Source organism: Blastomonas ursincola (genome assembly GCF_013607875.1).
GTDB lineage: Bacteria > Pseudomonadota > Alphaproteobacteria > Sphingomonadales > Sphingomonadaceae > Blastomonas > Blastomonas ursincola.
This window is the reverse complement of the sequence record NZ_VDES01000002.1, coordinates 1,580,446-1,622,032: the sequence shown is the minus strand read 5'-3', so window position 1 is coordinate 1,622,032 and position 41,587 is coordinate 1,580,446. Positions and strand designations below refer to the sequence as shown.

Annotated in this window: 37 protein-coding genes and 1 riboswitch (1 of these 38 cut by a window edge); of the genes, 16 read left to right on the top strand and 21 right to left on the bottom strand. The window is 65.2% G+C overall.

What is annotated here, in order from left to right; all coding sequences use genetic code 11:
- Positions 1-187: 187 nt before the first annotated feature.
- Complete coding sequence (locus FG486_RS13875) at positions 188-547, top strand: endonuclease domain-containing protein (protein WP_181267912.1); 360 nt, start codon at positions 188-190, stop codon at positions 545-547.
- A 101-nt stretch (positions 548-648) separates the two neighbouring features.
- On the opposite strand, the gene cobS is transcribed toward FG486_RS13875, so the two are convergent.
- Positions 649-1,641 (bottom strand): cobaltochelatase subunit CobS, encoded by a 993-nt coding sequence (gene cobS, locus FG486_RS13870; RefSeq protein WP_060978439.1) that lies wholly within the window; start codon positions 1,639-1,641, stop codon positions 649-651.
- A gap of 45 nt (positions 1,642-1,686) precedes the next feature.
- On the bottom strand, positions 1,687-2,337 hold the full coding sequence (locus tag FG486_RS13865; protein ID WP_241695730.1) for a J domain-containing protein: 651 nt from the start codon (positions 2,335-2,337) through the stop codon (positions 1,687-1,689).
- Between the two features lie 66 nt (positions 2,338-2,403).
- Between FG486_RS13865 and FG486_RS13860 the strand changes: the two genes are divergently transcribed.
- From FG486_RS13860 to FG486_RS13845, 4 genes are all read left to right on the top strand, one after another.
- Entirely contained in the window at positions 2,404-2,688 is a 285-nt protein-coding gene (locus FG486_RS13860; RefSeq protein WP_181267910.1) for a BolA family protein, read from the top strand.
- Positions 2,689-2,786: 98 nt separating this feature from the next.
- Positions 2,787-3,152, top strand: a complete 366-nt coding sequence (locus FG486_RS13855) for an SRPBCC family protein (RefSeq protein ID WP_181267909.1) — start codon at positions 2,787-2,789, stop codon at positions 3,150-3,152.
- The gene (locus FG486_RS13850) at positions 3,149-4,045 is read left to right on the top strand and encodes a pirin family protein (RefSeq protein WP_181267908.1); all 897 of its coding nucleotides are present in this window, start codon (positions 3,149-3,151) and stop codon (positions 4,043-4,045) included. Before FG486_RS13855 ends, FG486_RS13850 begins: the two co-directional genes overlap by 4 nt.
- A 160-nt stretch (positions 4,046-4,205) precedes the next feature.
- Positions 4,206-5,096, top strand: a complete 891-nt coding sequence (locus tag FG486_RS13845; RefSeq protein ID WP_181267907.1) for an alpha/beta fold hydrolase — start codon at positions 4,206-4,208, stop codon at positions 5,094-5,096.
- Here FG486_RS13845 and FG486_RS13840 read toward each other — a convergent pair.
- Both FG486_RS13840 and FG486_RS13835 read right to left on the bottom strand, forming a co-directional pair.
- On the bottom strand, positions 5,093-6,229 hold the full coding sequence (locus FG486_RS13840) for a GNAT family N-acetyltransferase (protein WP_181267906.1): 1,137 nt from the start codon (positions 6,227-6,229) through the stop codon (positions 5,093-5,095). The genes FG486_RS13845 and FG486_RS13840 overlap by 4 nt on opposite strands.
- Before the next feature lie 207 nt (positions 6,230-6,436).
- On the bottom strand, positions 6,437-6,901 hold the full coding sequence (locus FG486_RS13835; protein WP_181267905.1) for a GNAT family N-acetyltransferase: 465 nt from the start codon (positions 6,899-6,901) through the stop codon (positions 6,437-6,439).
- Positions 6,902-7,187: 286 nt separating this feature from the next.
- Here FG486_RS13835 and FG486_RS13830 point away from each other — a divergent pair, with 286 nt between their 5' ends.
- Positions 7,188-7,568, top strand: a complete 381-nt coding sequence (locus FG486_RS13830) for a VOC family protein (RefSeq protein WP_181267904.1) — start codon at positions 7,188-7,190, stop codon at positions 7,566-7,568.
- Between the two features lie 35 nt (positions 7,569-7,603).
- Here the strand turns inward: FG486_RS13830 and FG486_RS18070 are convergent, their stop codons facing one another.
- Complete coding sequence (locus FG486_RS18070) at positions 7,604-7,948, bottom strand: Ltp family lipoprotein (protein WP_338401616.1); 345 nt, start codon at positions 7,946-7,948, stop codon at positions 7,604-7,606.
- A gap of 291 nt (positions 7,949-8,239) precedes the next feature.
- On the bottom strand, positions 8,240-9,283 hold the full coding sequence (locus tag FG486_RS13820; RefSeq protein WP_181267902.1) for a DUF2332 domain-containing protein: 1,044 nt from the start codon (positions 9,281-9,283) through the stop codon (positions 8,240-8,242).
- A gap of 38 nt (positions 9,284-9,321) precedes the next feature.
- On the opposite strand from FG486_RS13820, the gene hisG reads away from it, so the two are divergent.
- The 7 genes from hisG to FG486_RS13785 all read left to right on the top strand — a co-directional run bounded on the left by hisG (position 9,322) and on the right by FG486_RS13785 (position 17,397).
- Positions 9,322-9,987, top strand: coding sequence for an ATP phosphoribosyltransferase (gene hisG, locus FG486_RS13815; RefSeq protein WP_066276835.1), 666 nt, complete (start codon positions 9,322-9,324; stop codon positions 9,985-9,987).
- Entirely contained in the window at positions 9,984-11,273 is a 1,290-nt protein-coding gene (gene hisD, locus FG486_RS13810) for a histidinol dehydrogenase (protein WP_181267901.1), read from the top strand. Before hisG ends, hisD begins: the two co-directional genes overlap by 4 nt.
- 10 nt (positions 11,274-11,283) lie before the next feature.
- Positions 11,284-11,730 (top strand): transcription antitermination factor NusB, encoded by a 447-nt coding sequence (nusB, locus tag FG486_RS13805; protein WP_181267900.1) that lies wholly within the window; start codon positions 11,284-11,286, stop codon positions 11,728-11,730.
- A 180-nt stretch (positions 11,731-11,910) separates the two neighbouring features.
- On the top strand, positions 11,911-12,834 hold the full coding sequence (gene thiL, locus FG486_RS13800; protein ID WP_181267899.1) for a thiamine-phosphate kinase: 924 nt from the start codon (positions 11,911-11,913) through the stop codon (positions 12,832-12,834).
- Between the two features lie 142 nt (positions 12,835-12,976).
- Positions 12,977-15,109: a sodium-translocating pyrophosphatase gene (locus tag FG486_RS13795; RefSeq protein WP_066275912.1), complete on the top strand. Its 2,133-nt coding sequence runs from the start codon at positions 12,977-12,979 to the stop codon at positions 15,107-15,109.
- Between the two features lie 205 nt (positions 15,110-15,314).
- A complete protein-coding gene (locus tag FG486_RS13790) occupies positions 15,315-16,517 on the top strand; it encodes a GNAT family N-acetyltransferase (RefSeq protein ID WP_181267898.1) in 1,203 nt (400 codons plus the stop codon).
- A complete protein-coding gene (locus tag FG486_RS13785) occupies positions 16,510-17,397 on the top strand; it encodes a cupin-like domain-containing protein (RefSeq protein WP_181267897.1) in 888 nt (295 codons plus the stop codon). Before FG486_RS13790 ends, FG486_RS13785 begins: the two co-directional genes overlap by 8 nt.
- 6 nt (positions 17,398-17,403) lie before the next feature.
- Here FG486_RS13785 and FG486_RS13780 read toward each other — a convergent pair whose 3' ends face one another.
- From FG486_RS13780 to FG486_RS13760, 5 genes are all read right to left on the bottom strand, one after another.
- Positions 17,404-18,177: an ABC transporter ATP-binding protein gene (locus FG486_RS13780; protein ID WP_181267896.1), complete on the bottom strand. Its 774-nt coding sequence runs from the start codon at positions 18,175-18,177 to the stop codon at positions 17,404-17,406.
- Positions 18,174-19,160 (bottom strand): FecCD family ABC transporter permease, encoded by a 987-nt coding sequence (locus tag FG486_RS13775; protein ID WP_181267895.1) that lies wholly within the window; start codon positions 19,158-19,160, stop codon positions 18,174-18,176. The genes FG486_RS13780 and FG486_RS13775 overlap by 4 nt, the downstream gene beginning before the upstream one ends.
- Positions 19,160-20,152 carry an ABC transporter substrate-binding protein gene (locus FG486_RS13770; protein WP_338401615.1) on the bottom strand — a complete coding sequence of 331 codons (993 nt, stop codon included), beginning with the start codon at positions 20,150-20,152 and terminating at the stop codon, positions 19,160-19,162. The genes FG486_RS13775 and FG486_RS13770 overlap by 1 nt, the downstream gene beginning before the upstream one ends.
- 107 nt (positions 20,153-20,259) lie before the next feature.
- Positions 20,260-22,152 (bottom strand): TonB-dependent receptor domain-containing protein, encoded by a 1,893-nt coding sequence (locus tag FG486_RS13765; protein ID WP_181267894.1) that lies wholly within the window; start codon positions 22,150-22,152, stop codon positions 20,260-20,262.
- 151 nt (positions 22,153-22,303) lie between these two features.
- A riboswitch (cobalamin riboswitch) is annotated at positions 22,304-22,492 on the bottom strand.
- A gap of 76 nt (positions 22,493-22,568) precedes the next feature.
- Positions 22,569-23,765, bottom strand: a complete 1,197-nt coding sequence (locus FG486_RS13760; protein WP_181267893.1) for a thiolase family protein — start codon at positions 23,763-23,765, stop codon at positions 22,569-22,571.
- 107 nt (positions 23,766-23,872) lie between these two features.
- On the opposite strand from FG486_RS13760, the gene FG486_RS13755 reads away from it, so the two are divergent.
- Complete coding sequence (locus tag FG486_RS13755; RefSeq protein ID WP_338401614.1) at positions 23,873-24,682, top strand: prepilin peptidase; 810 nt, start codon at positions 23,873-23,875, stop codon at positions 24,680-24,682.
- A 3-nt stretch (positions 24,683-24,685) separates the two neighbouring features.
- On the opposite strand, the gene FG486_RS13750 is transcribed toward FG486_RS13755, so the two are convergent.
- Both FG486_RS13750 and acs read right to left on the bottom strand, forming a co-directional pair.
- Positions 24,686-24,910 carry a hypothetical protein gene (locus tag FG486_RS13750; protein WP_181267892.1) on the bottom strand — a complete coding sequence of 75 codons (225 nt, stop codon included), beginning with the start codon at positions 24,908-24,910 and terminating at the stop codon, positions 24,686-24,688.
- A gap of 106 nt (positions 24,911-25,016) precedes the next feature.
- Entirely contained in the window at positions 25,017-26,963 is a 1,947-nt protein-coding gene (acs, locus tag FG486_RS13745; RefSeq protein ID WP_181267891.1) for an acetate--CoA ligase, read from the bottom strand.
- A 266-nt stretch (positions 26,964-27,229) separates the two neighbouring features.
- On the opposite strand from acs, the gene FG486_RS13740 reads away from it, so the two are divergent.
- Entirely contained in the window at positions 27,230-29,371 is a 2,142-nt protein-coding gene (locus tag FG486_RS13740) for a TonB-dependent receptor (RefSeq protein ID WP_181267890.1), read from the top strand.
- A gap of 219 nt (positions 29,372-29,590) precedes the next feature.
- On the opposite strand, the gene FG486_RS13735 is transcribed toward FG486_RS13740, so the two are convergent.
- From FG486_RS13735 to FG486_RS13710, 6 genes are all read right to left on the bottom strand, one after another.
- Positions 29,591-31,198: a long-chain fatty acid--CoA ligase gene (locus tag FG486_RS13735; protein ID WP_181267889.1), complete on the bottom strand. Its 1,608-nt coding sequence runs from the start codon at positions 31,196-31,198 to the stop codon at positions 29,591-29,593.
- Between the two features lie 73 nt (positions 31,199-31,271).
- Positions 31,272-34,757 (bottom strand): DNA polymerase III subunit alpha, encoded by a 3,486-nt coding sequence (gene dnaE, locus FG486_RS13730; RefSeq protein ID WP_181267888.1) that lies wholly within the window; start codon positions 34,755-34,757, stop codon positions 31,272-31,274.
- A gap of 45 nt (positions 34,758-34,802) precedes the next feature.
- On the bottom strand, positions 34,803-35,141 hold the full coding sequence (locus FG486_RS13725) for a hypothetical protein (RefSeq protein ID WP_181267887.1): 339 nt from the start codon (positions 35,139-35,141) through the stop codon (positions 34,803-34,805).
- Between the two features lie 160 nt (positions 35,142-35,301).
- Positions 35,302-35,778: a glutathione peroxidase gene (locus FG486_RS13720; RefSeq protein WP_066284606.1), complete on the bottom strand. Its 477-nt coding sequence runs from the start codon at positions 35,776-35,778 to the stop codon at positions 35,302-35,304.
- Positions 35,775-36,449 carry an ABC transporter ATP-binding protein gene (locus tag FG486_RS13715; protein WP_023837003.1) on the bottom strand — a complete coding sequence of 225 codons (675 nt, stop codon included), beginning with the start codon at positions 36,447-36,449 and terminating at the stop codon, positions 35,775-35,777. The genes FG486_RS13720 and FG486_RS13715 overlap by 4 nt, the downstream gene beginning before the upstream one ends.
- Entirely contained in the window at positions 36,442-37,680 is a 1,239-nt protein-coding gene (locus tag FG486_RS13710) for a lipoprotein-releasing ABC transporter permease subunit (RefSeq protein ID WP_137775805.1), read from the bottom strand. Before FG486_RS13710 ends, FG486_RS13715 begins: the two co-directional genes overlap by 8 nt.
- A gap of 561 nt (positions 37,681-38,241) precedes the next feature.
- On the opposite strand from FG486_RS13710, the gene FG486_RS13705 reads away from it, so the two are divergent.
- Positions 38,242-38,724, top strand: a complete 483-nt coding sequence (locus tag FG486_RS13705; RefSeq protein WP_023837005.1) for an Hsp20 family protein — start codon at positions 38,242-38,244, stop codon at positions 38,722-38,724.
- 533 nt (positions 38,725-39,257) lie between these two features.
- Here the strand turns inward: FG486_RS13705 and FG486_RS13700 are convergent.
- Both FG486_RS13700 and FG486_RS13695 read right to left on the bottom strand, forming a co-directional pair.
- A complete protein-coding gene (locus tag FG486_RS13700; RefSeq protein WP_066284611.1) occupies positions 39,258-39,941 on the bottom strand; it encodes a Crp/Fnr family transcriptional regulator in 684 nt (227 codons plus the stop codon).
- 267 nt (positions 39,942-40,208) lie between these two features.
- On the bottom strand, positions 40,209-41,587 hold the 3' portion of the coding sequence (locus tag FG486_RS13695) for a CTP synthase (protein ID WP_066284613.1). The gene runs 259 nt beyond the window's last position; the window shows 1,379 of its 1,638 coding nt (coding positions 260-1,638); its start codon lies off the right edge, out of view; it ends in the stop codon at positions 40,209-40,211.

Below are 41,587 nucleotides of genomic sequence, written 5' to 3'. Positions count from 1 at the left end.
CACCCAACCCTCCCCCATCGAGGGGGAGGGCTTTAGTGGGCGATCATCTGTTTCCATTGCACTGCCCAACTCCCTCCCCCTTGATGGGGGAGGGCTGGGGTGGGGGTGAGCGGCCGTCCGGGTGCCGTCGGTGAAACATCATCCACCTGCAACCGCCACCAAATTGGCACGGCGATTGCGGCGCGACATGACCGATGCCGAGCACAGGATGTGGACCCTGCTGCGCGAGAATTTTCCTGAAGCAAGGTTTCGTCGACAGGTACCGCTGCTCCAGTACATTGCCGACTTTGCGAGCCATCGAGTGAGGCTGGTCATCGAGGTGGATGGAAGCCAGCATAATGCAGAGGTCGATGCGGTGCGTACGGCGGCGATTGAGGGGCAGGGCTATCGGGTCATTCGCTTCAGCAATTACGATGTGCTGACGGCCGAGGACGGCGTGTTCATGGCGATCGAAAGCGCAATCCGTGGCGCTCACCCCCACCCAACCCTCCCCCATCAAGGGGGAGGGAGTTGGGCAGTGCAATGGAAACAGATGATCGCCCACTAAAGCCCTCCCCCTCGATGGGGGAGGGTTGGGTGGGGGTGAGCGTGCCGGATTGAGCAAGGCAAGATCATGATCGCTCACCCCCCGCCCCCAGAATCCGTCGCTCACCCCCGGCCGACGATGCTCTCCGGAAGGTCCTCGCCGAATACGCGCTGGTAATATTCCGCGACCAGCATCCGTTCGGCCTCGTCGCACTTGTTGAGGAACGACAGGCGGAAGGCGAAGCCGATATTGTGGAAGATCGCGGCGTTCTGTGCCCAGCTGATCACGGTGCGCGGGCTCATCACGGTCGAGATATCGCCGTTGATGAAGCCCTGGCGCGTCAGGTCCGCGACCTTGACCATGTTCTTGACCACCTTGGGGTCGGTCTCGCCGACCTTGGCGAGCACGACCTTGGCCTCGGTCTCGGCGGGCAGATAGTTGAGCGTGCACACGATGTTCCAGCGGTCCATCTGGCCCTGGTTGATCTGCTGCGTGCCGTGATACAGCCCACTGGTATCGCCCAGGCCCACGGTGTTCGCGGTGGCGAACAGACGGAAATAGGGGTTCGGCCGGATCACGCGGTTCTGATCGAGCAGGGTCAGCTTGCCCTCGGTCTCCAGCACGCGCTGGATCACGAACATCACGTCGGGCCGGCCCGCGTCATATTCGTCGAACACCAGAGCGGTCGGCGTCTGCAGCGCCCAGGGCAGCAGGCCTTCGCGGAACTCGGTGACCTGCTTGCCGTCGCGCAGCACGATGGCATCGCGGCCGACCAGATCGATACGGCTGATATGCGCATCGAGGTTGATGCGGATGCACGGCCAGTTCAGGCGTGCGGCGATCTGCTCGATATGCGTCGACTTGCCGGTGCCGTGATAGCCCTGCACCATCACGCGGCGATTGTGGGCGAACCCTGCCAGCACGGCGAGCGTGGTTTCCGGATCGAACACATAGGACGGGTCGAGATCGGGCACGCGTTCGTCCGCCTCGCTGAACGCGGGCACCTGCATGTCGATATCGACACCGAACACCTCGCGCGCGTTGACCATCTTGTCGGGCGCATCGAGCAGGGTGCCATCGCGGCTGTCGGGCTGGGTGTTCGAAATATCGGTCATGGCATTATCCGGTGGTCTGAGTCGTCGAAAGGGCGCTCCGCCCGGTCAGGCGAAGGCGGCAAGTTTGCGCAAGTGCGTATAGGCGGCGATGACCTCCTGCAAGGCTTTCTCGTGGCTGCGGTCACCGCCATTGCGATCGGGATGATAGGTGCGCACCAGCTGCGAATAGGCCTTGCGGATCGTTGCGCGCGTCGCATCTGCGCCAAGCCCTAGCGTCTTTAGCGCATTCTGATCCGCCGCCGACAGCCCGCGCTGCTGCGCCCGCGCATTGTCCGCCGAAGCCCGCGCCCGGTCCGCCATGTTCTGGCGGAAGCGCGCGCCGATGGCGTCGAGCGGATCGGCAAAGTCGCTCCAGCGCGGAGTCTGGCCAGCGCCCGCGGCAAAGGCGCGAGTCTCGCGGTCCCATCCGGCCGTGGGCCGCTGCGCCTGGTAGATCTCCTCCGCGCTCATGCCGGCGAAGAAGTTATAGCGTTCGTTGAACTCGCGGATGTGATCGAGGCAGAACCAGCGATAGCGGCCAGGCCCATCGAAGCGCGATCCGTGGCGCGAATCCTCGGCAGGCGGGGCGCGGAACTCGCCATCTTCCTGGCATCCGGCCCAGTCGCAGGCCCGGCCCGTGCCCTCGACCCGGCCATGAAAACGCGCACGCCGCCGCGCGGAGCCGCCATCCTGTCCCGAGTTGCCGCTATCTGCCAAGACCTGTCGCCATTCCCTGATGAGGCCGCCTCGCCAAGGGGCGGAAAGCGGCCTATATAGGTGCGCATGACGATGAAAACCAAGGGGCCGATGGCCCATGAGATCGAAACCCGGCTGATGGCGGCGCTGTCGCCGACACGGCTCGACGTGATCAACGACAGTGCCAAGCATTCGGGTCATATGGGCGACGACGGCAGCGGCGAATCGCATTTCACCGTCGAGATCGAGAGCGCCGAATTCGCAGGCAAGTCCCGGCTGGAGCGCCAGCGCATGGTCAACCGCGCGCTGGGCGAGTTGCCGGGGCAGAAGGTGCACGCGCTGGCGATCAAGGCGCGGGCACCAGGGGAATAGAGCTGAGCATCCGGTCGGCCTCGTTCTGCTCTACGCTCGCGGCCGATCGCGGGACGGTCTGGCAGTCGGCCACCTCGATCGCCGGGCTGCGGCGCGAAATGATGCCGTTGCTGGCCATGACCGCACCTGCAGGTTTCGAGTGCCTTGCCGATGGCAACATCGTGCCGGGCAAACCGGTGTTTCGCAGTCGTCTGCTGATCGGTGGTGTTCTTCCCGTCGGAACCAGTATGCTGACCTTCAGCAGCTTCGAGCCGGGTTTCGGCTTTGTCGAACAGTCGCCGATGACCGGGATGCGTCGCTGGCAGCATGAACGGCGCATCGACGACGTGCCCGGCGGCTGCCGCGTGACCGACATGCTGAACTTTCAGCCAGGCATGTTCCCCGGACTGACCGCGCAGCTCGTCGCACTGTTCTTCCACCACAGGCATCGCCGGTTGCGGCGCATGTTCGGAGAAATTCAATGACCTCCCCAATCGCCCTTACTCTGCTTCCCACCAGCCATGATCTGGGCGGCTTCACCGTGCGCCGCGTGCTGCCACAGAAGAAGCGCGCGATGGTGGGACCGTTCATCTTTGTCGACGAGTTCGGCCCGGCACAGCTCGATATCGGGCGCGATCTCGGCGTGCGGCCGCATCCGCATATCGGCCTCGCCACGGTCACCTATCTGTTCACCGGCGGCATCGACCATCGCGATTCGCTCGGCACCTTCCAGACCATCCATCCAGGCGAGGTGAACCTGATGACTGCCGGGCGCGGCATCGTCCATTCGGAGCGCAGCCCGGAAGCCGAGATGGCGACCGGCGCACGGCTGTTCGGCATGCAGACCTGGCTCGCGCTGCCCGATGCGCTGGAGGATACCGATCCCGCGTTCGAGAATATCTGCTGCGATGCGCTGCCGATGATCGACGACAGCAAGGCGAGCGCGCGTGTGATCATGGGTTCGCTCTGGGGCGCGACCGCGCCGACCACCTGCCATAGCCCCACCATCTATGCCGATATCGTGCTGCAGCCCGGCGGCTCGCTGCCGATCGACAGCGAAGCGGACGAACGCGCGGTGATGCTGGTCGATGGCGACGCCTCGCTCGATGGCTTGCCGCTCGAGCCCTATCTGCTCTATCTCATCGCGCCGGGGGCAAAGCCCAGGCTGGAGAGCATCGGCGGCGGGCGCGCGATGCTGCTGGGCGGCGCGGATTTCGCGTCGGAGCGGCATATCTGGTGGAATTTCGTCGGATCGTCGAACGACCGCATCCGCGAGGCGGCGGATCGTTGGAACCGGGGCGCGTTCCCCAAGGTGCCGGGCGACAGCGAAGAGTTCATCCCCATACCCGAAGTGCCGCTGACGCGCGGGCGGACGTAAGGGATCAATCAACACAGCCCTCGTCATTCCCGCGAACGCGGGGATCCCGCTTTCCTGCTGAGCGCTCGAGAACAAGCGGGACCCCCGCCTTCGCGGGGGTGACGGGACGGAAGCAATGGCATAGAACCGCCGGAAAACGACACTCCGGAGAGCCAGCCGCATGACCGACTTCCCCCTCACCCGCATCGCGCTGCCGACCGGGGTCGAACTGGACGTCGCCATCGCCGGGCCCGAGGACGCTCCGCCGCTGATCCTGCTCCACGGCTTTCCCGAATCGCACCGCACCTGGCGATATGTCATGCGCCATTTCCAGGATCGCTACCGGCTGATCGCGCCCGACCAGCGCGGCTTCTGCAACTCGTCCAAGCCGCAAGGCGTGGAAAATTATCAGCCCAAGCACATGGTCGTCGACCTGCTCGCGCTGGCCGATCATCTGGGCATCGATACGTTCACGCTGGTCGGACATGACTGGGGCGGCGCGATCGCCTGGATGGCGGCACTCAACCATCACGACCGGATCACGCGGCTCATCATGGCCAACGCCGCGCACCCATTCACCTATCAGAAGGCGCTGTTCGACGATCCGGACCAGCGCGCCTCGGCGCAATATATCACCGAGATGCGTTCACCCGATTTCGAAGCCAAGGTGCTGGCGATGGGCTGGGACGCGTATTTCGACTCGCGCTTTGCCGAGCCGAGCGCCGCGGTGCACATCACACCCGGAGAGCGCGCAATCTACCTCGCGCAATGGCAGACGCCCGGCGCCTTCACCGCGATGGTGAACTGGTACCGCGCCAGCCCGCTAATCGTGCCGCCGATGGATGGCGAGGTAGAGCGCCCCGCCTATCTCTCGCGCCCCTTCCCGCCGGTCACGCAGCCGACCCTGCTCTATTGGGCGATGGACGATTACGCGCTGCGCCCCTCGCTTCTCGACGGCATCGAGACGCTGGTGCCCGATCTCATGCTGGTCAAGGCCCCCGGCGGGCATTTCGTTCCCTGGGAACAGCCTCAGGCACTGATCGCGGCGATGGAGCAATTTCTCGATCGCTAGAGCATCCGCTGCTTGAGCTGGGGCACCGCCAGCGTTTCGAGCGCGGCGGCAATGCCCTTGAGCGGCCAGCGGCGGGTAGCGGGCAGGTGCGCTGCGTGGATCGCCATGTAATCGATCTCGCTGCGCGCGCCGCGCTGCTGCTTGAAATGCCCCGCCCCTGCCGATCCGTGCAGCCTCAGCCCCTGGCGCAGCGCGAAATCGCCGACCAGCCACGAGGCGATGCGGTAGAGTCCATCCGATTGCGGGCGCTGCGTGTCATAGCCCATCATCGGATTGGTCGCGATTCCGCCGCGTGCGACAATGCCGACGGCGGCCATGATCTGCCCGTCGGCATCCCGCGCGACGCGCAGATGAAACAGCCCGCATTCGACCGCCAGCTGCATCCAGCGCGGGCTATATTGCGGGTTCAGCGTGGAATATTTGGCGATGTAGAGCATCGCATAAAGCGCTGCGACCCGCGCGGCATCGGCATTGGTCAGGCGGGCCACATCCTCGACCACCAATCCCGATTGCGCCAGCTTGCGGCCATCGTTCTTCACGCTCTTGCGCACCGCCCAGTCGCGCTCGAGGTCATCGGTCACCCAGATCTGGCGGCATGGCAGCAGCAACCAGCCATCACCGCGCAGCGCGGCGGTCAGCTCCGGACACGACCAGTCATCGACCGAGCGGATCAGCAGATAATGGCCGGGAAAGCGCGCCGCCAGCCGCTGCCGCAATTCGGCCAGCCCCTCGCCTTTCCAATCGCCGTGAAGGCAGGTGGACAGCAGCCAATTGTCGATCTGCACCGCACGGTTGATGTCGAGCGATCGAAGCAGCCGGTCCGCCGCCGCGATGGCGGCGCCGGCGGGTATCCGCATCCACCCCAGATCGACCAGATCGAGCTCGGCGCGCGGATAGAGCGCATAGGCGCTGTGCGGCGCGGCGACATAGCTCATGCCGATCGCGCCATCGGTGACGATCACCGGCAGCGGGTGCCCGCCCGCCTGCTCGACCAACGCCTGGGCCTCGACATTGGCAACCAGCGCGTGGCTGCCCAGCGCCTGGAGGCGACCCACGAACTCCGCAGCATCGGGATCGGTCCATCCGGGCGCGCCAGCCTGCTTGAACTGCGCCGCGGGCGGCTGGCTGGTCATCGGATGGAGGCTCCTCATCGCATCGCGACGCGCGGACCGTGTGCGCGGTTCTTGTCGCCCGGTTAGCGGCGCTTGGCGTCAATGGCGTGACAAGGCTTGCACAATGGCGCTCAGCGGCCTTGTGCAGGCAATGCCCGAGGCTCAATCGCGCTGGCCGATAGGCGACCGAAAGGCGGAGCCGGCCAACGTCCGACCCCACCCACTCGGTCAGGCGAGCGGCTTGGCAAAGGTGACCTTGTCGTCGCCCGTGGCCCAGTAATCGCGGATCACGGCTTCGCGCCGGTATCCCAGCTGCTCGTAGAAGCGGCGAGTGCGCGCGAACGCCTCGGTGCCCGAGGTATCGACCAGCAGCAGCCGGATGTCCTGCGCCGCCAGCTCGCGTTCGACCGCAGCCATCAGCGCCGAGCCCAGCCCCTCGCCGTGCCGCGCCGGGTCTACCGCGATCAGCAGCAGGTTCCAGACTCGGTCGGCCATGGCCTCAGAGACGAAATAGCACACGGCATCGACCTGCCCGTCGTCGAGGACGAGCCAGCGCTGGTCGTCGGCACCGCCGAAAAACGGCGCGGTCATGTCGTCGAGCATCTCGGGCGGAAACATCGCATTGGCCTCGACGAGAAAGCGGACGCGATCGAGGTCGCCGCGCATCAGCGGGCGAATGGCATCATGGTGCATGGTAAACCTTCAAAAATTTGGAATGTGACTGTCGGATCGGAAAAGCGAAGCCTTCCGTCGACCGTTTCAGGATGCCGAACCCGCTAGGGTTCAGCCGAAGGATGCAATCCTGGTCAAAAACACTCCATGCGCCGCCGATGGGCGCGCCCCGTTATCGCGCAGGCTGCGATGACACGCAAGCGGCGGCCATGGCGTTCGAGTGCATTTTCGCATATGCTGCACTGCAGAAACAGCCCCGGGAGCGGCGCGCCTGTCGCATGCGGGGCTGCGCGCAAGGGAGCCCGCGATGCCCGACTGGAAACCCGCAACCTATCCCAGCCTCAGCCCCTATCTGATCTGCCCGGATCCGGAGGCGCTGATCGCGTTCCTCGCCACCGTATTCGGCGCGGTCGTCGAGCGGCGCTTCGACAGGCCCGACGGATCGCTGATGCATGCCGAACTGCGGATCGACGACAGCATCGTCATGGTCGGCGGCGGCGCGACCGAATATCGCTCGGGCGAGGTGCACCTGCATCTCTACGTGCCAGACGCGCAAGCGGTGTACGACCGCGCGCTGGCGGCCGGCGGCGAAGCGGTGCGCGAGCCCGAACGCAAGGCCGACGACGACGACCTGCGCGGCGGCTTCCGCGATCCCGCCGGCACGATCTGGTGGGTGGCGACGCAGTAGGCGCTAACAGCATTCTTCCGAAAATTTTAGCTATGTTAACAGGCTCCGGCCTGCTGCGCGCCATATGTTGCTTGCTCGACGGTATATTTGTCGCCAGCACTCGACGATAACTGCTGGATTAAACCATTACAGGAAAATCCAGTCATACTTAGGTATTGCTTTGCAGAGCGCACAGCATTCTCATTCCAGTCAACATCAAGACTATCGACTGCAATAGTTGCGTCTGATTCTGCGTAACCATCTCCGGCAGGTGACGAAAGCTGCTGTATCAGCCCATCTCGAGAAAACCCAGCCATATCCAGGTACTGCTTCGCGGATCTTACTGCATTAGCCTGCGGTCCTGACAAGGTTTGCAGCGACTCGCTCGGGCTTGCATCCACGGCCGAATCTTCGCTTACTGCCCCGACTGTTTCCTCAAGCTCGTTTATCGAATTGTCAGCTGCAGTTTGCCCTGCATCACCACACCCTATTACGGACAAACAGCAAAAAAATAATCATCGTTCTAACTTTATGCACATTGCTCTCCACGCAACCAACTGGTCATCCACCTTTGCTATCAAAAATAAACATCAGATGGAACTGCCCTCGTCCCTCTATTGCGGTATTTTTAATCATGCATCGCTCCCGATGCAATGATGCTCCAAGCAATTAAAGCTCAACACAAGTTAGTCTTAAGCCCACCGCACCCACGCGCCATGCGCATGCGCCTCGCCGAGCAGGTGCGCCTCCCCGCCCCCCGGCCAGAAGCGCACTTTCAGTTCGTGGCGGAAAGTCGCGCGGTTGGTTTCCAGCGCGATCCAGGCGAGCGGGCGGTCGGGGGTCGCGCGCGCACCGGCCTCGGCCATTGCGGCCTCGATCATCGCCTGGCGGTCGGGCGGGATATATTGCCAGACGATCGAGTGCATCAGCACACGGGTGACGCCGGCCTCTTGGGGTTCGGCAAGCCGCAAGGCGATCCAGTCGGCCGCATCGGCCTGCACCAGATCGACGCCGGAAGCGCGGATCATCGCGATGCCTGCCTCCATCCGCGCGAAACGGGGCGCGGCTTCGGGCCAGATATAGGCCATCAGCCGGTCGGCAGAGGCGGCATCGCGCACGTCAATGGGGTTGAGGTCGCATCCGCGCACCGCCTCGATGCGGAAAGGCACAGAGGGCGGCGGCGCGCCCTGCCACTCGGGCGCGATCACGCACGGCGCGTCGGCGGGGCCTGAGGTCACACCGCCCAGATCATAGCCATAACGGTCGATCAGCAGGTTCATCCCCGCGCTCGACCCGATCTCGTTGAGCTCGAACCGGTCGGCTGTGCGGCTGGCCAGCCAGTGCAGCGCGGCGACGAAGCTCGCCGAGCGCCCCGCCTCGTTGGTCTGCGGCGGACCATCGAACCAGCCGAGCAGCTCGGCATCGTGCCGCGCCACCACAGCAGCGACGATCGCGTCGACCTCGGGCTGCCCGGTCACCGCCCCCGCATAGACCGGGCCAAGCTCGGGCGCTGCGCCCCGGCGGAACAGATGGTGCAGCCCGCCTGCGAGCCTGAGCGGCATCGCATCGGTCAGCACATGGCCCGGCCAGTCGGCGATCCTGCGCCCGCAGGCCGTGTCCCCCGCCATCAGCGCGATCTGCGCGCGGCACACGGCCCCGGTCGCCGGCGCGCCATTATGCGCGGCATGATCCGCCTGAAACGCAATGCCGCTGATGATTTCCTCGTGCCGGTTCATATTGCCCTTTGCCCTGCTTGCCCCTACATGCCGCGGCCATGGCCGATACGCTGATCTTTGCCGTGCCCAAGGGGCGCATCCTCGACGATGCCCTGCCCGTGCTCGAACGGGTGGGTATCATACCGGCTAAAGAATTTCATGATCCGAAGAACCGGTCGCTGCGTTTCGGCACCAATCGCGCCGATATGGACATCATCCGCGTACGCGCCTTTGACGTTGCCACCTTCGTCGCGCATGGGGCCGCGCAGATCGGCATTGTCGGCTCCGACGTGATCGACGAATTCGACTATTCGGACCTGTACGCGCCGGTGGACCTCAATTTCGGCCATTGCCGCCTGTCGGTTGCCGAACCCGCGGACGAGGCGGCGAGCAACCAGCCGCGCCCCTCGCATATCCGCGTCGCGACCAAATATCCCAATATCACCCGCCGCTATTTCGAGCGGCAGGGCGTGCAGGCCGAATGCGTGAAGCTCAATGGCGCGATGGAACTGGCGCCCTCGCTCGGCCTGTCGCGTCGGATCGTCGATCTGGTGGAATCGGGCCGCACGCTCAAGGACAATGGCCTGGTCGAGACCGAAGTCATCACCCAGGTTTCCGCCCGGCTGATCGTCAACCGCGCCGCGCTGAAAAAGGACCATGCCCGATTGGGGCCGCTGATGTCCGCATTCCGCGATCTGGCCGCAGAACGCAGGCAGGCCGCATGACGCTTCGTCTTTCCACCCGCGACAAGGATTTCGCTCAGGCTTTCGACAAGCTGGTTCGTGGCCGGCGCGAGAGCGATATCGAGGTCAGCCGCGACGTCGCCGCGATCATCGCCGATGTGAAGGCGCGCGGCGATGCGGCGCTGGCCGACTATACCGCGCGCTTCGACGACCATAGCCTCGACGGCAATGGATGGAGCATCGGCAAGGACGCGTGTGCTGCCGCCTATGCCGCGCTGTCGGACGATCTGCGCGCCGCGCTCGATCTCGCCGCGAACCGCATCCGCGCCTATCATGAAGCGCAGCTGCCTGAGGATCGCGATTACAAGGACGCTGCGGGCGTGCGCCTCGGAGCGCGCTGGAGCGCGGTCGATGCGGCGGGGCTGTACGTGCCGGGCGGCAGGGCAGCCTATCCCTCATCGCTGCTGATGAACGCCATTCCCGCCAAGGTCGCCGGGGTCGAGCGGCTCGTCGTCGTGACGCCGACGCCAAAGGGCCAGGTCAATCCGCTGGTGCTCGCCGCCGCGCATCTCGCCGGGGTGGACGAGATCTGGCGCGTCGGCGGCGCGCATGCGGTCGCAGCGCTCGCCTTTGGCACGCAGAAGATCCGCGCGGTCGATGTCATCACCGGCCCGGGCAATGCCTGGGTGGCCGAAGCCAAGCGCCAGCTCTATGGCGTGGTCGGCATCGACATGGTCGCGGGGCCGTCGGAGATCGTCGTCGTTGCAGACGGCAAGAACGACCCCGAATGGATCGCCGCCGACCTGCTCAGCCAGTCCGAGCATGATCCGACCAGCCAGTCGATCCTGTTCACCGATGACGCGGGCTTTGCCGATATTGTCGCGGACACGGTCGGCGTGCAGCTCGCCGCGCTCTCGACGCGCAAGGTCGCGACCAGGGCGTGGGAAGACAATGGCGCGATCATCGTGGTGGACAGCCTTGAAGACGCGATGCCGCTGGTCAACCGGCTCGCTGCCGAGCATCTCGAGCTCGCGGTCGATAATCCGCAAGCGCTGTTCGCAAAGGTGCGGCATGCAGGCTCGGTGTTCCTCGGCCGACACACGCCCGAGGCGGTTGGCGATTATGTTGCCGGGCCCAACCATGTGCTGCCCACCGGGCGGCGCGCGCGCTTTTCTTCCGGGCTTTCGGTGCTCGACTTTATGAAGCGCACCAGCTTCATCCAGCTTGATCCCGACAGCCTTGCCGCGATCGGCCCCGCCGCCGTCGCGCTGGCCGAGATGGAGGGCCTGCCCGCCCATGCCGAGAGCGTCCGGCGCCGGCTGACCTGATGGAAACGACATGAACGAGAAATCCCGCTCCCGCTCCGCCGCACGGCTCGCCGCCGTCCAGGCGCTCTACCAGCACACGATGGAAAAGACCCCGGTCGCGCAGTTGCTTCACGAATTCCACCAGCACCGGCTGGGCGCGGAAATCGAGGACGACCAATATGCCGAGGCCGATGTCGGCTTTTTCGACGATGTGGTCAAAGGCACGACCGCGCGGCTGGAGGAGATTGACGGGCTGATCGAGGGCAAGCTGGCCGAGGGCTGGTCACTCGGCCGCATCGACCGCACGCTGCACCAGATCCTGCGCGCAGGCACCTACGAGCTGCTCGCGCGGCCCGACGTGCCGGTGGGCAGCGTGATCAACGAATATCTCGACGTCGCGCACGCGTTCTTCGACGCCAAGGACACGCGCTTTGCCAACGGCCTGCTCGACGGTATTGCCAAGGATGTGCGGCGTTAGGTTACGCACGGTGGCGCGAACGTCCCTCGACTGCGCTCGGGACAAACGGAGGGGAGTGCGCCTCGCCTTTGAACTATCCCGTTTGTCCCGAGCCCTTCGACGCCGCCTGGCGGCGTCGCTCAGGATAAACTTCAGCGGAACGCTGAAGTCGAGGGACGTAGGCGCAAAGGCCTGTACAGGATGACCACCGAACCCGCCTTTATTGACCTGCTGCGCACCATCGCGACCGATCCGGCAGCGCGCGGGCTCGATGACGATGCGGCGGTGCTGACCATCGGCAAGCAGGCGCTCGTCCTGACCAAGGACATGCTGGTCGAGGGCATCCACTTCCTCCCCGACGATCCTCCCGCCGATATCGCGTGGAAGCTGGTCGCGGTGAACGCTTCCGACCTTGCCGCCAAGGGTGCGACTCCGCTCGCCTGCCTCACCGGGCACAGCCTGTCGCGCGATGCGGGCTGGGACGCGGCCTTTGCCGAGGGCCTGAAGACCGCGCTCGACCATCACGGCCTGGCTTTGATCGGCGGCGATACCGTCAGCGTGCCTGCAGGGCAGGCGCGCGTGCTGTCGCTGACCGCGATCGGCCTGCCCTCGGTCCCCGTGCCGCCGTCGCGCGCGGGCGTGCTGGCGGGCGACGGGCTGTTCGTCACCGGCACGATCGGCGATGGCTGGGCAGGCTTGAGCCTGCTCCAGGCGGGCAAGACCGAACCGGCATCGCTCGTCACCGCCTATCGCAGGCCGCAGGCGCGGCTTGCCGATGGCCCCCTGCTCGCCCAGGTCACGCGTGCGATGATGGATGTGTCCGACGGGCTGCTGATCGATGCCGCGCGCATGGCGCGGGCCTCGGGCCTCGCGGTGCGGATCGACCTTGCGCAGGTCCCGCTCTCGCCCGATTTCGTCGCCACGATCGGCAGCGACCAGGCCGCCACGCTTGCCGCGGCCACCGGGGGCGATGACTATCAGCTGCTGTTCGCGGCGGACGCGGAAGCGCATCTGCCCATCCCCGCCGCCCGCATTGGGGGCTTTGCCGAAGGCCAGGGACTGACGCTCAGCTGGAACGGCATGCCGGTCGAAACCCCCGAAAAGCTGGGCTGGCAGCACGGCTGAGAGGCCTGCAACTCGCTAACTTTATTAAGTTGCACGCTTGCAACACCCGCTTATACCTATGTGCGGGGGACGCTGACGTTCATCAAGGGCGCGGTGATCGCCTGTTCGGCCGAGAGGCCATCGCTTTTTGGGAGAGCGACGCATGAACGTGGTCTTGATTGCCATCCTTTGCGGGGTGGTCGCAGTCCTTTATGGCATTTTCACCAGCAGACAGGTCTTGAGCCAATCGCCCGGCAACGCCCGGATGCAGGAAATCGGCGCGGCGATCCAGGAGGGCGCGCAGGCCTATCTGGGCCGCCAATATCGTACCATCGCCATTGTCGGCATCGTGATGCTGGTGCTGGTCTGGGCGCTTCTCGACAAGTTCGGCAATCCCGTCTCCGCGATCGGCTTCGTGCTGGGCGCGGTGCTTTCGGGCGTGGCCGGCTATATCGGCATGAACATCTCGGTGCGCGCGAACATGCGCACCGCACAGGCGGCAAGCACCTCGCTTCAGGCGGGGCTCACCCTCGCCTTCCGTGCAGGTGCGATCACCGGCATGCTGGTGGCGGGCCTGGGCCTGCTCGCAACGGCAGGCTATTTCTATTATCTTTATGCCATAGCGGGCCATGGCCTCAGCGATCCGGAAGACCGCAACATCGTCAACGGTCTGGTCGCCTTGGCGTTCGGCGCGTCGCTGATCTCGATCTTCGCGCGTCTGGGCGGCGGCATCTTCACCAAGGCGGCGGATGTCGGCGCGGACCTGGTCGGCAAGGTCGAGGCGGGAATCCCCGAGGACGATCCGCGCAACCCGGCGGTGATCGCCGATAACGTGGGCGACAATGTCGGCGACTGCGCCGGCATGGCCGCCGACCTGTTCGAAACCTATGTCGTCACCATCGGCGTCACCATGGTCGCCATCGCGCTGCTGGTCGCGGGCGACGATGCCGCGCTGCTGCCGCTGGTCGGGCTGCCGCTCGGCCTGTGCGGGCTGTGCGTCATCACCTCGATCATCGGCACCTATTTCGTCCGGCTGGGATCGGGCGGATCGATCATGGGCGCGATGTACAAGGGCTTTGCGGTCACCGCGATCCTCTCGGCCATCGGCCTGTATTTCGTCACCGATGCGGTGGTCGGCATGTCTACCGCCTATGCGATGAAGACCGCCGATGCCGCCGGCCCGGGAACCTTTACGGGCATGGACCTCTATCTCACCATGCTGATCGGGCTGGGCGTCACCGGGCTGATCATCTGGATCACCGAATATTATACCGGCACCAACTATCGCCCGGTCCAGTCGATCGCCAAGGCATCGGAAACCGGGCACGGCACCAATGTCATCCAGGGCCTCGCGATCAGCCTGGAAGCGACCGCGCTGCCGACGCTGCTGATCGTCGTCGCGGTGATCATCGCCTATCAGCTGGCAGGGATCGTCGGAATCGCCTTTGCGGCGACCGCGATGCTGGCACTGGCGGGCATGGTCGTGGCGCTCGATGCCTATGGCCCGGTCACCGACAATGCCGGGGGCATTGCCGAGATGGCAGGGCTCGACGACAGCGTGCGGGAAAAGACCGATGCGCTTGACGCGGTGGGCAACACCACCAAGGCGGTGACCAAGGGCTATGCCATCGGTTCGGCGGGTCTTGCCGCCCTCGTCCTGTTCGGCGCGTATACGACCGACCTCAAGGAATTCTTCCCTGACGTGCCGGTCGATTTCTCGCTGTCTAACCCGTATGTCATCGTCGGGCTGCTGCTCGGCGCGCTGCTGCCCTATCTGTTCGGCGCGATGGGCATGACCGCAGTGGGCCGCGCCGCCGGATCGGTCGTGGAGGAGGTGCGCGAGCAGTTCCGCACCAATCCCGGCATCATGGCGGGCACGTCCAAGCCCAATTATGCCCGCACCGTCGACCTCGTCACCAAGGCCGCGATCAAGGAGATGATCATCCCCTCGCTGCTGCCGGTGCTCGCGCCGATCGTCGTCTATTTCGTCATCACCGCGGTGGCGGGTCAGGCCAATGGCTTTGCGGCCTTGGGCGCGCTGCTGCTGGGCGTCATCGTCTCCGGCCTGTTCGTCGCGCTGTCGATGACCAGCGGCGGCGGCGCCTGGGACAATGCCAAGAAATATATCGAGGACGGCCACCATGGCGGCAAGGGTTCCGACGCGCACAAGGCGGCGGTGACCGGCGATACCGTGGGTGATCCGTACAAGGATACGGCGGGTCCGGCGGTCAACCCGATGATCAAGATCACCAACATCGTCGCGCTTTTGTTGCTCGCGGCGCTTGCAGCGGGCTAACCTATGCGATAGCCTTGCCATCTGAACGACAACTGGCCCCGCCGGCTTCGCGCCTGGCGGGGCTTTTTCTTGGGCCGTCGCCCCGATGAAGCGGCGCGCTTAACGGGTTAACCATTCCACTTAAGCTGTTGTTTTGCATTCTCCCCCTATAGCATCTGCGGGGGGCCGCGATCGTCGCGGGCTGATGCAGGAACGCGAATACGGCATGGATCAGGGCCTCGTCATGGCTGGATCGCCCGGCGCCGCACAGGCGGTCCCGGCCTTGCGAGTCGCCCTGCTCGATCCCGCGAGGCTCGATCCTGCGTTCCTGTCCGCCTGGCACCGGCTCGCCGATCACGCGAGCGAACCCAATTTTTTCCACGCCCCCGACTATCTCGTTCCCGCGATCGAGCATTGCGATGCGCTCAAGCGCGCGCGGATCGCCGCGCTGACCGATAACGGCCAGCTTGTCGGACTGATGCCAATCGCGCGCGAGCCCTATTACGGACGCTGGCCCGTGCCGCACGGCCAGAACTGGCGGCATCCCAATTGCTTTCTCGGCACGCCGCTGGTGAAGCCGGGGCACGAACGCGGCTTCTGGCAGGCGCTGCTTTCGGATCTCGACCGGCGGATGGACGCCGGGCTGTTCTTCCACCTGCATGGCATTGCCACCGACGGCCCGGTCTTCGCCGCGCTCGATCAGTTCTGCCGCGATCAGCGGCGCGCGTGCGACATCGTGCTCGCCGAAGAGCGCGCGATGCTCGCCACCGACATGGCAGGGCAAGCCTATTACGAGGCGGTGGTGCGCAAGAAGAAGCGCAAGGAAATCGCACGGCTGCGCAACCGGCTCGCCGAACTCGGCACGGTCGAGACCGTGCAGGGCACGGGCGAAGCCGGGCTCGATGCCTGGCTGGCCGAGTTCCTCGCGCTCGAACAGGCGGGCTGGAAGGGCCGCAACGGCTCCGCCCTTGCCGATCACCCCGAAACGCGCGCGCTGTTCCTCGATGCGACGCACCAGGCGCATGCGGCGGGCAAGCTGCACCTGATCGCGATGCGGCTGGACGGCAAGCCGCTCGCGATGCTGGTCAATTTCCTCAGTCCGCCAGGCGGCTTCTCGTTCAAGACCGCGTTCGATGAGGACTATGCGCGCTATTCGCCCGGCGTGCTGCTGCAGATCGACAATCTCGACATATTGCGCGACCACAGCCTCGCCTGGATGGACAGCTGCGCCGCCGAAGGCCATCCGATGATCGACAGCCTCTGGGCTGAACGCCGCCATGTCGCGCGCGTGTCGGTCGGCCTCAGGGGCTTTGGCCGCCCTGCCCTTTTCGCGGCCTTCCGCCAGGGCGAACGCTTCATGGACCGCCGCCGCACGGCCAGCGCCCCGGCGCCCACGCCTTCCTCTCCCGTGGAGAATGACGATGACTGACCAGCCACACCCCGCCGGTTTTTCCCGGACCACCACCGGAAGCGTATTCACCGACGATGCCAAGGCGCGCTTCGCGCTGTGCTATCCGGAAACCGCGCATATCCTTACCCATGGCCTGCTGCAGCATCCGCTGATGGAGCTCGAATCGCTCGCGCAGCTGGGCGAAGCGCTGCCCGAAAAGTCGCTCGAGTATAATCGCGGCGACCTGCCCATCGGCATCCGGCCCGAGGATGTGCCTAAGACCGGTCTCAGCATCGGCGAGACGATCCGCGGCATCGACAGCGCCAACAGCTGGTGCGTGCTCAAGAATATCGAGCAGGTCCCCGCCTATCGCGGTCTGCTGATGAGCCTGCTCGCCGAACTGGACGATGTGACCGCCAAGACCACCGGCGCGATGCTGCGGCCTGAAGGCTTCATCTTCGTCTCCTCGCCCGGGTCGATGACGCCCTATCATTTCGACCCCGAGCACAACATCCTGCTGCAGCTCAGGGGATGGAAGACGATGACGGTGTTCCCGGCAGGCGACCCGCGCTTTGCCGCGCCGGAAGCGCACGAGGCCTATCATTCGGGCGGCGGCCCGCGCAATCTGCCCTGGGACGATGGCTTTGCGCCGCACGGCACCGACTATCGGCTCGAGCCCGGCCAGGCGATCTTCGTGCCGGTCATGGCCCCGCATTATGTGCGCAACGGCGACAAGCCCTCGATCTCGCTGTCGATCACCTGGCGATCGGAATGGAGCTATGCCGAGACCGATGCGCACGCGATGAACAGCGTGCTGCGCAAATACGGCTTCCGCCCCTCGCCGCCGCGCCGTTATCCGGTGAACAATCTGGTGAAGTCGTACAGCTATCGCGCGCTGCGCAAGCTGGGGCTCGACTGACGCTGCTCAGCGCCCCACCAGCACGCGGATAGCGCCGTCGCTCCGGGTCACGGTGGCTTGGATGCCATAGACCGCTTCGACCCAGTGGGGCGTCATCGTCTCGGCGACGCTGCCGCTGGCGAGCGTGCGGCCCTCGCTCATCCAGACCAGCCGATCGGCGAACAGCGCAGCCAGATCGAGATCGTGCAGCACGACCAGCGCGCCGCCGCCGCGATCGACGAACGCCCGGATCAGCCGCATCACCTGGTGCTGATGGCGCGGATCGAGCGAGGCGACGGGCTCGTCGGCGACCATCAGCGGGGCCTGCGATGCCAGCGCACGCGCAATGTGTACCCGCGCCAGCTCGCCGCCCGACAGTGTATCGGTGGCGCGGTTGGCCAGCGCCAGAAGATCGCAGGCCGCGAGCGCATGCGCGACCGCGATCGTGTCCGCCTCGGCCAGCCTGGCAGGCGCCGCGCCATAGGCGAAGCGGCCCAGAGCCACGACATCGCGCACCCGGATCGGCCAGGCGAGATCGCGCATCTGCGGCAGATAGGTCACCGCGCGGGCGCGCTCGGTCGGGGTCAGGGCGCCTGGGTCTCGTCCCGCCAGCGTGGCCGTGCCGCCATCGGCGCGCGCCAGGCCCAGCGCGACGCGCAACAGGCTGGTCTTGCCCGCGCCATTGGGGCCGAGCAGAATCACCAGCTCGCCGGGATTCAGTGCCAGCGAAGCCTGACTGAGCAAGCTCGCTCCCTTGATCGAGAGGCTCGCCTCGATGACGTTCAGCCCAGCCTCGCTCATCGCACCGCTCCCCGCCGGATCGCGATCATCACGAACACCGGCGCGCCGATTAATGCTGCGACCACGCCGAGCTTGAGCTCGGTATCGCCGGGGATGATCCGCACGGTGATGTCGGCCAGGATGAGGATCAACCCGGAGAGCAGCGCGCTCGGCACCAGCACGCGCGCGGGATCGTGCCCGACCCAGGGGCGCACCAGATGCGGCGCGACGATGCCGACAAAGCCGATCGCGCCCGCCAGCGCTACCGCGCTACCGGTCGCCAGGCCTGCGCCAAGCACGACCAGCATCCGTTGGCGCGCCACATCGAGCCCGACGCCGGCCGCCGCTTCCTCGCCCAGCGCCAGCGCGGTCAGCCCGCGCCGCGCCGCAATCAGCAGCGCGGCACCGGCGGCAATGAACGGGGCACTGAGCGCGAGGTCGTCAAGGCTGCGATTGGCAACCGACCCCATCATCCAGGTGACCATGTCGGCAAGCGTGAACGGGTTGGGGGCAAGGTTCATCAGCAGCGCCATGATTGCGCCCGAAAAGCTGGAAATGCCGACGCCCACCAGGATCAATGTCACCACCGATCGCGAGCGCGGCGCGGCCCAGGCGATGATCGCGGTCGCCGCGAGCGCGCCGGCAATCGCCGCCAGCGGCAGCGCGAACGGGATAACGGCTGCAAGCCCGTAGAACAGCGCCACCGTCGCAAATAGCGCCGACATCGCAGACACGCCGAGCACGCCGGGCTCTGCCAGCGGATTGCGGAGCAGGCCCTGCAAGGCCGCGCCGCTCAGCCCCAGTGCGCCACCTGCCACCAAAGCCGCCAACGCGCGTGGCAACCGTACCTGCCAGACGACGAGCATGTCGCCCGGCTCGCCCATGCCCAGCAATGCTGTGGCCATGCGTGCGGGTGGCAGCGGCACCGAGCCGAGCAGGCAGGCCACAACCAGCGCGACAAGGATGCCGACGACCAGTCCGGGGATCAGCCAGCGCGCGCGCATCAGAGCTCTACCCCGCGCGCCCGCGCCATCGCCTCGGCGGCATCGAGCACGAACCAGCCGCCGCACGCGGTCCATGCGCCTTCCAGCCCGATCACCGGATGCGCGCTCGCCGTACGCATCAACGGATGCCGCGCCGCGCTCCACTGATCGGGATTGTAATCGCGCCGCCCGAACCAGGCCATTCCGACGCGATCGGGCTTTTCATAGGCGAGCCGCTCGAGCGGCAGCGGGTGCCAGCCGGGCTCGGTCTGGAAATTGCGGTATCCGGCGAGTTCGATGAGTTCGTGGATCAGCGATCCCGGGCCCGAGGTAACGCCGCCGGGGGTGGCATAGAGCAGGGTTGGCTTGCTGGCGATTCCCGACCCAGACCCAGTGTTGCTTCCCCTTCCGTTTGTCCCGAGCGAAGTCGAGGGACGTGATCGCAACGGGTCGAGCATACGTCCCTCGACTTCGCTCGGGAACTCGGGAAGGGCGGCATTTTGATTGCTCGGGACAAACGGAGAGTAGGCACGTTCCGAAAGTCTTGCCACCCGCGCATCCATCTCGCGTGCGATCCGCTCGCCCCGCGCCCGCTCGCCCAGCTGCCCTGCGGTCTCGACCAGCACCCGCCGCACGCCCGCCAGATCCTCGGCATAGCCCAGTTGCAGCACCGGCACCCCGGCGCGCGCGAAGAACGCGCCCGCATCCGCGCCGCCACCATAGCTGCGCACCACCAGATCGGGCTTGAGCACCAGCACGTCCTCGGCGCGCGGGGCAACCTTAAGCATGCCTTTCGCCGCCTCGCGCATGTACGAGAAATCGCGCGTGGCATCGGGCGAGAGCGCGAGAATGCGCTCCCGTCCGAGAAGCTTGAGAACATATTGATCCGCGCAATAATCGAGGCTCACGACCCGCATCGCCCGAACCGGGGGTTCGAGTGGTGCGGGTGTGGCGGCCTTGCCCAGCGAGCAGGCGGTGAGGATGCTGCACATGGCGAGCAACAAAGCGCTCACCCCCCACCGTTTGTCCCGAGCGAAGTCGAGGGACGTGCGTGCCTCAGTTGTGCAAGGTCCCTCGACACGCTCGGGACAAACGGAGATAGGGGCGACAACCCTTGACATCACATCTTCAACCTCACCCCCGCATAGCCCGCACGTCCGGGCACGCCATAGTTGAACGCGGTCTGATAGGCCTCGTCAAACAGGTTTTCGACCCGGCCATAGACTTCCAGATTGTCCGAGATGCTCCAGCTTGCACGCAGGTCGACGCGGACATAGCTATCGAGCCGCACGGTGTTGGCGACATCGTCGAACGTGTCACCGACCATCAGGAAGGTCGCGCCCAGCGCCGGACCCCAGGGCGACTTCCAGTCGACCAGCACCGAGGCGCTGTCCTTGGCGCGCCGCGCCAGCCGGTTGCCGAAATTGACCCGGCCTGAAAAGTCCGCTTCGCGCGAGCGGTTCTCGGTATCGACCAGGCTGTACTGTGCCTGCACGGTGAAATTGGGCACCGGCTGCATCCACAGGCCAAGCTCCACGCCCTGTGCGCGCGCGGCCGCGATATTCTCCAGGCTGAAGGTGGCGGAGGAGAAGACGATCAGGTCCTGCGTGTTGCGGCGGAACCACGTCGCTTGCGCGCGCAGCTTGCCGTCGATAAGCGACTGTTCGATCCCCGCGTCATAGCTCCGCGCGGTTTCGGGGCGCAGGTCGGGATTGCCGAATGCGGCGAGTTGCTCGCTCAGCGCAGGCGCGCGGAAACCCTCCGCATAGGTCGCGCGGATCACGGTATCGCCGTCATTGGGTGTATAGGCGATATTGCCGCCCAGGCTGGTCTTGCTGCCGAACACCTGCTGGTCGTCGACGCGTACGCCGCCGGTGACGGTCAACCCCTGCACCGGACGCACGATGGCCTGGCCGTAATAGCTGGTCATGTGCACGTCGCTGACATCGGGCGCGGTGTTGAACGAGGGGAAGAAGGTGCTCGCCTCGCTCTGTTCGTGCTCCACGCCGAACACCAGGGTCAGCGCATCGGCAACATCGGCAACGCCCTGATATTCGAACCGGTCGAGCGTGCCCTTGGCGCGTGCGGGGTTGAACGATCCGGGGGTGGGATCGGTTGTGATGCGCTTGATGTCGGTGCGGGTATAGGCAAAGCGATTGCGCAGCCGGCCGTCGAACAGCGCGACATTGAGCCCCGCATAGCCCACGAACTGGCGGTTGTCGGTCACCGGCAGCGTATCGGCAGGCGGGTTGTCGAATTCGGTTTCACCATCGGTATAGAAGCCGCGCAGATCGAGGCTGATCGCATCGCTGAAGGCGACGCGCAGCTTGCCGCTCAAGGTCAGGTTCTCGAACCCGTCCTTTTCGGTCGCCCCCCGGCGCTCATCCCAGGCGGAAATGCCATCGGTGCGGAAATAGCTTGCGCCAAGGCTGCCCGAAACGATGCCGGTCTTGCCCGAGACGCTGGCGACCAGCTGGCCGGTGTCACGATAGCCATATTCGCCGCGCGCATTGGCCTGCAGCCCCTCGCTCGGTTCGATCGTGGTGATGTTGATGACGCCGCCGATCGCCTGGCTGCCCCAGATCACCGAATTGGGTCCGCGCAGCACCTCGACCGATCCGATATTGCCGGTGAGGATCGAGCTGAAATCGAACGCCCCCGAAGGCGAAGACGGATCGTTGATGCGCACGCCATCGACCAGCACCAGCGTCTGCGAGCTGTCGCCGCCGCGGATGAACACGCTGGTCGTGCCGCCGGGGCCGCCGTTGCGCGCAACGCTGATGCCGGGCAGCGTCTGCAGCACGTCGCTCAGCACCTGGGTCTGGCGACGATCTAGTTCTGCCTTGTCGACCACGGTGATCGACTGGCCGGTTTCGCTGCGCTTCTGGACGATGCGACTGGCGGAGACGACGATATCGTCGTCCTGGTCGTCGCTGGCGGACTGCGCATGGAGCGGCGTGGCCACTGCCAGAGCAAGCGCGGACACGGTGAAACTGCGGATGAATTTGGACACGGTTTTCCCTCAGCCCCAGCCGCCGCCGAAGCGGAAGGGCAGATGAACGACATCAAGGCCCGCCGGGATCGCTCCCGAACGCGACTATGGCCTGTGGCATGTCGTTACGAAGGAAAAAACTTTCCCATCCGAACAGGCTGGACCCGGCCCCCGGATGAACGACGCGATGGCAGGTCTCCTGGCTCGTCGATCATCGCCTCGGGCCGTCTTCCCGGGATCGCTCCCAGTGACATATTGGCCGTCGGCTCCCGACTGACAGTTGCGGGCACAGCGCCGGATTTGCACCGGCTTCCCTCTTCGCCCCCCGGCTAAGGGAGGAACCATCTGGATGCGCAATTGCTGGATTTGGGCAGGCTTGTCAATCCGGCCTTACAAAAGCCCCGGCCTGCCCTACTGACAGGCCGGGCTTCAGGGGATCAGATCAGCTCGACCGCAACCGCCGTCGCCTCGCCGCCACCGATGCAGAGCGATGCCAGGCCGCGCTTGCCGCCATGCGTCTGCAGGGCAGAAACCAGCGTTGCGATGATTCGCGCACCGCTCGCGCCGATCGGATGGCCCAGCGCGGTCGCGCCGCCATGCACGTTGATCTTGTCGTGCGGAATGCCGAGGTCGCGCATTGCGATCATCGACACGCAGGCGAACGCCTCGTTGACCTCGAACAGATCGACATCGTCGACGCTCCAGCCCGCCTTCTCCAGCGCCTTGCGGCTGGCATCGACCGGCGCGGTGGTGAAGCGCGCCGGCGCGTGGGCATGTGCCGCGTGCGACACGATCCGCGCGACGGGCTTGAGGCCCAGCCTGTCGGCCACGCTCTGCCGGGTCAGCAGCAGCGCTGCCGCACCATCGGAGATCGACGAGGCATTGGCAGCGGTGATCGTGCCGTCCTTGGCGAACGCAGGCTTCAGGCTGGGAATCTTCGAGGCATCGCCCTTGAGCGGCTGTTCGTCCTTGTCGATCGTCTCGGTGCCCTTGCGGCCGGTGATCTCGACGGGGACGATCTCGCGGTCAAACCCGCCGCTGCTCTGCGCCTTCTGCGCGCGGGTAAGCGAGGCGATCGCGTAATCGTCCTGGTCCTGGCGGGTGAACTGATATTCGCCTGCGGTTTCCTCGGCAAAGCTGCCCATTGCGCGGCCTGGCTCATAGGCGTCTTCCAGGCCATCGAGGAACATATGGTCCATGACCCGGTCATGGCCGATCCGCGCGCCGCCGCGATGCTTGGTGAGCAGATAGGGCGCGTTGGTCATGCTCTCCATGCCTCCCGCCACCAGCAGATCGACCGAGCCCGAGGCCAGCGCCTCTGCCCCCATGATCGTCGCCTGCATGCCGCTGCCGCACATCTTGTTCACCGTGGTCGCCTCGACCGACTGCGGCAGGCCGGCCTTGAGCGCGGCCTGGCGCGCCGGGGCCTGACCGAGGCCGGCGGGCAGCACGCAGCCCATATAGATGCGCTCGATTGCATCGCCCGAAACCCCTGCCCGCTCGACCGCCGCCTTGACGGCGGTCGCGCCGAGATCGGTGGCGCTGGCGCCCGAGAGCGAACCCTGGAAGCTGCCCATCGGCGTGCGCGCATAGGAGACGATGACAACGGGATCGGCGGCGGAAAATGCGGTCATGGCATGAGTCCCTTTTCGAATGTGGTGAAAGCGCCTTCCCCTAGGGCCAGCGCGATTGCAAGAGGCTTGGAGTACAAAGCGCTTGGCCTGTCTCGGGGCGAGCCGCTATGCGCAATGGCGCTGCCGATCCCCGGCATTGGGCCAATTTCGCTATGTATGCGCCGCTGCTTGACCATCCGGTGATCGCGCCCCTTGCAGCGGCGATCCTTGGCGCAATCTTCGGCAGCTTTATCGGCGCGCTGGTGGTGCGCTGGCCTGCGGGGCGATCGATCCTGACCGGGCGGTCGCAATGCGATGCGTGCGGCGCGCAGCTGAAGCCTTGGCAGCTTATACCGTTGATATCGTATATTTTGCTGCGCGGGAGATGTGCAGCATGCGGGACGGCCATCGGATGGCATTGCTTCGCGATCGAGCTCAGCGCGGCGCTGATCGGAGCGCTATCGCTGGCGGTGCATCCGGGCGCAGAGGGACTGGCGATAGCGGCATTTGGCTGGCTGCTCCTCCCGCTCGCGCTGCTCGATCTGCGCCATTACTGGCTGCCGCATCCGCTTAACGCAGCGCTGGCATTGGGCGCACTAGCAGGCGCTGCGCTAGACATCCCGCCCGACTGGACCAGCCGCCTGATCGGCGCAGGCGCTGGTTGCGGCGGACTGTGGCTGATCGCGCTGCTCTATCGGCTGACGCGCGGGCGCGAAGGGCTCGGCGGCGGTGATCCGCTGCTGCTCGGCGCGATCGGGCTGTGGCTCGGCTGGCAGGCGCTGCCCCTCGTGCTGCTGATCGCCAGCGGCCTCGGGCTTGCCGTCGCGTTGGTGCTGCAGCGCCGCGGCCATGATCTCGATGCCGCCACCCGCTTCCCACTGGGGACGCTGATGGCGCTTGCCGCCTGGCCGGTGGCTCTGGCCGGGCTGAGCGGCTGAGGATCAGCTGCGGCGAGTGGCTCTGCGTAGGTTATCGCTCAGAAATGTCTGGCCAGGCTGCGACACGGCGATCGTACAGCTGGCCAGCAGCGCCATGAAGCCGAGGCCGATCACCAGACCCGAAGACGCGCCAATGGCGAGCAGGACCAGCATCACCGCGACAAAGGGCAAGGCGACAAGGCCGAACAGACCGGCGACAACGGCCGTCGCCCGAAGGTGGTGCAACATGATGGGAATGCTTTCGGTTTAAGCTGCGGTCGCGCAGAAATCGAACGACGTAATAGCCAAGCCGATGCTCCACCATGGCAGGTCGCGGTCCGACTGACCAGCGGTTTCACATCGCCTTGCGCCCCTCGATCAGCGCATCGACCACCGACGGGTCGGCAAGCGTGCTGGTATCGCCGAGCGAACCGAAATCGTTCTCCGCGATCTTGCGCAGGATGCGTCGCATGATCTTGCCGCTGCGCGTCTTGGGCAGCGCGGGCGTGAAATGCAGATGGTCGGGCGTCGCGATCGGGCCGATTTCCTTGCGGACCAGCGCCTTCAGCTCCCCGGCCAGCGCGTCGTCGGCCTCCTCGCCGACATTGAGGGTCACATAGCAATAGACGCCCTGCCCCTTGATGTCGTGCGGGAAGCCCACCACAGCAGCTTCGGCAACGCGCGGGTGCAGCACCAGCGCGCTTTCGACCTCGGCGGTGCCCATGCGATGGCCCGAGACATTGATGACATCGTCCACGCGGCCAGTGATGCGGTAATAGCCGTCCTCATCGCGCTTGCAGCCGTCGCCGGTGAAATACTTGCCCTTGTAGGTGCTGAAATAGGTCTGCACGAAGCGCTCGTGATCGCCATAGACCGTGCGCGCCTGGCCGGGCCAGGAGGCGGCGATGCACAGATTGCCCTCGGTCGCGCCGTCGAGAATGTTGCCATCGGCATCGACCAGTTCGGGCTGGATGCCGAAGAACGGCAGGCCCGCGCTGCCCGGCCGCATCGCATGCGCATACGGCAGCGTCGTGATCATGATGCCGCCGGTCTCGGTCTGCCACCAGGTGTCGATCACCGGCGCCGCGTCCTTGCCCACGGTGCGGCGATACCAGCGCCAGGCCTCGGGATTGATCGGCTCGCCGACCGATCCGATCAGCCGCAGCGCGGAAAGGTCGTGCTTCTCCACCGGCGCTTCGCCCTCGCGCATCAGCGCGCGGATCGCGGTGGGCGCGGTGTAGAAGATGTTGACGCCGTGCCGCTCGCACATGTCCCAGAAGCGGCTGTGATCAGGATGGTTGGGCACGCCTTCGAACAGCAGGCTGGTTGCGCGGTTGAGCAGCGGGCCATAGACCGAATAGCTGTGCCCGGTGACCCAGCCGATATCGGCGGTGCACCAATAGACCTCGCCCGGGCGGTAATCGAAGGCATAGTGAAAGGTCGTCGCGACCCAGACCGCATAGCCGCCCGTGGTGTGCAGCACGCCCTTGGGCTTGCCCGTCGATCCGGAGGTGTAGAGGATGAACAACGGATCCTCCGCCGCCATCGGCGCGCATGGGCAGGTCGCAGGCACGGTCGCGGACAGTTCGTGATACCAGTGGTCGCGCCCCTCGGTCATCGCGATTTCGGCACCCGTATGGCGCACGACCAGCACCGCATCGACGCTGATCCCGTGATCGGCGAGCGCGGCATCGACATTGGCCTTGAGCGGCACCGTCTTGCCCCCGCGCATCCCGGCATCGGCGGTGACGATGAACCGGCTCGCGCAATCCTCGATCCTTCCGGCGAGCGCCTCGGGCGAGAAACCGCCGAACACCACCGAATGGATCGCGCCGATGCGGGCGCAGGCGAGCATTGCGATCGCGCCTTCGAGCACCATCGGCATGTAGATGGTCACCCGGTCGCCCCGGACCACGCCCAGCGCGGTGAGTGTACCGGCGAACCTCTGCACCTCGGCCAGCAGTGCGTCATAGCTCAACGAGCGGACTTCGCCGGGGGTGTCGCCTTCCCAGATCAACGCCGTATCCGCACCATGCCCCGCCAGCACATGCCGGTCGACCGCGTTGTAGCACAGGTTGAGCTCGCCATCGTCATACCAGCGGATGCGCACCGGATCGAAGCTCGAACGGTTGATATGCGTCGGTCTCGAACTCCAGTCGATGCGGTCCGCCTGAAGCGCCCAGAATCCGTCCGGATCGCGCAACGACGCCGCATAGAGTTCCGCATATTGCGTCGGCGTGCACCAGGTCTGTGCATCCTCGGGTGCCGGGATCAGCGGCTCGGCAGCGGTCTCATGGCTCATCTTTCGGGTCCTCGCACGATGACGGCCTTGACGGCCGCTTCGTCGCCCTTTCTGCCCGAGGGCATCTGCACGAGCAACCCGTCGCAAACTGTCATATCCTCGTCAAATAGCGATTGATATAACATTACACGAGTGCTAGCCGCCCCTCCGACTCCGCGGTTTTGGGTGCATGGCAAGGCCTATAGCGCCCGGGCAGCGGGCACCGGATTGCCGGTCAACGGCAGCCTTTCTTCCTTTTTCAGAGTCCCCAGGGAGCATAACAGAACATGCGTCGCACGCTTCTCACCGTTACCTCGTCGCTTTCGCTCGCCACCGCGCTGCTTGCCCCGCTTCCCGCGCTGGCGCAGCAGGCCGCTCAAGCCGAGGAAACCGCACAGGAAGACGATGACTTCCACAAGAGCGGCGGGATCATCGTCACCGCGCCGTTCGTCCGCGATCTCAGCATTCTCGCCGGCACGTCCGAGCTTTCGGGCGACACTCTGGCGCGCGAAGCGCGTGCCCAGATCGGCGACGCGCTGACCAAGCTGCCCGGCGTCTCGGCGACCAGCTTCTCGCCTGGCGCTTCGCGCCCTGTGCTGCGCGGCTTCCAGGGCGAGCGCATCCGCGTGCTCACCGACGGCATCGGCACGATCGACGTGTCGAACACCTCGCCCGACCACGGCGTCACGGTCGAGCCGATCATCCTCGATCGGGTCGAGGTGCTGCGCGGCCCTGCGGTGCTGTTGTTCGGCGGCCAGGCGGTCGGCGGTGCAGTCAATGCGATCGACAAGCGCATCCCGCGCGAGGTGCCAGAAGAGCCGTTTCATCTCGACGCGCTCACCACTTACGGATCGGCTGCGGACGAGCGCAGCATCGGCGCGAGCCTCGATGTTCCGCTGACCTCGAAGCTGGTGCTCCACCTTGATGGCAGCTACCGCAAGTCCGACGACCTGCGTGTGGGCGGCTTCGTGCTGTCGCCCGGTCTTCGCGCCGAGCAGCTCGAAGAGGCCGCGGAAGAGCGCGCCGAGGGCAATCTCGAGGAGTCCGCTGAAGCCGAGGAACTGGCCGGTCTGCGCGGCCGCATCCCCAATACCGGTACCGAAACCTACAGCTTCGGCGCGGGCCTGGCCTATATCGGCGAAGGCGGCAGCTTCGGTATTTCGGGCAGCTATTACAACAGCCTGTACGGCGTCCCCGAGCGCCCCGGCGCTGGCCATCATCACGGTGAGGAAGAAGGCGAAGCTGGCGGCGAAGAGGAAGAAGGCCCCGTCACCATCGGTCTCGACCAGTTCAAGGTCGATTTCCGCGGCCAGGTCGATCTGCCCGGATTCTTCGAGGCGCTGCGCCTGCGCGCGGCCTATGCCGATTTCAAGCAGACCGAGTTCGAGGGCGACGAGGTCGGCACCGTGTTCCGCAACAACGGCATCGAATCGCGGCTCGAACTGGTGCAGCGCGAGCGTGGCGGTTGGCGCGGCGCGACCGGGGTGCAATATGTCCATCGCGATTTCAGTGCGATCGGCGCGGAAGCCTTCGTTCCGCCCAACACCACCGATCAGGTCGGCATCTTCACGCTGCAGGAAGTGCGGCTCGGCAAGATCGAACTCGAAGGCGCAGGCCGTTTCGACCGCGTCGTGGTCAAGTCGCAGGATGTGGGGGTCGAGCGGCGCTTCAACTCCTATTCGTTTGCGGCGGGCCTGGCCTATCTGCCGACCGACCAGCTGCGCATCGGCGTGAACCTCAACCGCGCCCAGCGCGCGCCGGCCGCCGAGGAGCTGTTCTCCAACGGACCGCATATCGCCACGCAAGCCTTCGAGATCGGCAACCCGAATTTCACGACCGAGAAGAGCTGGGGCGGCGAGGCCTATATCCGCTATTCGACCCCGGACGTGAATCTCTCGCTCACCGGCTTCTACAACCGCTTCGACGATTTCATCATCGACGTGCCCACGGGACTGGAAGAGGATGATCTGCCGGTCTTCCAGTTCATCCAGAACGATGCGAAATATTACGGCATCGAAGCCGAAGCTTCGGTGGTGTTCGCGCGCGCCGGATCGTTCAAGTTCATCGCCGATGGCGTCGCCGATTATGTCCATGCCTCGCTCGACGGCCTGGGCCCGGTGCCGCGCATCCCGCCGCTGCGCCTGCTCGGTGGACTTGAGGCGCAGAGCGATGTGCTGAACCTGCGCGCCGAGGTCGAATGGTTTGACGACCAGGAGCGCAACGCCAATTTCGAGACGCCGACCGAGGGCTTCACCCTGGTCAATGCCAGCGCCTCGTGGAAGCCGTTCGGCGCCTCGCGCGGGGTGACGCTGATCGCATCGGCGAACAACATCTTCGACGTGATCGGCCGCCGCGCCGCCAGCTTCACCAAGGACTTCGCACCCTTGAGCGGCCGCGATTTCCGTATCTCGGCGCGCTTCAGCTTCTGATCGAGGCTCACCCCTCTCGCTTGCGGCAGGGGTGACGAGGGTCAAAATCCTCCCCGAGCTTGTCTCGGGGAGGGGGACCGCTGGCCGCAGGTCAGCGGTGGAGGGGAAGCCGGTTGGCACTGTAGCTCAGAGGGGAGCGCGCATTCGCTGCCCCTCCACCACCCGCTTCGCGGGCGGTCCCCCTCCCCCAGCGAGCTGGGGGAGGATTTTAGCTGCACGTCACACCGTCGGCAGCACGTGGTCCCGGAACTGATCGCGCAGCGCGGTCTTGAGCAGCTTGCCGGTCGCGCTGTGCGGCAGCGAGTCGACGAACACGATATCATCGGGCAGCCACCATTTGGCGACATGCGCCGACAGGTGCGCCAGAATCGCGTCCTTGCTGGGGCTGGTACCGGGCTTGGGCACCACCAGCAGCAGCGGGCGCTCGTCCCATTTGGGGTGCGGCAGGCCGATCGCGGCGGCTTCCGCGACATCGGGCATGCCGACCGCCGCGTTTTCCAGATCGACCGAGCTGATCCATTCGCCGCCCGACTTGATCACGTCCTTGGCGCGGTCGGTGATCTGCATCACGCCATCGGGATGGATCACCGAAACGTCGCCGGTGTCGAACCAGCCGTCCTCGGTCAGCGCGTCGTTCTCCGCCTTGAAATAGCGCTTGATGATCCACGGCCCCTTGATCTGCAGCCGCCCGCTCGACTTGCCGTCGCGCGGCAGCACGTTGCCCTCGTCATCGACCACGCGAAGCTCGACGCCGAATGGCACCCGCCCCTGCTTGGTGACCAGATCGAGCTGTGCTTCGAAATCGAGATCGTCCCAATCGGGCGACGGCGCGCCCATGGTGCCAATCGGCGAGGTTTCGGTCATGCCCCAGGCATGGTTCATCCGCGCGCCCATCTTCATGATCCGCTCGCACATCGCGCGCGGCGCGGCCGATCCGCCGATGGTGACGACCTGCAGATATTCGGGCTTCTTGCCCGTGGCATCGATATGCTGGAACATCGCGAGCCACACGGTGGGCACGCCGGCCGAGTGCGTGACCTTTTCGGTGTTCATGAGGTCGCACAGCACGGCAGGATCGTTGACCGCGGAAAAGACGAACTTGATCCCCGCTGCCGCGCCGGCAAAGGGCAGGCCCCAGGCGGCGGCGTGGAACATCGGCACGACGGGCAAGGCCACCGATTGCGGCGACAGGCTGAACACCGCCGGCTGCATCTCGGCCATCGCATGGATCACGGTCGAGCGGTGCTCGTAAAGCACGCCCTTGGGATTACCCGTGGTGCCCGAGGTGTAGCAGAGCATGCACGGGTCGCGCTCCGAGCCTTCGTGCCAGCGATAGCCCTCGTCGCCCGTTTCCAGCAGCGCCTCGAAGCCTTGTACGTCCGATCCGGCGGGCGGGTCGAAGCAGACATAATGCTCGATCGTCGTCCAGCGGCTCTTCATCTTGTCGATGATCGGCTGGAACGCTGCGTCATAGCACAGCACGCGGTCTTCGGCATGGTTGGCGATATATTCGAGCTGCTCGTCGAACAGGCGCGGGTTGATGGTGTGGATCACCCCGCCCATGCCGATCGCGCCATACCAGGCGACAAGATGGCGGCTATGGTTCATCGCGAGCGTCGCGACGCGGTCGCCGGGTTGCAGGCCCAGCTTCGCCAGCGCGCTCGCCAGACGCCGCGCGTCGCGCGCAACCCCTGCCCAATGGGTACGGGTCTGGCTGCCGTCCGCCCAACGGGTGACGATTTCGCGCGTGCTGCTTTCGCGCTCGGCATGGTCGAGCAGCCGCATCACACGCAATTCATAATCCTGCATTCCGCCAACGATCATCATTCTCTCCCAGATCTTGAGGCTCTCGCAGGGAGCCGGTTCAACCTGGATGAGAAAGCCCGAAGCGGCGGGCAAGTCAACTGACGAGGCGCAATTCCGGGCGTCCGGCGGCAAGCTGTTCGATCTCGCGCACGTTCAGCCCCTCGACCAGGCGCAGCGCAGCCTGCGCTTCACCATCGAGCCGGAAGCGGTTGCCGAGGCACACCGGCATCACCCGCCCCTCGCCCATGATCAGCCGCGCGTGCAGTTCGTCCTGCCCGCTTCCAGCCGGCCCGACGAGTTCGGCCAGCCGCGACAGCGCATCGGGATGGTGCACGTCTACATGCGCGCGGTGCCGCAGCACGACCTTGATCTGGTCGAGCGGCCTTGCCCGGCGGATCGTTGCGCGCGGTGCCTGTTCCTCGCTGGACCGGTCGAATTCCAGCTCGATCAGCAGGCACGCCGATTGCGCCGCCCATTCAGGCATCGAAGCGACGATCTCGTCGTCGAACGAGCTGGCCGAGAACTGACCGCTCTCGTCGGACAGGTCGACCATCACGAAGGTGCTGCCGCGCTTGGATTGCCGCCGGTTGCAACCTTCGACCAGGGCTGCGACCTTCGCCGTCTTGCGCTCGCCGACGCGCACCTCGAGCGTATCGACCAGCAGCTGATAGGGCCGCGCGCCCTGCGCCTTGGCGGTCGCGGCAAATTCGGTCACCGGATGCGCGGAAAAGAAGAAGCCGAACGCCTCGCGTTCATAGGTCATCTTCTCGCCCATCGCCCAGGGCTTGACGGCGGCAAGCCGCAGCGACTGGCCCGGCTGCTGGACATCGCCGAACAGCCCGCCCTGGCCGCTGGTCCGCTGGCGCTGCGCTTCGGCGGCGACCGCCATTACCGTGTCGGCCGAGGCATGAACAACCGAGCGCTCGAGCCCGAGGCCATCAAAGGCGCCCGCTGCAGCAAGGCTCTCGATCTGGCGCTTGTTGACAGCTCCCGCGTCGATCCGGTCGGCGAGATCGCCCAGCGACTTGAACGGGCCTCCGGCTTGGCGCGTCGCCACCACGCCCTCCATCGCCTTTTCGCCGACATTCTTGAGCCCCGCGAGCGCATAGCGCACCGCCAGCCCCTCCTCGGTCTGCTCGACCGAAAATTCGGCCTCGCTCGCATTGATGCACGGCGGCAGACACACGATGCCCAGCCTGCGCATGTCGTCGACGAAGATATTGAGCTTGTCGCTCTGATGCATGTCGAAGCACATCGAGGCGGCAAAGAACTCATGCGGGTGATGCGCCTTGAGCCAGGCCGTCTGGTACGCGAGCAGCGCATAGGCCGCAGCGTGCGACTTGTTGAAGCCATAGCCAGCGAACTTGTCGATCAAGTCGAACAGCTCGTTGGCCTTTTTCGCATCGATATCGTTCTTCGCGGCGCCCTCGACGAAGCGGCCGCGTTGCTTGTCCATCTCCGCCTGGATCTTCTTGCCCATCGCGCGGCGCAGAAGGTCCGCGTCGCCGAGCGAATAGCCCGCGAGCACCTGCGCCGCCTGCATCACCTGTTCCTGATAGACGATGATGCCGTAGGTCTCTTTCAGGATATCCTCGAGCAGCGGGTGCGGATAGGTGATCGGCTCGCGCCCGTTCTTGCGCGCGCCGAAGCTCGGGATATTGTCCATCGGCCCCGGGCGATAGAGCGACACGAGCGCGATGATGTCGCCGAAAGCGGTCGGCTTCACCTGCGCCAGCGTGCGGCGCATGCCTTCCGATTCCAGCTGGAACACGCCGACCGTATCGCCGCGCTTCAACAGCTCATAGGTCTTGGCATCGTCCCAGGGCAGCCGCGACAGATCGACCTCGACGCCGCGTTTCGCCAGCATCTCGACTGCCTTGTGCAGCACCGACAGCGTCTTGAGGCCGAGAAAGTCGAATTTCACGAGGCCCGCCGTCTCGACATATTTCATGTCGAACTGCGTCACCGGCATCTCCGATCGCGGATCGCGATAGAGCGGCACCAGCTGCGCCAGCGGACGGTCGCCGATGACGACACCGGCGGCATGGGTGGAGCTGTGGCGCGGCAGACCTTCGAGCTGCATCGCCAGGTCGAACAGCGTCTTGACCTCCGCATCGTCGCGATACTGGTTGCGCAGCTCGTCGACCCCGGCCAGCGCGCGGTCGAGCTTCCACGGATCGGTCGGATGGTTGGGGACGAGCTTGCACAGCCCATCGATCCGGCCATAGCCCATCTGCAGCACGCGGCCCGTATCGCGCAGCACCGCGCGCGCCTTGAGCTTTCCGAAGGTGATGATCTGCGCGACATGGTCGCGGCCATATTTCTGCTGCACATAGCGGATCACTTCGCCGCGCCGCGTTTCGCAGAAGTCGATATCGAAGTCGGGCATCGACACGCGTTCGGGGTTGAGGAAGCGTTCGAACAGCAGCCCTAGCTTGATCGGGTCGAGATCGGTGATCGTCAGTGCCCAGGCGACCGCCGAGCCCGCACCCGATCCGCGGCCCGGCCCCACCGGGATGTTATGATCCTTGGCCCATTTGATGAAATCGGCCACGATCAGGAAGTAACCCGGAAAGCCCATGCCGACGATCACGTCGACCTCGAACGCGAGCCGGTCGAAATAGGCCTTGCGCTCTTCCTCGGTCAGATCGGTATAGGCCTCGAGCCGCTTTTCCAGGCCCGCAAACGCATCGGCGCGCAGCTGCGCCGCCTCGCCCTCGAGGTCGCCCGCGAGGCTGGGCAGGATCGGCTTGCGCTTGGGCGGCGCATAGGCACAGCGCTGCGCGACGACGAGCGTGTTGACCAGGGCTTCGGGCAGATCGCTGAACAGCTCGCGCATCATCGGCGCGGACTTGATCCACGCCTCGGGCGAACTGCGATCGCGATTGGCAGCGCCAACATATTCGCCGCGCGCGATGCACAGCATCGCATCATGCGCGGCATGGAAGCCGGGATCGGCATAGCAGGCGGGGTTGGTCGCAACGAGCGGCAGGCCGCGCGCATAGGCGAGATCGAGCAGCGCGTTTTCCGCCAGCGTCTCGATCTCCTCGCCGCGGCGGCACAGCTCGATATACAAACGATCGCCGAACAGCGCCTGGAGCTGGTCGCAATAGCTTTCGGCCTCTTGCTGCTGTCCTGCCGCAAGCAGCTTGACCAGTGCGCCCTCGCCCGCAGCGGTTAGCGCGATCACGCCATCGGTGCGTCCCTCCAGCCGTTCGAACGGCACGTGCGCGGGCAGTTCGAGCGGACGGTCGAGATGTGCGTGCGAGACGAGATCGCAGAGGTTGTCATAGCCCTTCTCGTTCTGCGCATAGAGTGCCAACCAGTCGAGCACCGGCGCGGCAGGGTTGCTGCCGGGTCGTGCAACGCACAGCAAGGTGCCGATGATCGGTTGGATGCCCGCATCGAAACAGCCATCGGCAAAGGCCATGCCCGCATAGAGGCCGTTGCGATCCGCCAGCGCGATGGCCGGGAAGCCTCGCGCATGCGCGGTCTTGGCGATCGCCTTTGGCTCGATCGCGCCTTCGAGCATCGTATAGGCGCTGAACACGCGCAGCGGGACGAAGGGTTCATAGGCCATGGGCAGAAGCTACCGACTAGTCCGCGATTCGAAAACCGGCGCGGATCACTCCCCGGTGGATAAATCCTTGGCCGCGATCTTGCGGCGGACATCGCGCACGGTCGACCAGATGCCGTAGAGGATCAGCACGGCGAGGAAGACCCAAACCCAGACGGGAATGTTGCGCCCGGCAATGGCGAGATAGACATAGGCCGATACGAAACAGGCGCCCGCGCACATCACCGGCAGCACCGTCGGCTTGCCCGCCCGCGCGTTGCGCACCAGCCAGGCGATGCTGGCGAGAAACAGCGGGATCGCGCCGATATAGATGCTCGCGAAGATCACCGGATTGACGCCATATTGCGCGCCCAGTCCGTTGGCCCAGGTGCTGATGGCGTCGATCATCGGTGCGGTGTCCTTGCTGCAATGCTGGTATTGCTTCCTCGTCACCCCCGCGCAGGCGGGGGTCCCGCTTGTGCTGATAATCGGCGAAAAAGCGGGATTCCCGCGTTCGCGGGAATGACGGGAGAGTAACGCCGAAATTTCGCGTGTCGAGCGCCTGCCGTTACAGCAGCTTCTCGATATCCGCCTTGATCTGCTCCGGCTTCACCATCGAGCCATAGCGGGCAACCACGTTACCCTTGCGATCGATCAGGAACTTGGTGAAATTCCACTTTATCGCGCGGCTGCCCATCAGCCCGGCCTGCTGGCTCTTGAGATATTTCCAGAGCGGATCGGCTTCCTCGCCATTGACCGCGATCTTGGCCGAAAGCGGGAAGGTCACGTCATAGGTCAGCGAGCAGAAGTTCTTGATCTCCTCCGCATCGCCCGGCTCCTGCGCGCCGAACTGGTTGCACGGATAGCCGAGCACCTCGAAACCGCGATCCTTGTATTCGCGATGCAGCCCCTCGAGACCCTCATATTGCGGCGTGAACCCGCATTTGGAGGCAGTGTTGACGATCAGCAGCACCTGGCCCTGATAATCGGAAAGCGGCTTGGAGCTGCCATCGGGCAGCGGCATCGTGTAATCGAAAACGGTCATGCGATCCTTCCATCGTGCAGGCGGACAACCCGGTCCATGCGCGTGGCCAGTCTTTCGTTATGGGTGGCCACCAATGCCGCGCTGCCCTCTTCCCTTACAAGATGCAGGAACTCGTCGAACACTCTGTCGGCGGTCGCCTCGTCCAGATTTCCGGTCGGTTCGTCGGCAAGCACGACCTTCGGCCGGTTCGCCAGCGCACGCGCGACGGCGACGCGCTGCTGCTCGCCGCCCGACAGCTGGCTGGGGCGATGGTCGAGCCGCTGGCCGAGCCCGAGACGGGAAAGCAGTTCCGCTGCCCGGTCCGATGCCTCGTCGCGGGTGCGGCCCATGATCAGCTGCGGCAGCACGACATTCTCGCGCGCGGTAAAGTCGGGCAGCAGATGGTGGAACTGATAGACGAAACCCAGCGCGGTCTTGCGCAGCCGGGTGCGGCCGTTGCTGTTCAACTGCGCCGCCTCTTCGCCCGCGATGCGGATGGACCCGGTAAAGCCGCCCTCGAGCAGGCCCACGGCCTGCAGCATTGTTGACTTGCCCGAGCCCGAAGGTCCGAGCAGCCCGACGATCTCGCCCGGTTCGACCGCCAGATTGACGCCCTTGAGCACGTCAATGGTGACGCCGCCCTGGGCGAAGCTGCGGCGGACATCGGTGAGCAGGATGACGGCATCACTCATAGCGCAGCACCTGCACGGGATCGGTCGAGGACGCCTTGAAGGCGGGATAGAGCGTCGCGAGGAAACTGAACAGCAGCGCCATCAGCGCAATCCCTCCCACTTCGAAAGGATCGGTGCGGCTGGGCAGTTCGGTCAGGAAACGGATCGAGGGGTCCCAGAGCTGCTGACCGGTCACGAACTGGACGAACAGCACGATGCTCTGCCGGAAATAGAGGAAGACGAAGCCCAGCCCCAGCCCGGCGACCGTGCCGAGCGATCCGATGATCAGCCCCACCGTGATGAAGATCTTGAGCAGCGAGTTGCGGCTTGCCCCCATCGTGCGCAGGATCGCGATGTCGCGGGTCTTGGCGCGCACCAGCATGATCAGCGACGACAGGATGTTGAACACCGCGACCAGGATGATGATCGACAACACGATGAACATCGCGACGCGTTCCACCGCCAGCGCCTCGAACAGCGAGGCGTTGATCGTGCGCCAGTCGTTGACCACTGCCTGACCGCGCAGCTTCTGCTCCAGCGGCGCCAGGATCTCTCGCACCTGATCGGCATCGCGCGTCGTCACCTCGATCATGCCGACCTGATCGCCCAGCAGCAGCAGGAGCTGCGCGTCCCTGATCGGCATGATGACGAACGCCTTGTCATAGTCATAGACGCCGATCTCGACGATCGCGGAGACCTCGTACAATATCTCGCGCGGCACGGTGCCGAACGGGGTCGCACGCCCCGCCGGATTGATGATGGTGATCTTGTCGCCGATCCTGACACCCAGATTCTGCGCCAGCCGCGATCCGAGCGCGACCTTCGACGCGCCCGCCTTGAGCTCGGCGACCGAGCCCAGCACGGTCTTGTCCTTGAGCGCGGCGATATCGGGCGCATCGGTGCCGCGCACCAGCACCGCTTCCACGCGGCCGTCGAAATTGATCAGCAGCGGCTGCTCGATCAGCGGCGATGCGGCGACGACGCCGTCCATCCGGCGCGTCTCCTTGAGGATGTCCTGCCAATCGTTGAGCCGCCCGCCATAGCCCTGCACCACCGCATGGCCGTTCAGCCCGACGATCTTGTCGAGCAGTTCGGCGCGAAAGCCGTTCATCACGCTCATCACGATGATCAGCGCCGCAACGCCCAGCGCCACCGCGACCAGGCTGATCCCGGCGACCAGGAAGATAAAGGCCTCGCCGCGACCGGGCAGCAGATAGCGCTTGGCGATCGTCCATTCGAATGTGGACAGCATGGAGGGGGAATGATCCTTTCGGAACTGGCGCCGTCCGGGGGATCAGCGGCGCTGCTCGGCTTTTTCCATTAACCAGCGCATGCAAGGCTGACAATGGCTGATCCCTGAACGAAGGCGTGTTGCACATAAAACACAGAAAGGATCAAAAATGACGGCAAGCCGCGAATTCCCCTAGCGCCTGAGCCCGCATTACGGAATCATGACAGCGCGGATCAAGCGGCTACGGCCATGGGTTCGGGGATAGTTTCCGTCGTTTTGGGGAAAGCGGCGGTTACCGAGGGTTCAGGATTTGCGAGCGAGGCTTTTGGGCATCAGCGCGCGATATGAACCTGATAAAGAGCGTCCGGGTCTTGGGGGCCGGACGCTCTTTTTTCTTCTGCTGCAGACGCCGGGCTGTGCCGCCCCGCGGGCATCCCCTTCTTCAAAAAAATGATCTTGAAACGCGATTTCCAGCGCCTAGATTTATCGCGTGGCCCACGCCGTCAGGGTGGTTCACATCGTCCGAAGTGCCGCAGCAGCGGGCTTCAACCATTTGAAATCGCTTGAACAAGGATTTTGAAGATGAACCGTTTTGATTTCACCCCCTATCGCCGCACCACCGTTGGCTTTGACCGGCTGTTCGACTTGCTGGAAAACCAGGCCCGGGCTGCACAGGGCGACAACTACCCCCCGTTCAACATCGAGCGCAGCAGCGACGACGCCTATCGCGTCACCATCGCGGTTGCCGGGTTCAAGCCGAACGAGCTCGACATCACCGCGCAGCAGAATCTGCTGGTCGTGTCCGGCCGCAAGGCTGCCGAGAGCGAATCGCGCGGCAACTTCCTGCACATGGGCATTGCCAACCGCAACTTCGAACGCCGCTTCGAGCTGGCCGATTTCGTGCGGGTGAGCGACGCCAATCTGGAAGATGGCCTGCTGACCATCGATCTGGTGCGTGAAGTGCCCGAGGCGATGAAGCCCAAGAAGATCGCGATCAACGGCACCCCCAAGCTGCAGGTCGTCGAGGCTTCGACCAAGGATGAAGGCGACAGCCAGGCGGCGTAACGCCAGGCTCAAAAGGGTAGAATGCAACGGGGTGGGTCGGCAACGGCCCACCCTTTTTGTTGTGCCGACCTGCCTCGCCAGCCACCTCCGCTCAGCCTGAGCCAGTCGAAGGCTCCGCGCCCAGGGTTGACCAGATTCGGTCGTCATTCCCGCGAAGGCGGGAATCCCGCTATTTCATCTTCACTTTCGCCAGAAGCGGCCCCCCCCGCCTTCGCGGGGGTGACGTGGTTATCATTCGATCCTAGTGCGCGGGGCCTTCGACAGGCTCAGACTGAGCGGCCATAGGATCGCCATCCGCTCGCAATAAAAAGAGGGCGGACCCTTGCGAGCCCGCCCCCCGCGCCCGCTCAGGACGCTGCTTTCTCCTTAGGCCGGATTGGCCGGGTCGCATTTACCGCACCGCCCACCGGAGAAAATCTGAACTGGGACCCCGCGCCCGTGGGGCGCGGGGGTTTTTCCGGCGGCAGGGTCAGGCCGGGTCGCAATAACCTGGCCCTGCCCCGGAAAACTCGAAAACTCACCTAGCCGATCGTTCAGGCCGCTTCGGAAATCTCCAGCAGCGTGTCGCGATCGATAATCTTCACGCGTCCCTGTTCGAGCTCGATCAGCCCCGCATCAGACCAGGCGGAAAGCTGGCGATTAATCTGCTCGCGTGACAATCCCGCGAATGTGCCGAGCTCGCTCTGGCTGAGGTCCAGCTTGAGCTTGCCCTCCTTCGCGCCCGAAACCATCAAGCGCAGCAGATAGCGCGCCAGCCTGGGTCCGGAGGTAAAGGCCCGGTCCGCCTCGATCACGTCGTTCGCCTGGCGCAGCCGCTTGGCCATGACCCTGAGCATCCGTCGCGGCATCGACACGTGCCGCTCGGCAATCTCGTCGAAGGCCGGCCGCGACAGCGAAAGCGCGGTCACTTCGGTCAGCGCCTCGATCGAGGCCGTGCGCGGTCCGCCATCCAGAAACGCGATCTCGCCAATGACATAGCCGGGCTCGGCATAATCGAGCACGATCTCGTGACCGTTGCTCGCCACCATGCTCACCCGGGCAAATCCGGTCAGGATGATCAGCAGATTGTCGCCATCATCCCCCTGCCCCATCAGCTCCTGCCCCTTGCGGTAGCGGACGAAATGCCCGCGCAGGATGATGTCCGACAGCTCGTCATTGTCGCAATCGGCGAACAGGCTGTGGCTGGCCAACAGCGCGGCAAGCTCGTTCGCGTGCATGATTGCCCCTTGTTCCTTCCTTTCTGTCGGCTTTGTCCTTGCCGAGCATCTCGCTGCGGCCGTCCCTGTCGCCGCCGACAGATGTGCTTTTGCCCGAATCGTTTTACGCTGCTGTGCGCCACCGCACAACACCGTCAAATAGAGTAAAATGGGCGTTACAGTATGTGGTAAATTGGGGCAACACGCAGGAAAATTGCGCCAAGAGGGTCAAGCGGTTAACGCATGTCAACCGCCCAGCCGCCTCGGGTTAACCTATATTGCCCTGGGTCAGACCAGCCTGCTCTGCGCAACCGCGGCCTCGATGAAGCTGGCGAAGAGCGGATGCGGATCGAACGGCTTGCTCTTGAGCTCGGGATGATATTGCACCCCGACGAACCAGCTGTGATCGGGCCGCTCGACGATCTCGGGCAGCACGCCATCGGGCGACATGCCGGAAAAGACCAGCCCGCCCTGTTCCAGCCGCTCGTGATAGGCCGTGTTGACCTCATAGCGATGGCGGTGGCGTTCGCTGATCATATCGGTGCCGTAGATGCCGCGAACACGGCTGTTGCCCGATAGCTTGGCCGGAAACGCGCCCAGTCGCATGGTACCGCCCAGATCGCCCTCGGCGCTGCGCTTCTGCAGACCGGATTCGCTCATCCATTCGGTGATCAGGCCGACGATCGGTTCGTCCGTCTCGCCGAATTCGGTGGTAGAGGCCGCCGTGATGCCGGAGGTATTCCGCGCCGCTTCGATGCACGCCATCTGCATGCCCAGACAGATGCCGAAGAACGGGACGTTGCGTTCGCGCGCGAAACGAACCGAGGAAATCTTGCCCTCGCTGCCGCGCTCGCCGAAACCGCCGGGCACCAGGATGCCGTGCATCGGTTCGAGCACGGCCGCCAGCTCGTCGTCGGGCAGCTTTTCGAACAGCTCGGCATCGAGCCATTTGACATGCACCTTGACCCGGTTCGCGAGGCCGCCGTGCACCAGTGCCTCGTGCAGCGACTTGTAGGCATCCTGCAGGCCGACATATTTGCCGACCACGCCGATCGTCACCTCGCCCTCGGGATGCTCATGGCGCTCCATGATATCGACCCAGCGCGAAAGGTCGGGTTCGCGCGCATCGGTGATGCCGAAGGCGCGCAGCACTTCGCTGTCCAGCCCTTCGCGGTGATACTGCATCGGCACGGCATAGATGCTGCGGGCGTCGAGCGCGGGGATGACCGCTTCCTTGCGGACGTTGCAGAACTGCGCGATCTTGGCGCGCTCGGAATCGGGCAGCGGCTTTTCACAGCGGCACAGCAGGATGTCGGGCTGGATGCCCAGCGAGGTGAGCTCTCGCACGCTGTGCTGCGTGGGCTTGGTCTTCAGCTCGCCCGCCGCCGCGATATAGGGCACCAGGGTGACGTGCACGAACAGGGTGTTCTCGCGGCCGATCTCGTTGCGCAGCTGGCGGATCGCCTCGATGAACGGCAGCGATTCGATATCGCCGACGGTGCCGCCGATCTCGCACAGCACGAAGTCGAGATCATCGGTTTCGGCCTGGGCGAATTCCTTGATCGCATCGGTCACGTGCGGGATGACCTGCACCGTGGCGCCGAGATAATCGCCGCGCCGCTCGCGCTGGATGATCGTCTGATAGATGCGGCCCGAGGTCACATTGT

Coding starts and splice junctions, on each gene's coding strand:
- FG486_RS13755 (WP_338401614.1), top strand. CDS start 23,873: ATGCGCAATGGCGCTGCCGATCCCCGGCATTGGGCCAATTTCGCTATG.
- FG486_RS13855 (WP_181267909.1), top strand. CDS start 2,787: ATGATGCCGTTGCTGGCCATGACCGCACCTGCAGGTTTCGAGTGCCTT.
- FG486_RS13820 (WP_181267902.1), bottom strand. CDS start 9,283: ATGAACCGGCACGAGGAAATCATCAGCGGCATTGCGTTTCAGGCGGAT.
- FG486_RS13715 (WP_023837003.1), bottom strand. CDS start 36,449: ATGAGTGATGCCGTCATCCTGCTCACCGATGTCCGCCGCAGCTTCGCC.
- FG486_RS13705 (WP_023837005.1), top strand. CDS start 38,242: ATGAACCGTTTTGATTTCACCCCCTATCGCCGCACCACCGTTGGCTTT.
- FG486_RS13760 (WP_181267893.1), bottom strand. CDS start 23,765: ATGACCGCATTTTCCGCCGCCGATCCCGTTGTCATCGTCTCCTATGCG.
- FG486_RS13840 (WP_181267906.1), bottom strand. CDS start 6,229: ATGACCAGCCAGCCGCCCGCGGCGCAGTTCAAGCAGGCTGGCGCGCCC.
- FG486_RS13775 (WP_181267895.1), bottom strand. CDS start 19,160: ATGCGCGCGCGCTGGCTGATCCCCGGACTGGTCGTCGGCATCCTTGTC.
- FG486_RS13710 (WP_137775805.1), bottom strand. CDS start 37,680: ATGCTGTCCACATTCGAATGGACGATCGCCAAGCGCTATCTGCTGCCC.
- FG486_RS13750 (WP_181267892.1), bottom strand. CDS start 24,910: ATGTTGCACCACCTTCGGGCGACGGCCGTTGTCGCCGGTCTGTTCGGC.
- acs (WP_181267891.1), bottom strand. CDS start 26,963: ATGAGCCATGAGACCGCTGCCGAGCCGCTGATCCCGGCACCCGAGGAT.
- FG486_RS13860 (WP_181267910.1), top strand. CDS start 2,404: ATGACGATGAAAACCAAGGGGCCGATGGCCCATGAGATCGAAACCCGG.
- FG486_RS13830 (WP_181267904.1), top strand. CDS start 7,188: ATGCCCGACTGGAAACCCGCAACCTATCCCAGCCTCAGCCCCTATCTG.
- FG486_RS13845 (WP_181267907.1), top strand. CDS start 4,206: ATGACCGACTTCCCCCTCACCCGCATCGCGCTGCCGACCGGGGTCGAA.
- nusB (WP_181267900.1), top strand. CDS start 11,284: ATGAACGAGAAATCCCGCTCCCGCTCCGCCGCACGGCTCGCCGCCGTC.
- FG486_RS13835 (WP_181267905.1), bottom strand. CDS start 6,901: ATGCACCATGATGCCATTCGCCCGCTGATGCGCGGCGACCTCGATCGC.
- FG486_RS13795 (WP_066275912.1), top strand. CDS start 12,977: ATGAACGTGGTCTTGATTGCCATCCTTTGCGGGGTGGTCGCAGTCCTT.
- FG486_RS13700 (WP_066284611.1), bottom strand. CDS start 39,941: ATGCACGCGAACGAGCTTGCCGCGCTGTTGGCCAGCCACAGCCTGTTC.
- FG486_RS13740 (WP_181267890.1), top strand. CDS start 27,230: ATGCGTCGCACGCTTCTCACCGTTACCTCGTCGCTTTCGCTCGCCACC.
- FG486_RS13875 (WP_181267912.1), top strand. CDS start 188: ATGACCGATGCCGAGCACAGGATGTGGACCCTGCTGCGCGAGAATTTT.
- FG486_RS13720 (WP_066284606.1), bottom strand. CDS start 35,778: ATGACCGTTTTCGATTACACGATGCCGCTGCCCGATGGCAGCTCCAAG.
- FG486_RS13780 (WP_181267896.1), bottom strand. CDS start 18,177: ATGAGCGAGGCTGGGCTGAACGTCATCGAGGCGAGCCTCTCGATCAAG.
- dnaE (WP_181267888.1), bottom strand. CDS start 34,757: ATGGCCTATGAACCCTTCGTCCCGCTGCGCGTGTTCAGCGCCTATACG.
- hisG (WP_066276835.1), top strand. CDS start 9,322: ATGGCCGATACGCTGATCTTTGCCGTGCCCAAGGGGCGCATCCTCGAC.
- FG486_RS13725 (WP_181267887.1), bottom strand. CDS start 35,141: ATGATCGACGCCATCAGCACCTGGGCCAACGGACTGGGCGCGCAATAT.
- thiL (WP_181267899.1), top strand. CDS start 11,911: ATGACCACCGAACCCGCCTTTATTGACCTGCTGCGCACCATCGCGACC.
- hisD (WP_181267901.1), top strand. CDS start 9,984: ATGACGCTTCGTCTTTCCACCCGCGACAAGGATTTCGCTCAGGCTTTC.
- FG486_RS13850 (WP_181267908.1), top strand. CDS start 3,149: ATGACCTCCCCAATCGCCCTTACTCTGCTTCCCACCAGCCATGATCTG.
- FG486_RS13790 (WP_181267898.1), top strand. CDS start 15,315: ATGGATCAGGGCCTCGTCATGGCTGGATCGCCCGGCGCCGCACAGGCG.
- FG486_RS13785 (WP_181267897.1), top strand. CDS start 16,510: ATGACTGACCAGCCACACCCCGCCGGTTTTTCCCGGACCACCACCGGA.
- FG486_RS13735 (WP_181267889.1), bottom strand. CDS start 31,198: ATGATGATCGTTGGCGGAATGCAGGATTATGAATTGCGTGTGATGCGG.
- cobS (WP_060978439.1), bottom strand. CDS start 1,641: ATGACCGATATTTCGAACACCCAGCCCGACAGCCGCGATGGCACCCTG.